At 44.8% G+C, this 57671-nt stretch carries 47 protein-coding genes and 1 riboswitch (2 of these 48 only partly in view); of the genes, 9 read left to right on the top strand and 38 right to left on the bottom strand.

Annotated elements, in window-relative coordinates; genetic code table 11:
* From MHH46_RS04945 to MHH46_RS04880, 14 genes are all read right to left on the bottom strand, one after another.
* Window positions 1-545, bottom strand: partial view of a glycosyltransferase family 4 protein gene (locus MHH46_RS04945; protein WP_036676596.1) — the start only. Its footprint begins 643 nt before the window's first position; 545 of the gene's 1188 nt are visible here — the first part of the coding sequence; its start codon is at window positions 543-545; its stop codon lies beyond the left edge, outside the window.
* Complete coding sequence (locus MHH46_RS04940; protein WP_038568901.1) at window positions 532-1389, bottom strand: glycosyltransferase family 2 protein; 858 nt, start codon at window positions 1387-1389, stop codon at window positions 532-534. The genes MHH46_RS04945 and MHH46_RS04940 overlap by 14 nt, the downstream gene beginning before the upstream one ends.
* A 26-nt stretch (window positions 1390-1415) precedes the next feature.
* On the bottom strand, window positions 1416-2801 hold the full coding sequence (locus MHH46_RS04935; protein ID WP_076129264.1) for an oligosaccharide flippase family protein: 1386 nt from the start codon (window positions 2799-2801) through the stop codon (window positions 1416-1418).
* Window positions 2767-4245 carry an O-antigen ligase family protein gene (locus tag MHH46_RS04930; RefSeq protein WP_076129265.1) on the bottom strand — a complete coding sequence of 493 codons (1479 nt, stop codon included), beginning with the start codon at window positions 4243-4245 and terminating at the stop codon, window positions 2767-2769. The genes MHH46_RS04935 and MHH46_RS04930 overlap by 35 nt, the downstream gene beginning before the upstream one ends.
* On the bottom strand, window positions 4242-5015 hold the full coding sequence (locus MHH46_RS04925) for a WecB/TagA/CpsF family glycosyltransferase (RefSeq protein WP_036676606.1): 774 nt from the start codon (window positions 5013-5015) through the stop codon (window positions 4242-4244). Before MHH46_RS04925 ends, MHH46_RS04930 begins: the two co-directional genes overlap by 4 nt.
* Complete coding sequence (locus MHH46_RS04920; RefSeq protein WP_076194187.1) at window positions 5012-6358, bottom strand: O-antigen ligase; 1347 nt, start codon at window positions 6356-6358, stop codon at window positions 5012-5014. Before MHH46_RS04920 ends, MHH46_RS04925 begins: the two co-directional genes overlap by 4 nt.
* Window positions 6359-6367: 9 nt before the next feature.
* Entirely contained in the window at window positions 6368-7303 is a 936-nt protein-coding gene (locus MHH46_RS04915) for a glycosyltransferase (protein ID WP_036676610.1), read from the bottom strand.
* A gap of 25 nt (window positions 7304-7328) precedes the next feature.
* On the bottom strand, window positions 7329-8021 hold the full coding sequence (locus tag MHH46_RS04910; protein ID WP_076129267.1) for a sugar transferase: 693 nt from the start codon (window positions 8019-8021) through the stop codon (window positions 7329-7331).
* Window positions 8022-8051: 30 nt separating this feature from the next.
* Window positions 8052-8942 (bottom strand): UTP--glucose-1-phosphate uridylyltransferase GalU, encoded by an 891-nt coding sequence (galU, locus tag MHH46_RS04905; RefSeq protein ID WP_042185171.1) that lies wholly within the window; start codon window positions 8940-8942, stop codon window positions 8052-8054.
* Window positions 8943-9157: 215 nt separating this feature from the next.
* Window positions 9158-9799: a CpsD/CapB family tyrosine-protein kinase gene (locus MHH46_RS04900; protein ID WP_076129268.1), complete on the bottom strand. Its 642-nt coding sequence runs from the start codon at window positions 9797-9799 to the stop codon at window positions 9158-9160.
* Window positions 9783-10520 (bottom strand): YveK family protein, encoded by a 738-nt coding sequence (locus MHH46_RS04895; RefSeq protein ID WP_076129269.1) that lies wholly within the window; start codon window positions 10518-10520, stop codon window positions 9783-9785. The genes MHH46_RS04900 and MHH46_RS04895 overlap by 17 nt, the downstream gene beginning before the upstream one ends.
* Before the next feature lie 265 nt (window positions 10521-10785).
* Window positions 10786-11421, bottom strand: coding sequence for a response regulator transcription factor (locus MHH46_RS04890; protein ID WP_036676623.1), 636 nt, complete (start codon window positions 11419-11421; stop codon window positions 10786-10788).
* Window positions 11422-11444: 23 nt separating this feature from the next.
* Complete coding sequence (locus MHH46_RS04885) at window positions 11445-13091, bottom strand: sensor histidine kinase (protein ID WP_076137153.1); 1647 nt, start codon at window positions 13089-13091, stop codon at window positions 11445-11447.
* Between the two features lie 317 nt (window positions 13092-13408).
* Entirely contained in the window at window positions 13409-14263 is an 855-nt protein-coding gene (locus tag MHH46_RS04880) for an AraC family transcriptional regulator (RefSeq protein ID WP_038568894.1), read from the bottom strand.
* 84 nt (window positions 14264-14347) lie between these two features.
* Between MHH46_RS04880 and MHH46_RS04875 the strand changes: the two genes are divergently transcribed.
* Complete coding sequence (locus tag MHH46_RS04875) at window positions 14348-16279, top strand: glycoside hydrolase family 20 zincin-like fold domain-containing protein (protein ID WP_076194184.1); 1932 nt, start codon at window positions 14348-14350, stop codon at window positions 16277-16279.
* 53 nt (window positions 16280-16332) lie between these two features.
* On the opposite strand, the gene MHH46_RS04870 is transcribed toward MHH46_RS04875, so the two are convergent.
* Window positions 16333-16626: a hypothetical protein gene (locus tag MHH46_RS04870; protein ID WP_076137149.1), complete on the bottom strand. Its 294-nt coding sequence runs from the start codon at window positions 16624-16626 to the stop codon at window positions 16333-16335.
* A gap of 101 nt (window positions 16627-16727) precedes the next feature.
* On the opposite strand from MHH46_RS04870, the gene MHH46_RS04865 reads away from it, so the two are divergent.
* Together MHH46_RS04865 and MHH46_RS04860 are read left to right on the top strand one after the other, a co-directional pair.
* Complete coding sequence (locus MHH46_RS04865) at window positions 16728-17663, top strand: hypothetical protein (protein WP_076194181.1); 936 nt, start codon at window positions 16728-16730, stop codon at window positions 17661-17663.
* A gap of 94 nt (window positions 17664-17757) precedes the next feature.
* Window positions 17758-17997, top strand: a complete 240-nt coding sequence (locus MHH46_RS04860) for an NHLP leader peptide family RiPP precursor (RefSeq protein WP_170914256.1) — start codon at window positions 17758-17760, stop codon at window positions 17995-17997.
* A gap of 10 nt (window positions 17998-18007) precedes the next feature.
* Here MHH46_RS04860 and MHH46_RS04855 read toward each other — a convergent pair whose 3' ends face one another.
* A complete protein-coding gene (locus MHH46_RS04855; RefSeq protein ID WP_254848826.1) occupies window positions 18008-19810 on the bottom strand; it encodes a sensor histidine kinase in 1803 nt (600 codons plus the stop codon).
* Between the two features lie 227 nt (window positions 19811-20037).
* Window positions 20038-21936, bottom strand: a complete 1899-nt coding sequence (locus tag MHH46_RS04850) for a sensor histidine kinase (RefSeq protein WP_076194178.1) — start codon at window positions 21934-21936, stop codon at window positions 20038-20040.
* Between the two features lie 257 nt (window positions 21937-22193).
* Between MHH46_RS04850 and MHH46_RS04845 the strand changes: the two genes are divergently transcribed.
* Window positions 22194-22598, top strand: coding sequence for a hypothetical protein (locus MHH46_RS04845; protein WP_051490926.1), 405 nt, complete (start codon window positions 22194-22196; stop codon window positions 22596-22598).
* An 86-nt stretch (window positions 22599-22684) separates the two neighbouring features.
* Here MHH46_RS04845 and MHH46_RS04840 read toward each other — a convergent pair whose 3' ends face one another.
* On the bottom strand, window positions 22685-23911 hold the full coding sequence (locus tag MHH46_RS04840; RefSeq protein WP_076194175.1) for an MFS transporter: 1227 nt from the start codon (window positions 23909-23911) through the stop codon (window positions 22685-22687).
* Window positions 23912-24121: 210 nt separating this feature from the next.
* Here MHH46_RS04840 and MHH46_RS04835 point away from each other — a divergent pair, with 210 nt between their 5' ends.
* Window positions 24122-24781: a peptidylprolyl isomerase gene (locus MHH46_RS04835; RefSeq protein WP_076129288.1), complete on the top strand. Its 660-nt coding sequence runs from the start codon at window positions 24122-24124 to the stop codon at window positions 24779-24781.
* Window positions 24782-24916: 135 nt separating this feature from the next.
* Here the strand turns inward: MHH46_RS04835 and MHH46_RS04830 are convergent, their stop codons facing one another.
* From MHH46_RS04830 to MHH46_RS04820, 3 genes are all read right to left on the bottom strand, one after another.
* Window positions 24917-26023 carry a Glu/Leu/Phe/Val dehydrogenase gene (locus tag MHH46_RS04830; protein ID WP_076129277.1) on the bottom strand — a complete coding sequence of 369 codons (1107 nt, stop codon included), beginning with the start codon at window positions 26021-26023 and terminating at the stop codon, window positions 24917-24919.
* A 232-nt stretch (window positions 26024-26255) separates the two neighbouring features.
* Complete coding sequence (locus MHH46_RS04825; RefSeq protein WP_076129278.1) at window positions 26256-27188, bottom strand: manganese-dependent inorganic pyrophosphatase; 933 nt, start codon at window positions 27186-27188, stop codon at window positions 26256-26258.
* Window positions 27189-27287: 99 nt separating this feature from the next.
* Window positions 27288-28094, bottom strand: a complete 807-nt coding sequence (locus MHH46_RS04820; protein ID WP_076129279.1) for an AAC(3) family N-acetyltransferase — start codon at window positions 28092-28094, stop codon at window positions 27288-27290.
* Between the two features lie 179 nt (window positions 28095-28273).
* On the opposite strand from MHH46_RS04820, the gene MHH46_RS04815 reads away from it, so the two are divergent.
* A complete protein-coding gene (locus MHH46_RS04815) occupies window positions 28274-29251 on the top strand; it encodes a ring-cleaving dioxygenase (RefSeq protein ID WP_076194173.1) in 978 nt (325 codons plus the stop codon).
* A gap of 59 nt (window positions 29252-29310) precedes the next feature.
* Here the strand turns inward: MHH46_RS04815 and MHH46_RS04810 are convergent, their stop codons facing one another.
* On the bottom strand, window positions 29311-30012 hold the full coding sequence (locus MHH46_RS04810; protein ID WP_076194170.1) for a YjjG family noncanonical pyrimidine nucleotidase: 702 nt from the start codon (window positions 30010-30012) through the stop codon (window positions 29311-29313).
* Window positions 30013-30180: 168 nt separating this feature from the next.
* On the opposite strand from MHH46_RS04810, the gene MHH46_RS04805 reads away from it, so the two are divergent.
* Both MHH46_RS04805 and MHH46_RS04800 read left to right on the top strand, forming a co-directional pair.
* The gene (locus tag MHH46_RS04805; RefSeq protein ID WP_076129282.1) at window positions 30181-31116 is read left to right on the top strand and encodes an MraY family glycosyltransferase; all 936 of its coding nucleotides are present in this window, start codon (window positions 30181-30183) and stop codon (window positions 31114-31116) included.
* 142 nt (window positions 31117-31258) lie between these two features.
* Window positions 31259-31522, top strand: a complete 264-nt coding sequence (locus MHH46_RS04800) for a hypothetical protein (protein WP_405132574.1) — start codon at window positions 31259-31261, stop codon at window positions 31520-31522.
* Window positions 31523-32345: 823 nt separating this feature from the next.
* Here MHH46_RS04800 and MHH46_RS04795 read toward each other — a convergent pair.
* The 9 genes from MHH46_RS04795 to qoxA form a co-directional block, all read right to left on the bottom strand.
* Window positions 32346-32867 carry a mismatch-specific DNA-glycosylase gene (locus tag MHH46_RS04795; RefSeq protein ID WP_076129577.1) on the bottom strand — a complete coding sequence of 174 codons (522 nt, stop codon included), beginning with the start codon at window positions 32865-32867 and terminating at the stop codon, window positions 32346-32348.
* Window positions 32868-32906: 39 nt separating this feature from the next.
* Window positions 32907-33461 carry an RNA 2'-phosphotransferase gene (locus tag MHH46_RS04790; RefSeq protein ID WP_076194165.1) on the bottom strand — a complete coding sequence of 185 codons (555 nt, stop codon included), beginning with the start codon at window positions 33459-33461 and terminating at the stop codon, window positions 32907-32909.
* A 366-nt stretch (window positions 33462-33827) separates the two neighbouring features.
* On the bottom strand, window positions 33828-35870 hold the full coding sequence (locus MHH46_RS04785; RefSeq protein WP_143762782.1) for a hypothetical protein: 2043 nt from the start codon (window positions 35868-35870) through the stop codon (window positions 33828-33830).
* A complete protein-coding gene (locus MHH46_RS04780; protein ID WP_076194159.1) occupies window positions 35824-36726 on the bottom strand; it encodes an ABC transporter ATP-binding protein in 903 nt (300 codons plus the stop codon). Before MHH46_RS04780 ends, MHH46_RS04785 begins: the two co-directional genes overlap by 47 nt.
* The gene (locus MHH46_RS04775; RefSeq protein WP_036680827.1) at window positions 36719-37108 is read right to left on the bottom strand and encodes a GntR family transcriptional regulator; all 390 of its coding nucleotides are present in this window, start codon (window positions 37106-37108) and stop codon (window positions 36719-36721) included. Before MHH46_RS04775 ends, MHH46_RS04780 begins: the two co-directional genes overlap by 8 nt.
* Window positions 37109-38487: 1379 nt before the next feature.
* A complete protein-coding gene (gene qoxD / locus MHH46_RS04770) occupies window positions 38488-38778 on the bottom strand; it encodes a cytochrome aa3 quinol oxidase subunit IV (protein ID WP_036680878.1) in 291 nt (96 codons plus the stop codon).
* A 4-nt stretch (window positions 38779-38782) separates the two neighbouring features.
* Window positions 38783-39379 (bottom strand): cytochrome aa3 quinol oxidase subunit III, encoded by a 597-nt coding sequence (gene qoxC, locus MHH46_RS04765; RefSeq protein ID WP_042124373.1) that lies wholly within the window; start codon window positions 39377-39379, stop codon window positions 38783-38785.
* Window positions 39376-41319, bottom strand: coding sequence for a cytochrome aa3 quinol oxidase subunit I (qoxB, locus tag MHH46_RS04760; RefSeq protein WP_076194156.1), 1944 nt, complete (start codon window positions 41317-41319; stop codon window positions 39376-39378). The genes qoxC and qoxB overlap by 4 nt, the downstream gene beginning before the upstream one ends.
* A 38-nt stretch (window positions 41320-41357) precedes the next feature.
* Window positions 41358-42377: a cytochrome aa3 quinol oxidase subunit II gene (gene qoxA, locus MHH46_RS04755; protein ID WP_036680822.1), complete on the bottom strand. Its 1020-nt coding sequence runs from the start codon at window positions 42375-42377 to the stop codon at window positions 41358-41360.
* 487 nt (window positions 42378-42864) lie between these two features.
* Between qoxA and MHH46_RS04750 the strand changes: the two genes are divergently transcribed.
* Window positions 42865-44001, top strand: coding sequence for a polysaccharide deacetylase (locus MHH46_RS04750; RefSeq protein WP_076194154.1), 1137 nt, complete (start codon window positions 42865-42867; stop codon window positions 43999-44001).
* Window positions 44002-45327: 1326 nt separating this feature from the next.
* Here the strand turns inward: MHH46_RS04750 and MHH46_RS04745 are convergent.
* From MHH46_RS04745 to MHH46_RS04715, 7 genes are all read right to left on the bottom strand, one after another.
* Entirely contained in the window at window positions 45328-47034 is a 1707-nt protein-coding gene (locus tag MHH46_RS04745) for a methyl-accepting chemotaxis protein (RefSeq protein WP_076194450.1), read from the bottom strand.
* A gap of 202 nt (window positions 47035-47236) precedes the next feature.
* Window positions 47237-49801 (bottom strand): DUF4430 domain-containing protein, encoded by a 2565-nt coding sequence (locus MHH46_RS04740; RefSeq protein WP_076129585.1) that lies wholly within the window; start codon window positions 49799-49801, stop codon window positions 47237-47239.
* A gap of 169 nt (window positions 49802-49970) precedes the next feature.
* Window positions 49971-50174: riboswitch (cobalamin riboswitch) on the bottom strand.
* A 127-nt stretch (window positions 50175-50301) separates the two neighbouring features.
* Entirely contained in the window at window positions 50302-53298 is a 2997-nt protein-coding gene (locus MHH46_RS04735; protein WP_076194447.1) for a hypothetical protein, read from the bottom strand.
* Window positions 53295-54557 (bottom strand): hypothetical protein, encoded by a 1263-nt coding sequence (locus MHH46_RS04730; RefSeq protein ID WP_076129587.1) that lies wholly within the window; start codon window positions 54555-54557, stop codon window positions 53295-53297. Before MHH46_RS04730 ends, MHH46_RS04735 begins: the two co-directional genes overlap by 4 nt.
* Before the next feature lie 83 nt (window positions 54558-54640).
* On the bottom strand, window positions 54641-55282 hold the full coding sequence (locus tag MHH46_RS04725) for a beta-mannanase (RefSeq protein ID WP_076099551.1): 642 nt from the start codon (window positions 55280-55282) through the stop codon (window positions 54641-54643).
* A 24-nt stretch (window positions 55283-55306) separates the two neighbouring features.
* Complete coding sequence (locus MHH46_RS04720; protein WP_076194444.1) at window positions 55307-56581, bottom strand: VWA domain-containing protein; 1275 nt, start codon at window positions 56579-56581, stop codon at window positions 55307-55309.
* A 293-nt stretch (window positions 56582-56874) separates the two neighbouring features.
* On the bottom strand, window positions 56875-57671 hold the final stretch of the coding sequence (locus MHH46_RS04715) for a transcription initiation factor TFIID (protein ID WP_081387959.1). The gene runs 1606 nt beyond the window's last position; the window shows 797 of its 2403 coding nt (coding positions 1607-2403); its start codon lies beyond the right edge, outside the window; the stop codon is at window positions 56875-56877.

Below are 57671 nucleotides of genomic sequence, written 5' to 3'. Positions count from 1 at the left end.
ACAATAATTTTGTGTAGTGGCACTCCGTGCAGCTTATGGAGAATATCGCGGAACGTCTCACTAAGCACGATGAACTTATCCGCAAGCTTATAGGCTCTATGTTCAATGGATTTGGCGATGGTTGTTTTGACCCGGTGCTTAATGCCTTGGCCTTCGATTTTCATTTCTTCATTCCATGGGCCATGAAAAGTCATCACTACAGGAATCCCACGTTTCTTTGCTTCCAGGGCTGGACCAATACCATAAGGAGCAAAGTGAGTGTATAAAATATCTATACGGCCACTGCCCTCTCCCATCAGATCGGCCGCCTTACGCTGGAAAGCATCCTTACGTTTCCAGATTCCATCTTTTGGATCTCCGGCATTGTGAATAATCAATTCCTCAGGGGTAGCAGGCGTCTCTTGACTGCAAATCAGCGCATGCACCCGATTACGTGAGGAGAGTTGCTCGCAAACGGATTTGAAATACGTGTTAAGCCCACCCGGCTGTAGCGACGGCCAGCTAAGGCCTGTCGTCATAATGTTCAATCCGTCACTGTACGGCATAGCTTCTCTCTCCTTTATTCTCCTTCTCGGTCTGACTCGTCTTCGCATTGTGCTGAGTCAGCTTTCCCGATCTAATTAATTCGTAATGCTTGAAGCCGACCATGAATTCATACATGACCCAGAATACGGATACTCCGAAACCTGACATTCCCTTCTTGAACAACCCGTGTAAGAAATACTTTTGCAGGAAACGGGCTGGTGGTCTTAACAGCAGATGACTGACCCGAAATCGTTTGCCCTTGGCATACGCACTTTCAGCTTCCAAGTCAGTGTACTTATTGAAACGTGCCACATGATCGTTAATACTGCGGTAACCATAATGCCAGAGGGTTCCTGTCAAACGTATGGTTCGCTCTTCAGAGACCTCGGGCATCTCGTGCACCAAGCTATTTCGAATTCCATACGCTTTGCGGTTGTAAAGGCGCACTAGATATTCGCCACGATCCAGCCATCTGCCCATAAAATCGCCAATCCGGTAGATAGAATAGGCAACCGATTGATCCATAAGCCCCGGTTTCAGTTCAAGAATACTCGCGGCCAACTCGTCGCTGACCACTTCGTCAGTATCAATAAGGAAGACCCAATCATGAACCGCGCGTTCTACTCCGAACTCCCTCTGTTTCGCATATCCGGGCCAAGGGTTGACGTATACACGACAATTCAAGCTTTCAGAAAGCTGTACTGTCCCGTCTTTGCTGCCTCCGTCAATCACAACCACCTCGTCGGCGAATAACCTGCAGGATTGTATGGCCTTAGATATTCGAACTTCGTCATCCTGAGCGATGATGACAGCCGATATTGGATAATTGCCTTGGCCGCCTACCACGCTTTTTACTGAATCCATGAAGGTTTCCTCCTTTATCTTTCGCATTATCCATTCATATCCATAGGTTTCTTGCGAATGTAAGAATTCATCGTCGTCTTCATCCACTGAATGTCCTCCCGGGTAATGAGCAACCGCGGAAGTTTAACTTTTAAGGTGTACTTTATATTGAGAACAATGAAGAAAAATCGCAGGATTGCTGATGACAACATCGCTATCCCTGCTCCGAGTAAGCCAAATTTAGGGATGAGCAGGAACAACATTGGGATAACCAAAAGTAAGCCGAAACCTTGAAGCATCGAAACCACTTTTGGCTTGCCTAACGCCATAAAGGCCTGCGCCAGAATGATCGTCCCTCCGCTAATGGTCACTTCAAGGAGCAATAAGCGAAACACGGTTAATGCCGCATTGAAGTCTTTGCCGTACATCAACGGAATTACTAAAGGGGCTAAGAGCATCAGGAATACTCCGCCAAGCATGGTGAAGGTCGTACTTATTCGGAAGGCTTTGAATGTTAACTCAACTGCCTGTTCTTTGGACAGCTCAGAAGCCTTAGGAAACAACACGATCGTAATTGAGCTTGAGAAAAAATTAACCATTCGTGATAGACTCACAGCCACTACATACAGCCCCAAATCAGCAGGTCTTAACAAACCGGCAATTACGATCTGATCGATATAGGTAGAGAAATTGCCAAGCAAGTCATTGCCGTAGGAACCAAGCCCGTAAGTAAACAATCTTTTTAAATTCTGATAGGCCCCTCTCATCTTCACCTTATAGGTACGAAGCAAGGAAATCGTCATTCCGATAAACAGCGGAGCTCCCGGAAGAAGATAGGCAACTGCAGTTGTAAATGGATTCATCTGATCCAGCGCGATCAATATCCCGATCATCGTCAGTGTAAGCAACGGCACTAGATAGCGAATCCAATTAAACCTCTTGTATTCGCCTCTGAATTGAAAAGCTGCATTGTTAATTTGAGAGATCACTATAATCGGACACAGAATCATAGACCACTGAGCAAAGGTCACGACCTCCGGACTGAAGGATTTCAGCCAATAAGGCAAGACCACGATACCTATAATCATCGCTATGACTCCAAAAATGGTACCGAGCAGCAATGCCATACGATAAAGCACTCCGGCATCCTCCGGATTTTTCTTAGCGTTATAGATGAGAGCTGAAGGAATGCCAAAGCTCATGCTAAACGCCAGAAACTGTGACCAGTTAATCATTGCCGTCTGTTCCCCACGACCTGTCGGTCCAAGATAACGTGCGGTCAGTACACCAGTTAACATGTTAATCAATAGGATCATGACACTGACAAACATAGTTTTTACGGCTGCCGAGCTGTTGTCCTTGCTCTTGGCGAACAGTCTAAAAGATGACCAGATTGTTCTAGCGGGGAGAGATTTTGCATTCAACTGCTGCATACGGTGTTCCCTTCCTTCTACTTTGAGTAATCTCCCTTGCGCTGAGGCCAAGACCGATCAGCATCCAGATTAAGTATCCCTTGAGTCCGGGAAACCCATTATCTGAAACTAGACTGACAATCGCACCGGTCCAAGTAGCTAACGCAAGTCGGGCGTAGGGCTGCAATTGGTCCCTGCTGATTACTCTAGCGAATATCTGTTTGACAACTGCGCCTAAAGCTCCGAAGAAGAAAACAGCACCCAGAACACCAAAGGTAAGCAGTAAAGCGATAACTCCGTTATCCATAATTCCGTACTCTCCAAGCTCGCCGTCATTACCAAGCTTAGTCCCTTGGCCTACACTACCAATTCCCTGACCTACTGGATTGGCGGCAACCATCGGCAGCATGTTTTGCCATAAGCTTAGCCGTTCATTATAAGAGTGATCTTCTTGAACAGAAGAAAGTGTCTCTACCCGAGCAACCAGTCCTTCGGCACCAGGCAACTTCGGCACAACCCAGAACAACGCAGCAGCCACAAAAACTAATTGGATCAAGGTTTTCCACTTTCCCTTAGAAGGAGAGGTTCCAATATACATGAGCAGCATCACCAGGAGTATCAGCCATGCCGCACGTACCAAAGTAGTCAGCAGGCAGATTACAACTAGCAGAACGCCGATCCAGCGCAATGTTCCCCGCCATTTTTTCTCCAGTATCATCGGAACTAAAGCAAACGCTAAGAAGGTTGCAGCCGGTCCGGGCGAATTCAGCGTAGAGAACACTCGGATTTCCAATGGATATGGATTTCCGATGGACATCATATCCGCATGTTTCATCCAGAACACATCCCAAGGTGGCACCGTCAAATACTGAACAATCCCGTAAATGGCAACTAGGACTGCAATATTGGCAAAAGCGGTAAGCAGTCGATCGATATCCTTCGGCTTGAACTTCGTGACGGCAAAGTACGGCAATAACAGCAGTGGCACAATATAATTCGCTAAGTCATAAACTGAGCCCATGCCATTCTTAGCCAAACCGATTAAAGCACCATAACCCAGCGCAACTGCGAACATTAACATGATCCGCGTGGAGGCTTTTTGAATATTATGAATCTCCTTCAGCAGCGGAATGATCAAGGTTACACCGGTTAACAAGGGAGCTAAGCTCAGCAAGGATACAGAGTGATACACTCCTTCTGACCAGTCAGCAATGCGGCGCAGCTCTGGAGCTACGGCCCAGATTAGCAAGGTATAAGCAACCAGCATTTTCGGTCTAAGTATGGCTAACAAGAAAGCTGGGAATAGGATGGCTGAGAGAATGGCTCCCTGCAGACTGTTCGATGAACTCAGCATCGCACTGGAGAAGCCGATGATCAGCGGAAGAGAGACACCTACAGCAGCAGTCCCCCCTATTAATCCAACTGTCTTGATGAACCTAAGTGATGGGGGCGTAAATACACTCATTCCAAGCCTCCTTCCTTCACCTTATCCCGCTTACGCAGTTCCTTAAGTAATAAAAGTAGAAATTGTGCATCGTCCACAAGATATCTTTTCCAGAGCCGGCCTGGCTCCTGGCTAAGCCGCCAGAACCATTCGAACCCTGTTTTTTGCATGAAGCTAGGCGCTCGTTTCACTGAGCCTGACAGAAAATCAAAGGTCGCTCCCACTCCGATCGATATCGGAGCTTGATAAGAGGTATAGTGGCGGTAAATCCACTTTTCCTGCTTAGGTGCTCCTACACCAACAAACACGATATCTGGCTGGCACTCTGTCAGCATTTCTATAATGCGTTCATTCTCCTCCTCATTGTGCTCGAATCCATAGGATGGAGAATAACAGCCAACCACATTTATTCCGGGATGTGCTGTTTTCAAATTCATCGCTGCCCGTTCCGCCACGCCTTCAGCTGAGCCTAAGAAGAACAGCCGGTACTTCCTTTGCTCAAAGGCGTTGCCCAATCGATTAAATAGATCCGCGCCGGATACCTTCTGCTTAAGCGGCTTGCCTAGCATTTTGGATGCCCAGATCAGTGGCATTCCGTCAGCAACAACTGCGCCTGCCTTCGAATATACCGTTTGAAATTCTTTATCCTTACGAAGCTTGATCACATGATCTACATTGCAAGTGAGGATATAAGACTGATTCCTCTCCTGAATGGTTTTATCAATGTAATCAAGCAAATCCATGAAATCATAGTTATCAAAATTGACATCGAACATATTCACTTGACTCATCGTATCACTTCTTTTTGTGGGGAATCGGTTGGCTGTGAAGATCGATACAGGCAGTTCAGGTACCAACAGAACGGAATAATAAATTGGACCGTCGACAGCGTGTTATCGGAGAATGAGTAGATTAAAAACGCTGCAAGAAATAACAGATAATAAGGTTTGATCGGCGGAGCCAATGCTCTGTACACCAGAATAAATACAGCCAATAAAGAGAACATCAACAGAATAGCGCCAATATATCCCCCATCGAAGTAAAAGCGGATATACTCGTTGTGCGGAACTACAAAACCCTTATACAATGTTCCATCATTTGCTACCGTCACTGCTCCAAGCCCTCTACCAGACCAAGGAGAGTCCGCAGCCTTGTTTAAGAAATACTCCCATGCCTCTGACCTTCCTGATAAATCAACAGCCGTATCTGTCTGTCTCTCAAAGGAACGTTTCTCAAAATTATCGAGCTGCCAGAAAACGGCGACCATAATCAGGAAAAATGCACCCATCAACGGAATTAGCAGATAGGTTCTGCCCTTCAAATATTGGCGGAGAATATCATAGAAGTAATAGAGAACGGTAAGTCCAAGTGCCAATATAGGCCCTCTTGTTCCTGTTCCAATCAAGATAAAGAAATTTAGAACTAACATGATATAGAAAAAGCGTGCTTGCTGCGGATTCCGCTTCACCTCTATAAATGGAATCGCTACTCCCATAAAGGCCAGCATCGCTAAATGCGCAGGAATATTAGCCCCCTGAATCCGTACAGCGCCTGTATACTCGATGTTGAGAAAATTATGAACATGCGCAAGCTGCAGCAACAAACCAACCACTACACTAACAAGGGGAAGCATACAGATAATTTTGATTTGCAGCTCGGCTACATTCTTTTTCCAGTTGATTAATAAAAATACGAATGGAATGGATAGACCGATAAAAGCTTTAACTGCAATGGATGAGGTCATTTCCGGCAGCCAGATCGAAGACCCAAAGGTAATCACCAGCAGCGCTACCATTGCCCACAAGGGGTGACTCAGACGAAACCGCAAGCCATTGACCAGAATACAAGGAACAAGCAGCATCACGATAACCAATTTATAAAGGGACAGTATCTCCATTCCGAACATGCTGCCATCATATAAAAAGTTAATCGATATTGCCGTCGTGATTAGAACGAAATAACTGATCAGTTCAGGCCGTGAAATCGAGATTCCCAGCAAAATAATCAGAAGCACGGCAGCTATCGCAATCATCGGCTGGTAGATGACCGCCGTTCCAAAGAACAGGGCCGACATGAGATAGAGCATCCCGTATGGCAAAACATTTAATTTGGAGCCCCACTCAAAATTTGTCATGTTAATCCCTCACCCCGCTGCGGAATGCCTCTCCCGATTGAGAATCATATGAAGCGTTCCACGAATACTCTCCAGCCTGCATTTATTCAAAAGCCTTCTTCCTTTACTTCTTGAGAGGATAGAATCAGCCAGGATATACACGAGCTTAGCGGCTGTCTTTCCCACTAGAAGCAGCTTGCCTTTTAGTCCTTCGCTTTTCATAGCGTTAGAGATGCCTTGGCTATAATAGCGCCTCATAATCCAGTCTTCCGTCAAACGGGCCGCCGGCACGAAATGGTCAACCGCCATTTCCGGATGGTAGAGGATGGAATGCCCTTCTTTTTGAATCTGTCCGAATAACCAGGTCTCTTCACCAGAGAGCAGAGAATCACCCTTTCTTCCGAGATCTAGGGGAAAAAGACTGATGTCGAATACGAGCTTCCGCATCGCCATATTGGCCCCACAAGGATGAAGTTGCTTGGGATATTCCTTAATCCGGCTACCTAAATCAACAATCGTGTACGGAAGCTCAAAGGGTTTAATCAACCAGTCCGGACGTTTACTTTCAAATATCGGAGCGATTTTGCCTCCCATAGCCATGACCTCCGGTTTACTCTCGAAAGTACTGACAATCGTTGTTATCCAACGCTGGCAAGGTATGGCATCATCATCGAGAAAGGCAATCAGCGGCGATTTGGAAGCCAGAATTCCTGTATTTCTAGCCGCTGAAAGCCCCTGCATCGGCTCCATCATGTAGCGGATATCCACATCAGCTCCATGCTTTCCTATAAACTTTTTGACGCAAGCTTCAGTATCATCCTTGGAACAATTATCCACAACAATGATCTCCGCCTGCTCTAAGTGATCCAGCTTTAAAAGTGACTGAAGCGTCTTGATCAATAAAGGTGCTCTGTTGTAGGTACAGATGATAATGGAAAGCTTAGGAACGTCTCCGTATTCACGCATCGGCATTCACCTAATTTCCACATTATTAATAAGCATCTTTTGAACCGAGTAACATCAGTCCGGTTTTAGCAATGATTTTTAGATCCAGCATGGTGCTCCGAATATGGATGTAGGTTAAGTCCAGCTGTACCATTTCGTCGAAGCCGACACTGTTTCGGGCATTTACTTGCCAATATCCGGTACAACCTGGAGTAACCGTCAAACGCTGTTTGTCATAATCCGTATACTGAGCCACCTCTTCTGGCAGCGGAGGACGAGGACCGACCAGACTCATTTGACCTATCAGCACATTCCACAGCTGAGGTAGCTCATCGATGCTCGTCTTGCGCAGGAATCTCCCTATTTGTGTGATCCGCGGATCGTTCTTAATCTTGAACATGGCACCGCTCACTTCGTTATAGGCCATCAGGTTTTCTTTTAACTCCTCAGCGTTACTGACCATGGATCTGAACTTATACATCGGGAATTGCTTTTCATTCTTCCCAACCCGGTTTTGCCGAAAGAACACCTTTCCTTTCGGATCCTCCAGCTTGATCAGAATCGCCACGACAACAAATAATGGCATTAACACGAGAAGACCAAGAGCGGAAAAAAAGATATCGATCATCCGTTTCATTATCAAATAGGACTCTGCTTCTTTCCTTCTCTCATCGGTATGCAGCATGTAAAGTTTCGGCAGGACCGCCTCGTAGTCTTCCGGCAGTTTTTGCATGCTCATCCTCCTCATCTAAAATTTTGCGAACTCAACTTAACTACTCAAGCTGGTTTGTCCCATTTTATTCAGCCATTCCGCCATTGCATCCATCACCGGATAGCGCAAATCTTCGCTTTGCAGTGCAAATTCAAGTGTTGTCAAAATATATCCAAGCCGCTCGCCGACATCATATCTTGTTCCGTCAAAATTATAGGCATATACCCGTTCGCTCTGATTCAGCTTCTGAATGGCATCTGTCAACTGGATCTCTCCGCCAGCGCCTTCTTCCATCAAATCGAGATACTTAAAGATCTTCGGCGTAAACACATACCGGCCCATGATCGCAAGATTGGAAGGTGCCGTACCTAGTGGCGGCTTCTCTACAAAATTGTTAACCCGATACAATTTACCGTCCTGCAAATCCGGTTCAATAATACCGTAACGATTCGTGAATTCATCAGGAATCTCTTGAACTCCGATAACCGAGTTTTGTGTTTCTTCATATTGATCGATCAGCTGCTTAAGGCAAGGTACGGCTCCTGTGACGATATCATCGCCTAACATGACACCAAATGGCTCATCTCCGATAAACCGTCTTGCACACCATACGGCATGCCCCAGACCCTTCGGTTCTTTCTGGCGGATATAGTGAATTTCTACCTTAGCTGAACGTTGAACCTCTTTAAGCAGATCCAGCTTTCCATCTTCCAGAAGCCTAGACTCCAGCTCAAACGCATTGTCAAAATGATCCTCAATGGCTCTTTTACCTTTACCAGTAACAATGATGATATCTTCAATACCGGAAGCAATAGCCTCCTCAACAATGTATTGAATGGTTGGTTTATTGATAATCGGAAGCATTTCTTTAGGCATGGCTTTCGTTGCAGGAAGAAAGCGCGTACCTAGTCCTGCCGCGGGTATGATTACTTTTTTTACCTTTTTCATCGCACTTTACCTCCTAAAAGTTTTGTGAGCATTAGCTTCAATGATTTGACTTCGTACAAAACTCACTTCGAAAGCATAAACTTAAGTTTTGTGAGCATTAGCTTCAATGATTTGACTTCGTACAAAACTCACTTCGAAAGCATAAACTTAAGTTTTGTGAGCATTAGCTTCAATAATTTGACTTCAAGCAAAACTTCCTTCGAAAGCATAAACATTTACTTCGCCTGGTTCATGGCAATTCCGATTAGATTAGAGCCGGTCTGTTCAAGCAGCGTCTTCGCTTTGCGAATCGATTCCCGTTTGGACTTTCCGTATCTGGCCACCAGAATCACGCCGTCCGCTTGAGGTGCCAATATACGAGCATCACTGAAATCGACTGCCGAAGGAGAATCCAGCAGGATCAGATCGTAGTTTTCTTTTAGTTCCTCAAGCAAAGCGGTCATTTTGGGGTTCCCCAGCAAATCCGGCGGACTAACATGAGTTTTTCCTGCCGGGATGACTGAAAGATTGGCTAAGTTTCCGAGGACTGCGATGTTATCTGCTTCCTCTTGCCCACTTAAATAAGCCGCAAGCCCGTCACTCCCCTCTACTTCAAACACGGTATGAAGACCGGGATGTCTCAGATTGCAGTCAACCACCGCTACCTTCTTGCCGTCCTGGACGAAAGAAACCGCGAGATTCGACAAGATTGTCGTCTTGCCTGCCCCAGCTTCTGCTGATGTAAAGAGCAGCACTTTTCCTCCGCCGCCCTGCGCTAGTTCAAGCTGACGTATATATGTGCGCAGTGATCGGAACGATTCGGAGATATGCGAGGATGGATTAACGTCTGTAACCAGACTCTTATTTAGCCGCAACATAAGCACCCTCCTTCACTCTGGTGTCGCCTGCCGCCTTGCCCAAATCACGTTTGCGAATGGTTGCGATCGAAGCAATTACCGGTAGACCAAGGTCATATTCCGCTTCCTTTTCAGACCTTAATGTGCCGTTAAGTGTTTCCATCAGCAAAATAATTCCTAAGGCAGCCATAAGGGATACAACAAAGCTAATGATGAGATTCATCGCAAACCCGCCGTTCGAGGGCCCTGGAACATCAGTCGGATCGGCCGGTGTCAGCAAGGTAACATTGTCTACCCTCATCAGCGACGGCAATTCACGAATGAATGTCTGCGATACCGCATTTACGATCCCGGCAGCTTTGGTGTAGCTTTCATCCTGAACATTGAGGTTGATCACCTGACTCTTCTCTGAAGTTTTAATCTCAAGCTTCTGACTTAGTTCATCGGCCGTGAGACCAAACTCCGGGTGATTTTCTATTACGCTTTTCATGATGGTTGGTGATTTCATAATTTCCTTGTAACTCTCAATTAAATTCAGGCTAAAGCTCAAATCGTTAAGATTGTTGCTCTCGGGAGCTTTGGCAATGTTGTTGACAAGCAGCTGTCCGGAAGCGGAATAGACGGGTTCAACGAAGTTTTTGCTAACATAGTAAGTCGTAGCACAGGAGATCAAAACGAACACCATGATGAGCCAAAACCTTTTTTTAATCAGGTTAATGTAATCCAGAATCGTCTTTTCCACAGTAACCCTCCTTCCGCTAAAATTACATTCTGAAAGCATTCATGAAAGTTTCAGTTGTTGCTTTAATTCTATCAATCCACACCATTCGCCACATGGCTCATACCATCACTTTCCTCTTCACTTTGGAGTAAGACGTTATACCTCTTAAGAGGGGGATTAGGTATACTTTAGTGCCATATATAGGGCTAATTTAAGTTTTAACGCACAAAAAAACACGGACAACCTGTCCGTGTTCATGTACAATGCTTACGAATTATTTCAATTTTCACTCGTATGACATTTCATATTTGGTTAATCCGACAGCATTTGCATAAAGCGCTGCCTGTGTACGATCAGCCACCTGTAATTTTGCTAAAATCTGACTGACATGCTTTTTCACCGTAAATTCGCTAATGAAAAGACGTGAAGCAATTTCTCTGTTGCATGCGCCCTGCCCCAGCTCGATCAGGACTTCCTTTTCTTTGGGTGTCAATTCATCCGTTGGGCTGCTTCCACTCATGCGCATTTTATCTTCCATCAGACCAGGATCGTAATACTTTCTTCCCTTATGCACCAATTGGATAGCAAACAGTAACTCCTCAGGCAACGCCTCTTTCAGTACATATCCATCTACCAGTACTTCTTCAGCCTTCAGGAAATCCTCTCTGCTCGCAGATGACGTCAACAGAATGAACTTACTAACGATACCACGAGCACGTGCTGTCTTAATGACATCCAATCCCGATTCATCTGCTAGCTTAAGATCAATCAATACAAGATCAGGCTGCGTCTCCTCAATCACAAGAAGCGCTTCTTGGCCATTCGTTGCCTCACCTGCAAACTGCACATTCGGCTGCATTGAAATGACAGATGCCAGTCCTCTTCTAACTAAAGGATGATCATCTACAATGACGATTTTCACAGAAACGACCTCCCGCCTAAAGTTTATGCATTCTTTAATTCAGCTACACCGACAGGAATCGAAATCATAATTCTTGTTCCTGTGCTCTCATTACTGGACAACTGAAAGTCGCCGCCGAGCGACTGGGTCAAATATTGCATATTCTTCATGCCAAGTCCGCTTACACTATCTTCAGATTCAATCCATAACAAATCAGTATCAAAACCAACACCATTATCACAAATCAATAATCGAATCCAAGTCGGCTTTAGAGACAGTTCTACATCCACTCGACTGGCAGCACCATGCCTGATGGCATTACCAGTGGCTTCGGAGATAATCCGAAAAAGCGCTTTGTGGTAAGGATAAGGGAGACTGAAATCATCGCCCGTTATTTTTAAATCAATATCAACATCATTTAACCTGGATAAGCTCTTCAAATGTGATCTTACCATGCCCAACCAAGTAGGACCGCCACTCTTCTTGGAGCTAAGACTGTAGATCGTGATCCGCAGTTCTTTAGCAACCTTTGTAGCAGAATCATGAATAAGCTCAATTTGTTCTTCTAGCTCATGATCTGACATTCTCTTCCACGATTCCTTCAGCGAATGCGTCGCATACACAATACCAAAAAGGCTCTGCGATACACTGTCGTGCATTTCATCCGCAATCCGGTTCTGTTCGTTCGTGATGATCAACCGGTTCTCGATCACACCAAGCTCATGTCTTTCAAGAATATTCGCACTTAGCTCAGATAAGAATATCAATTGTTGAATATACCATCTGCGGCCTTCCAGCCCCTCTGTAGACTCCAGCTTGAGTCCAATCATCCCTACAAAACGGGTGCTCATCCGTACAGGCATCAGCAGGAAATCTCCTAATCCCGGCAGATTTCTAAAAATAGGCTCTCGCTGCAATCTCCATTCATGCTCATGTTTTCCCAGTTCTGAGAATAGGAACTGTTCCTCTTCCTGCTGCCAGCCGGTCTGCCTGCTCTGCGGAGCTGGTTCTCCACTTTTCTTGGCGAACCAAAACAAAGCCTTATCCAGCTTCGTTAGCTTAACAACATAATCGGTGATCACTTGACCGATATTCATGAAATCATGTTGGCTTGAGGTTTCCACGATATGGTACAGGGATTTGATATGCTCCATCGTCTCTTTCGTGCGAGCATTCGATTCTTCACGTTGCCGCTTCATCCGATTAACGATCTGCATTATTATAACCGTAAGTACCAGTGTTAGAAACAGATTTCCATTTATAAATACAATTTCCAGAAAATTTCTGTTCGCAGAATTGATAAAAAAATAACAGAGCACCGCAAAAATACTGATGTAGCTTAAGAGCAACGACCATCCAAAATAAATGGACAATGAGCCTGCAGCAATCAATACAGGATTTAGCACATAAAGCCTAAAAGAGCTTTCGTACCCACCCGTAAACAAGGTCAATGCGATAATTCCCACCATCTCTATACTAACAGCCAGGACGAGAGTCTTCGGCCTGCTGCGTAGCCTTCGATAACAAAATGAGAACGTTTGTGCAAACATAACAAGTATAGCAATAATAAGTGATTTATAAATTATGGAAGGTCCCGTCTGATCTAGAAGATACATGAGTGATGTGAGGGACAATGAAAAATACCTGTAATACGCAATCAGTTTGTCTTCTGCAGTTGGTTTGATTTTCATCCCACCACCCTATTCTCCAGTTTTTTGGAAAATGCAAGATTGTACTGTGCTCGATAAAAGCATCATACATGAGAAAAATCACAATAACAAGTTGACATTTCCCATGTTTGCGCTTCCATTTGAAAAATAGTTACAAAAAATTTATTATTTTTTTAGTAGGTTTTATCACTAAAATTTGGAATTTTATCCACTATAGTTAATAAGAACTAACGTATTTATGTAATATTAATCCATAATTTTCAACATATCTTATAAAACGACAACAATTATACAAATTATAACAATTGCTGTTGGGACTCTAGTAGGATGATGTCGATTTAAATGTTATTCCGGCAAAGCTGGGGTGCGATCCCCATATATTTTTTAAATAAACGAGAAAAATAGAACGGATCATTATAATGAAGCATACTAGAAATTTCCTTAATTTGTAATGAGGTGTTGAAAAGCAACTTTTTGGCTTCCGCCATTTTTAGACGGTGAATATATTCATGAAGCGGGTATCCACTGCTGCGCCGAACAAGACGACGAAGTGTAGACATCGAAACATGATGTTTTGCCGCTATTTGTTCTAGGTCCATTTCACCATAAATGCATAAGTTCAGGTCTTCCCGAATCTGACGCATATAATCAGCCTGAGAATTCCAACTTTTTTCTTCTATTATAAAAGAACACTCCAGCAGCATTCTTTCGAGCAATAATGCTGCCCGATCCGCATCTACAGGTTCTCCGCTCTCCATCCGTTCCAGCACTTCTTCAAATAAGGTAGTAAGACCTACTATAGATTGGGCTTGAAAAACATTTCCCCCGGCTATGAGGCCCGATTCCAGCCATTCGGATACACGCGTGCCATTAAAGTTAATATAATACTCATCCCAGCTGCCTCCCGGTGGTGGACCAAAGTTATAACTGTAACCTGGGCGGAAAAAGTATAAGCTGCCTTCACGCACCTGCTGCTCTTTTCCCCCAATCTCCATGTAGGAGCCACTACCTGACACTATGTAAACAATGGCCCAGTGCTCAAAAACTACACCTGAACGGAATAACGTTCTTCCTGGCAGATGTCCTGCCTGTCCCACCCTTATATTCTTGAGCTTCAGCTTGGAGGATTCAACCTTGGGATCAATAATTCTTATTGGATATGGACTGATCATATAATCCATGTGCTTGGACATTATAGGCATTCCTCCCCTTGTTTAGTAGTGATAAGGTTATTGTGAAGATGATCATATTCTACATGAATAAGAGGTGTCCACGCTATGCTTAATCATTCTACACTACTGCTTTTCCCTAATCCGCGTGAAATCACATTGTCACAAGGCTCCTTCCATTTCCCAACAAGCGGAAGCATCGTACTTCCTAATATGGAAGAACAATCTGCCATGCCAGCTGCACGAAAACTACAGGAAGTAATTGCACAAGCATTGAATCTGCAGCTGACTTTATCCATTGGCTTACGTCCAACCGTTGTATCTGTCTGTAACTTTAACTATGTGCCATTATTATCTGCACAGGCCTATGAGATTGTTGTCGAACAGAAGGGTATCGTTGTCTCCTATAGCTCTCCTGTAGGCGCTTTCTACGCAGCAGCAACCCTGAAACAAATCATAGAACAAAGTGGAAAATCTATACCTCAGCTGCATATTCGCGATGAACCTGATTTTGGAGCCAGAGGCCTGCTCATAGATATCAGCCGCAATAAAATCCCGAAGCAAGAAACCTTGTACCGGATCATTGACCTTATGGCTGATTTGAAGATGAATGAACTTCAGCTATATATAGAAGGTGCTCCGTTCGCTTATGAATCCTTCCCTCAAGTCTGGGAGCTTGAAACCCCAATTACCGGAGAGGAAATCCTGCTTCTGGATGCCTATTGCAAAGCACGTTATATAGAGCTTGTTCCCAATCAGAACAGCTTTGGGCATATGGAGGGCTGGCTCTCTCGTCCAGAATTCAACGCTTTAGCTGAAATTCCCGAAGGCTTTATGCTTCCGAAGAATTTGTATGCGCAGGACGTTTATCCAGAAGGCTTATTTATGCACCCTGGTACTTTTGATACCGAAGATCCTGCTGTACTACCTCTGCTAGACAAAATGTTTGACGATCTGCTGCCCTACTTTAGCTCCAATCAGTTTAATGTAGGCTGCGATGAGACCTATGAACTCGGCCTTGGTAAAAACAAAGCTCTGGCTGAAACACAAGGCAAAGGTCAACTCTATTTATCATTCCTGCAAAAAATTTATGAATTGGTTACAAAACGTGGCAAAACGATGCAATTCTGGGGCGATATCATTATCCAGCATCCCGAACTGATTCCTCAGCTTCCTAAGGATATTATTGCTATGGAATGGGGTTATAGCGCGGAGCATCCCTTCGAGTCCGATACGCTCAAATTCCGTGAAGCAGGTATTCCTTTTTATGTCTGCCCAGGCACCAGCTCATGGAACTCCATTACAGGACGCACGGACAATATGTTAGCCAATCTGCGCAGTGCAGCTATTCATGGCAAAAACAACGGCGCTATCGGTTATCTCATTACCGATTGGGGAGATTTTGGACACTGGCAGCATCTGCCGGTCAGCTATGCCGGCTTCGCCTACGGCGCAGCCCTATCCTGGAGTGTAGATCATAATCTGGAAGCAGATACTGCACAGTATTTAAATAGATTTATTTTTGCAGATCGTTCTGAGGGAATTGGCCAGCTGCTCCTGGATCTCGGCAATTACTATCAGCTTGAATCCAGTATCAACCGTTCGAATGATGCAGAAATGTCCCTGCTGCTGCGTACCCATCTGGACAATTTCCTAATCATAGAGAAGCTTACTGAGGAACACTTCAATCATCTCGAAGAATATCTGCTCTCCATTGAGGCGCGGCTATCGGGGCTAGATCTTCAATGCGAGGATGCTGCTCTTGTGCTGAAAGAATTGAGTAATGGCATCCATTTCGTGAAGCATGCTGTGCAGCTTGGCAGAATCAAGCTACAGTTGACATCAGCACCAGATTCGCTTGATCCTGCGCTGATTACGAAGCAAATCAATGATCTTGATATACTCCTTCACCAATATCGTCTCTTGTGGACGGAACGCAACCGGCTCGGCGGATTGGAGCAAAGTATCTCGAAACTTCAACGCCTGCGTAGTCAATATGAAGCATTAAAATCAGAGCTCTCCGCATCCGTAAGTTCCTAATCCCTCTTATTAAGATTCTCTATATAGCTGCTGTTGGGTAATCGAACGTTGAACTAACGTTTTCGGTTCGCCCAGCGCAGCTCTTCATATTGATTCTCAAGCATCTCCCGCTCACGTTGCTCGTGTTGTTCCCTGCCAATTCCCTCCTGCTGGCTTTCCTCATCCTCATAGATTCGCCATAGGTCAGAGAACAGATAGTCTTTGATTTCTACCACTTTTCCCTGCAGGATTCCGTTTATCCAAAAAAGTCCTGTGGAGGTACGCATAACCATGCGGCCATCCGGTGTTTCCGCCTTTTGACCCATTCGAATCGCCATAAGCATTTGGCCGAAAGTATACCATTCCATATTTGCTAATACCTCCTAAATTTTAGTTGTAATGGAATAAAGAGAAAGCTATAATCAGGGCAAAAGAACCATTTTCGTAAAAATTTTATAGGAGGGTTGTTATGGATTGGCTAAATGACTACGAAGATGAACTACGCTTGGTATTCCAAGAAAGCAGACGGATTATTTCCGAATTTCCAGAACCTCTAAATCAACAAGGTATGTCCTATCTTGAGCATTTTAACGTATTTAACGCTGAAAGCCACAAAAACTACATATGTTATCTTTTACCCTTTTGGCTGCAGAAGGGATGCGGAATCTCTACAGAGGTTACTCGCCAGATGTCGATGGGCAACGTCTTTTTTATGTTGTATTTCTTCATACAGGATGACCTGATGGACAGCCAAGAATCCTCCGCATACGAAAAATTGCCCTTGGCAAATTTGCTTTATGTCGAATTTTTAAATATCTACCGGATACTATTTCCGGAGCCATCCGCTTTCTGGATCTTATTTAATCGTTATATCATGGAGTGGGCAGATAGTGTTAGCAACGAAAATACCAGTGACTATTTTCTTAATGATCGGGTCAAAATTGCCTATAAAGCCAGTCCGCTCAAGCTATCCAGCACTGCTGCCCTTCTGATGTCTGGAAAGAGTGATTTAGTGCCGCAAGCTGAAGAGCTTATCCATTCGGTTTTGCTTACACTGCAAATGCTGGATGACTATGAGGACTGGAAAGAAGATTTATCCGCGGGCAACTATAATTGTCTTCTCTCCCTAACTCGCAAACATCTGCCAAACAGCAGTGCAGCTAAACTCACTACGCAAGAGGTCGAATTTTATCTATTCACTGCAAATGGTCTACATACCTATACGCAATTAGCACACGACACACATAACAAAGTTACAGCTTCCGACCTTGATACCCCTCATCTTATCGCGTTCCATTCCATGCTAGTAAGTAACTTACAGCAGATCTCTGATTCCATCGAAGCGGACAAGCAGCTCTTGCTAAACGGAGGATTATATCATTGGTTGTCAAAAAATGTCCATTAATTCTATTATTTTGTAATAAAAAGAATAGTATTAGTAGTTTTGCTATGTTATATTATTAAAGGTAAATATATACAATTTAGGAAGGGTGATTATTATGTCAGAAGCAATTCTTAGAAATCAAGTCATTCAAAAGGCATGGGAAGATCCAAGTTTCAAGAAAAGACTACTCTCAGACCCAAAAGCGGCTCTCCAAGAAGCACTAGGCGTAATTATTCCCGACAGCGTTACCTTGAAAGCCGTTGAAGAAGGCTCCAACGAATTCTATCTTGTAATTCCACCAAGTCCTACTTCCGATGTATTGAAGGCAACCGCAGCACCACGCGGTTCGTGGTAAGACAACAAGATTAACCCCCTAAGGAGTGAGAATCATCCGGAGCTTCTGCCAATGGCAGTATGGTGATGGATTCGGTTCCCACTCCTTTTTTGCTTGTAAATTTCACTTTACCTTGCATAGCTTCGATGATACGGAAAGTGACCATTAATCCAAGACCTGTCCCTTTATTCTTTTTAGTGAAATAAGGCTCTCCCAATCGGTGCAGGACATCCGCGTCCATCCCTTCCCCGTTGTCTTTGATATGAATGATTACGTTCTCCTCTTCCGCATACACCGACATATAGATAAACCCTTCGTCACGGAAAGATTCAATGCTATTTTTGATAATGTTGATGAAGGCTTGCTTAAACTTTGAGGAATTCCCCTTCACCCATAATTCGCCCGATACATCGAGAATCATTTTTCCTCCATTTAAATGACAAAGCGGCTGCATAATACTCTCAATATGCTTAAATTCATTATACAAATTCAGACTGGAAATCGTCTCAAATTCCGGTTTTGCGAAGGTTAAGAAATCCGTAATGATCCCGGAAGCACGATCCAGCTCACTAAGGGCCATCGACATAAATATTTCCTCTTCACCTACGGATTTCTCGCTAAGCAGCTGAAGGAAACCCCTAGTTACCTGGAGTGGATTCCGCACTTCATGAGCAACAGATGCAGCAAGCTCGCTAATAATTTCCATTTTTTCTGAACGCTGCAATTCGTTGTTAAAACGCTCTAATTCTTTAGAATAGTTAACAACCTGTTGATGGCTATAGGCTAGTCTTCGCTCCAGAATTACGATCAAGGAGATTATGAAGGCCACAATGCCCCACTTCCACAAGAATAAATCATAGTTCCCCTTATGAATGTAATACCACAGTAACTCTGACACTACAGTAAATGCAGCCGTTCCAAAGCCAATGGCAAAAATGATAGCGTCCCTATTCCCTTTAAGCGAAAATATAATCACACATACGATCAGCAAGATGAACTGAAGGATGAGGATGAACCCGATAATAGTGGTGGATACAAAATAATAAAACTCAATATAGCTATTATTCGATAGAAAATTGATCAAAAGACATAGCAAACAAAATGAGGAGTAAATGACTTGAAATTGACGAAAACGACGGACGATCGCATATTTTCCACTGCCAAATATTTTTTCAAATAAAAGAGTAAGCGCCGGTAAAAGTGAGAATAAAGCCAAATCAAGAAATACATTACTAATCGCGCCTAAATCGCTGTAAAAGGTATAAATAAAAGGAGAATAGGTTATCGAAAGAATTCCGGTTGAACCTATTACAACGGCTAGTGAAGCCACACTGGAAAAATAGTCCCTATTAATGTATAGAGAGCTTATAAATAGAACGATAGCCACAAGAAAAAAAGCACAGCCCAAAATCACATCGCTGAGTCCATTTTTAATATAATCATTGATTAACAGGTTGTGTTCACCGATCACTACTTCATTTTTAATTCCGATTCTATCCTGCAGCGTTTCAGTCCAAATGTATAATGTTTTCCCACTATCGCTTTGACTCAAAGGCAACAACAAAGAATAGTTATCCTTAATATAATTACGATCTTCCTCGAAGATCAAACGGTCGTTCACATACACCTTCACATGAAGAGCATATAAAGTATCAATGTAGATTGAAGGGGAGATATAACTAAAGTTAGGTATGGAAATACGAGTCCAAGAAGTGGATACGCCTGATGGCAGATGTGGGATTTCCTTCGTAGCATTCACATTTATCCAATACTGCTGGTCATTATTCTGTGGAACCTCTATGCCGCTGTTTTCGGTTCCATCACCCCATCTCATCTGCCAACTGGTAATTTCTTGGGATGGATATGGGGTCGCTGCTGATACAACAATTGAACTATATCCTATCAGAAGGAGAGTAAGGGCTATTGCTATATGTAGGACTTTAATCATCAAGCGCATATATGCACCTCAGAAATAAGTATCAGAAACAATATTCTGTCTGTACTACTTCGCTCAGCCCCTCGCTCTTTCCTTCTAAAAAACGGAATTATCATAAATTACTTCTAAATTCTTCTAAGTTCTGGTATTTTTACTATAATTTCAGTCCCTTCCCCTTTCTCACTGCGAAACTCAGTGCATCCCTCCATCGCCTCAATAATCCGAAAGGTTACCATCAGTCCAAGCCCCGTTCCTTTGGTCTTATTGGAGTAATAAGGTTCCCCTAACCGAGCCAGCTCATTCCGGTTCATCCCTTCCCCATTATCATGAACACTGATTATTATATGTTTTCCAGACTTCCAGGCTGTGACTTTAATCAGCCCATTGTCCTTTAAAGCTTCAATACTATTTTTGAGTATGTTGATAAACGCTTGCTTGAACTTGGCAGATGATCCAGTAACGTAAAGTCCTGGCTGCAGATTAAGTTCAATGACGCCCCCTTGCAGATTCGCTAACGGAGAAAGAATACCCGTCACATGCCTCAACTCTTCAGACACATCAAGCTGCTCTACGGTTTCAAGTCCTGGTTTAGCGAAGGTTAGGAAGTCTGTAATAATGAGCGTAGCTCGATCCAGTTCTGTCACTGCCATTTGCAGATATTCCCGCTCCTTTTGATCTGAACGCTCCCCAAGAATCTGCAGAAACCCCCGGGTAACCTGCAATGGATTCCGTACTTCATGGGCAACCGAAGCTGCCAGCTCACTAATAATCTCCATCTTCTCCGAGCGCTGCAAATCATTATTGAACTTCTCAAGCTGATGGGAATATTCAATAAGCTGTTCATGGTTTCGAGTAAACCTTCTTCCCAGAATGACGATTAAGGCAATTACGAAAATCACCATTCCCCATTTCCACCAATATAATTGATAGGATTGCCCCGATGCATAGAACATGACCAGTTCACTAAGAGACATGAAAGCAAATATTGAGAACCCTGAAGTAAAAATAACAGCATCTACATTGCCACGGTTCGCGTGTATAAACGCTAAGCTGATCAAAAGTATAATCTGTACAATCATAAGGATACCTAGCACACTCGTAGTCATCAATCTATAAAAGTCATCTACCTGATAGGACAAAAGAATATTAATAACCATTAGGGAAAAACAAAATACAGAATAGACAATTTGAAACTTACGGAATCGTGTAACGATTCTCTTTTTCCCTGGACCAAATATTTTCTCAAAATAAAATGTAAAGGATGGCAAAAGCGTATATAAAGCTACATCAAAGAAAACAAGTACGATCTCTCCATAATCGCCGAGGATTGTCGGCAGGAACGATGAATACGTTACCACTAAGACGCCAATGGATAAAATAATCAGCACCAATAGATATCCGCCTGAAAAATAGCCTTTTCTCATGAATAGCGAGCAGATCAGCAGTACAATCGCAATAAAAATAAGCGTCGTTCCAATGATCAGATCCATTAAGCCCTGCTTTACATAAACAGATAACAGCTCATCGTATTGGCCTACTCTTATTTCGCCGTGAATCCCTAAGTCTTTGCTGCCACCATGGGTCCATAAATATAGCTGTTGTCCTCCAACACTTTTGGACAGAGGAATGAAAACCTTACTGCCATTGAAATTAAAATCTTTTCCGGAATCATATATTAATTCGTTATTTAAATAAGCCTTAACATTATTTCCATATACTTTATCTATGAATAACGCAGATTTATCACTAATTTGTGGTAAAGTAAACCGCAGCCAGGCTGAGGTTGCTCCACTTGGAGTCTCTGGGCTTTTCCCATGAGGCATAACACGAGTCCATTCTTCATCAAGAGCTGCCACAGCTTCTTCAATATGATCTATTTCTATACGTTCAAATTTAATCTCCCAATTGGGCAGCGTAGAGTCTGATGATTCAGCACTCACTATCGCCGTACCAAAAGGAACCATAGCGGTCAGCAGTAGAATTAATAAAAAAGCAGCCGCAATATTGAGCTTTGGCAACTTCATCGTAGCACCTCAGTAATTCATTAGTTGTTTAAACGTTCATATATGCTTCTTAATTTCGACAAGCTTCGCACTATCCCTGCCTATTCTTGTAAATTTTCTCGAAAAAGAACGTTTTTCATCGGCTTTTGCTTTCACCCATTTTTTACTAATCCAATATAGACATACCCATTTATTGGATCAGCGATTCGATCATGGTCAAACGGGTAAAGATAAACATAGGAAGTTCAAATTTTATCATAAAAAAGGAGTGAACGGCTATGGATAGTTCACCAAATAAAACTGAAGCTGACTTTGAATATGAACGTTATATACAAGCTGATATGGATGAAGAGGATATTGTTGATGATGACGCAGATCCTGTCTTGGTTGGCGATAAATACTTGGCAGCAGATATTGGTTTAAACTCACCTAAGGATGTAATCGAAAGAGATGAGCTGGTGGAATCCGATGCATATCTAGCCGCTGAAACCGCAGGATTAACCCTAGATGATACGGATTATACTAAGGATGAGGAACTCTTGGAGATGGAAGAAGAAGATCAGCCGCTGGAGGATGTTCCAGATGCAGACGATGTATATCCAAATTCCATTATTGACCCTGCCTCCCCGCCAGTGGATGTTATGCCGGGAACAGACGTTTTGAACGGTTCGCAGGGAGAATAGCAGCTTAATATGAATAAAGCCGCCGGGCTGTGAGCCCGGCGGCTTTATGTTATTTCTAAATAACGACATGCTCATTGAGGTAGCAGTTAGCCCTGCATCGTTGTTGGCTGTTCTGCGGGACGAGCAGCGGCGATTTGTGCTTCCAGCTTGCGGGTCTTAACCAATATCGCTGCTACCAGCAGCATCACTCCATTGATTACAAACACCCAACGAATTGGAATAAACGCGCCCAATAAGCCGCCGATAATCGGTCCAGCCATCGTCGCAAGCTGAGATGCCGCCTGATTCAGGCCAAAGGCCCGTCCACGGAATCCCGGCTCAATTACTTGTACAATCATGGCATTGACTGACGGCAGCACACCTGCATAGAACAAGCCGTATGCAAAGCGAAGGATAGCGAACTCTACATAGCCCGAAACAAAAAACTGTAGAATATTACCGATCCCGCCCCCGATCAGACCAATAAATAAGATCATCCCAAAGCCTTTTCGGCTGCCGAGTCTGCCCCACTGCGGAGCCATCAGCACCGTAGCAATCCCCACAGCAGAGAATACGATTCCCGAGCTTAGCGAGGCACTATTTTTGGAGATCCCCATGTCCAGTAGATAAATTGGGATTAACGGTTCCAGAATCATAACGGAGAAGGTACTGATTCCCGCCAGCGAGAGCAAAGTAATAAAAGCTCGGTTACTTCTCGCTTCCCTGATATCATCACTTACATGTGACCTTGGAGCCGAACGGTCGAAGTTCTCCTCTTTTGCAAAAAAAGTAGCAATGAGCGCTGAGATAAGTACAATACCCGCTGAGAATAAAAAAGCAATCCGGTTGCTGGTATAATAGCTCACTACACCGCCAATTAATGGTCCAATAATACTACCTGTCGCTCCGGCTGTAGACATAATACTTAAAGCGTACCCCGTCTTATGCTCAGGTGTATTGGTGGCTACCATTGCAATAGCTGCTGGAACAAAACCGGCAAGCAGTCCTTGCAGCACACGCACAATCAAAAAAACATAAGGATCATGTACAAAATAATTAATAAGGTATAAAGCTGCCAGACTAAAACCCGAGCGAATAAGCATCGGTTTCCGACCATACTTGTCGGCTAGCGAACCCCAATAGGGAGAGATTAAAGCGCTGGCAAGAAAGGTTATTCCAAAACTAACCCCTGACCAAATCTCCAAATGATTTGAAACCCCAAGTTCGTCGCTCAAAAAAATGGAAAGGAAGGGAATCGAGATCGAATAAGCTGTACTACAAAAGAAAACCCCTACCCAAAGCACGATCAAATTCCGCTTCCACGAAAAGAGCATCCTATGCACATCCTTTCTCGATGTTCTCTTTGGAAACATCCTACCATTGTAAACTTCTTTTTAAGATGTGCCAATCCCAGAAGTCATAACTGACCTTTGCATGTAATAGGACAAAGGAGGTATTATGGGAAGTACCTACGAGATTATTCAATAAAAAGGAGAGATTATTTAGTGAAGTCTACACGAACAAAATCCGCTATTCTTCTGATCATGTTATGCCTGGTCATGGTTATTGCGGCAGGTTGCGGTAACAAGCCAAACAATAACAATGCAAGCAGTAATAATGGAAGCAGCGGATCAGCACCTGGGGAAGGTGCAGCCCCAACTGAAGGCGTCCCTTCAGCTACGGCAAGTCATCCCTTAGTAACCATTGAAATGGAAGACGGGGATATCATCCAAGCTGAGCTATACCCTGAGGTTGCCCCTAACACCGTAAACAATTTCATCTCACTTATTCAAAAAGGATTTTATGATAACACTATATTCCATAGAGTAATTCCTAACTTCATGATTCAAGGCGGCGACCCTGATGGTACAGGTATGGGAGGCCCGGGTTACAGTATCGCCGGAGAATTCTCTGGCAACGGGTTCACCAATAACCTTCTGCATACAGAAGGTGTTCTATCCATGGCAAGATCACAGGCTCCTGACTCTGCCGGTTCCCAGTTCTTTATTATGGATGCAGCTTACCCTAGTCTAGATGGAAGCTACGCCGCTTTTGGTAAAGTAACTGAAGGTATCGAAGCTGTAAAAAGAATTGTGAGCCTGCCTCGTGACGGTTCTGATCGTCCAGATGAGCCACCAGTCATGAAAAAGGTGACGGTCGACACCTTCGGCGTCACTTACCCAGAACCGCAAAAGGTTCAGTAATTAGGAATAAGCAGAAACCACGTTACCGTCCTCGAAAGAGAATAAACGTTTCTTGTAGAAATAAAAGAACATAAAAAACTCGGCAGTCCCTCCGAAGTTGTAATCGGATGGAAATTGCCGAGTTTTTTTTACAGCTTATCCCCGCAGCGATCTTCTGCTAAGTGCATGTTGACCATTACGCAGGAAGGTGCTGCGGCTATTTCTTAATAGCGCTATCCGGTCCTCTGCAAGCTGGTTCGCGGCGGCATAAGTAGGTATTCCGTTCAAACGGGAAATTTCCATTACGCGGGTAATATTGTCGTAAATCTTCGCCACCTGCTTAAAGGCACGTTCCTTATTATAGCCGTTCAGCTCGTCCGCAATATTAATGACGCCACCTGCATTAATCACGTAATCTGGAGCATATACAATCCCCATCTCATGAAGTGCATCACCATGCGAGGAATCCTTCAGCTGATTATTAGCAGCTCCTGCAATCACTTTCGCCTTGATTACCCGTAAGGATTCATCGTTAATTGTCGCTCCAAGAGCGCAAGGAGCATAAATATCACAATCTACACTGATGATATCGCCTGGATCTACAGCCTTGGCGCCATAGGCCTCTACTGCACGTTGAACGGCTGGTTTATGGATGTCCGTTACGATAAGCTGTGCTCCTTCTTCATGAAGATGTTTGCACAGTGTAAAGGCCACGTTCCCCACGCCTTGAACAGCTACTGTCTTCCCTTCAAGCGAATCACTGCCAAAGGCGGCTTTAGCGGCTGCCTTCATTCCTTGGTAAACACCGTAAGCCGTTGCTGGTGACGGATTGCCCGAAGAACCGTACGTAGGTGAGGTGCCAGTAACATAATCTGTCTCTTGATAAATAATGTTCATGTCCTCTTCCGTAGTCCCTACATCTTCAGCAGTTATGTACCGTCCATTTAAACCTTGTATGTATCTTCCGAAAGCACGGAACATGGCTTCATTTTTATCCTTCTTGGGATCTCCAATGATTACTGTTTTCCCACCACCCAAATTCAGGCCGGATACTGCATTTTTATAGGTCATCCCTTTTGCTAATCGAAGCGCATCAACAATAGCTTCCTCTTCCGTAGCATAGGTCCACATCCGTGTTCCACCCAGTGCTGGTCCTAGTGTCGTGTCATGAATCGCGATGATCGCCTTTAATCCCGATGCCTTATCCTGACAAAATAATAATTCCTCGTAGTCGTCCCGTTCCAATGCTGCAAACAATTCCATTTCCAATATCCCCTATCCCTTTGTCATATTCCTCATGCTGGTTCAAAGTTCATGCAATTGGAAGAGGATCAGTTGGATCCCCTCCCAAAATATTGTAGCAGAATACGCCGTAAAACAAAAAGAACTCATGTCACCATCTTAACTACTGATGGGGCATGAGCTCTTTTTATCCAATCTACTCTCATAGACAGGATTTCTATTGTACAAAATACAACGCAACTGTCAAAATGCTTTACAGTTTAGCAATCGTCTCTGTAAGTACCGGTACGATTTGTGATTTACGGGATACTACACCTTTAAGAAGGGCTTTATTGTCATCAAGCTTCACGTTGTACGCCTGTTCTACTGCACCTGCAACACGGCCCAGAGCCAGACCCACCGAATCGTTGTTGAGGATATCTGTAACTACGAACAGGAACAGATCCAATTCTTTTTCAGCAATAATGGAAGTCAGTGCAGTTTCTAGTTCAGCCTGCTTGGAGAGTACATCATTAACGTCGACCGCGTTCACTTGGGCGATTTCTACTTTGTATTCACCCATTTTGAATTCCTTAGCATCCAAGGAGATCAGTTGAGCGATACTCTTGTCGCTAAGGTCAGCACCAGCCTTCAGCATATCAAGGCCGTAGCTTTCTGCATTTACACCAGCGATTTCAGCCAATTCGCGTGCTGCAGCTACATCTTCAGCGGTGCAGGTTGGAGATTTAAACAGCAAGGAATCAGAAATGATTGCAGACAACATCAATCCGGCGATGTCTTTAGGGATAGCTACACCGTTTTCTTTATACATTTTGTTAAGAATAGTAGCAGTACAGCCTACTGGCTCAGCACGGTAGTATAACGGATGTGCAGTCTCAAAATTAGCGATCCGGTGATGGTCGATAACTTCAATTACACGCACTCGATCAATGTCATTCGCACTTTGTTGGCGTTCATTATGGTCAACAAGAATAACCTGATTAGCTTCTCCAGCTACGTTCTCTACCAGACGAGGAGCCTCTACTCCGAAATGATCAAGCGCAAATTGCGTTTCACCACTAACGTCTCCCAGACGAACTGGCTCAGCATCCCAGCCTAATTCTTTTTTGAGTGCTGCATAAGCAATTGCCGAACAAATAGTATCCGTGTCCGGATTTTTGTGTCCAAAGACCAATGTTTTTTCCATTTCCAATCTCCTTACTATGTTTTAGTGAGATTAATATACCATACATTGATAGCGGCTTCCAGATTGTGCGTGCTGAAAAAATGGTTTAGCCTCTCCCACCTACGGTTGTTCACGTCTGGTCTTTGGAAGCGGATCTGGTTTGGACTCACCATGCAGCGGTTCATTATCGGAGAAAAGATCAGGATTCTCTTTTAGCATCAGGCTTAAAATATCCGTCGTTTCTACTGTTCCACACACTCTAACTAGTGCATCCCCGAAGTTCCCCTTACGCATGGCACCGCCTTCCTCAAGCTCGCGTTCCACTTTCCAAAAATGCTCCGACCAAGAGAGACCACAATGTCTGCGAGAAGGCACCATGATTTCATCGCCACCCGGCGTCACCGTATATAATTCCTCATGACTATCCGTCATTCTGCCCGGAATATCCACCCACTCTTCAATACCGTGAATGAACGTATTCCGCCGCAGATCGACGCCTAGCAGTACTATTTCCGCCTTCCGATCAAGCAGCTTGCCCCACACTGAACCACGGGCGCATGGCGTATCCCAACGTTCATCCCCTGCAGTAAACGCCTCAGCATCAACACCCAAAGCCGCTACAGAGTGAGTCGGATGCCAAGAGCGGACAACACCTGGACGTTTTCTGAACAGCTCCGGTAATATCCCTACACAAGATGGGGAATCTTGAACAAAGAAGCGCGGATTATCCGCATTAATATAAGCCCATGTATGCGTTGGCAAAACAAGCAGCCCATCCTTCATATATTCACTGAGTGCATCCAGCACCGTGTTCGCGCCTCCTTCTACTTCGCCAACACTTTTTAACGAGGAATGAACTAGAATGGTCCCCCGTGGATCAATCCCTAACTCCTGTAATTGTTTCATCAAGCTTGTTGTTGTGTGCACTATACTCTCTCCTTATGTATGAATTAAATTTCATGAAACATTAATATCCACTTGCAAAAGTTTCTTATTACTATTAAAATTATAGTAACTTAATAATATTCACCAAAGATTCTATCGATATATTAAAAATAAATTAAAATAATCCACAAACCCAAAGCATTTACACGGAGGTAACTACCATGAGTTCAACGTTAAAAGGACTTCACCATGTCTCAGCTATTACAGGCAAAGCACAGGAGAACTTTAAGTTCTATACAGAGGTACTCGGACTGCGTCTCATTAAAAAAACAGTAAATCAGGATGATATTTCAGTGTACCATTTATTCTATGGAGATGAGAAGGGGAATCCCGGAACCGAATTAACCTTTTTCGAGCTTCCGATGGCAGGCCGCAACCGAGAGGGCAATAACAGCATCTCCGCGCTCTCCCTTCGAGTGCCAAGCGATGCCGCACTTACCTACTGGGAGCAACGCTTCACCGAGCTTAACGTGGAGCATGGGACGATACAGGAACTTGGTGGACGCCAGACTTTATCCTTCCGCGATCACGAGAGCCAACGTTTCATTCTCGTATCCGACGAAAATGATAACGGTGTTGCCGGCGGTACTCCTTGGGCTAAAAGCCCAGTACCTGCCCAATATGGCATTGTAGGCTTAGGACCGGCACATCTCACAGTAGAAAGTGCAGAACATACAGCGGTAGTGCTGGAGCAGTTGCTCGGCTTCCGCCGTATAGGAACCTACCCTTCAACAGTTGCCGGCCAGCCAGATGTGCTCGTATTCGAGACTGGTGAAGGCGGATCAGGTGCTGAGGTTCATCTGGAGGAACGCAATGATCTGGAGCAAGAGCATTTGGGACGTGGCGGGGTACATCACGTCGCATTCCGCGTAGATAATGAAGACGAATTGAAGCAATGGATCGAACACATCCGCCAGGCACAGCTTCCTAATTCCGGTTTCGTCGACCGCTTCTACTTCCGTTCCCTCTATTTCCGCGAGCCTAACGGCATCCTTTTTGAGTTGGCTACAGACGGACCAGGCTTTGCTACAGATGAGCCTATGGAAAGTTTAGGTGAATCCCTTGCGCTGCCGCCATTTCTGGAATCGAAACGCCAGCAAATCGAGGCGTATCTGAAGCCGCTGGATACTCGGCAATAAACCTCTTCAGGTTACTAAATAAAAGGTGTGAGCCGCTTATGCGCTCACACCTTATTTTTTTATTGAAGGTTAGTAGCTTTCCCTACAATATCTAGTAGCTCCGACAGGTTTCGGATTTCGTATTTTGGCTGAACGCCGGACTCATTAATCTTACCTAGCGGGTTAAACCAGCAGGTATCAATCCCATAATTAATTCCGCCTTGAATATCAGAGGTTAAGGAGTCACCCACAATCAATACTTTTTCCTTATCTTCAATCCCCAATTTGGCAAAAGCATAATCAAAAATCCCCGTCTCTGGCTTCTGACATCCTGCCTCCTCTGAGATAATGATCTGCTCAAATGTATCACTCAGCAGCGAGCCTTGGATTCTGGAAGTTTGCACATCCTTGATTCCATTCGTGATAATCGCCAGGCGGCAATCTGCAAGCTCTCCGCATAGCTCGATTGCTCCCTGCATCAGAAAGGTTCCTTCGCCTAAGAAACGTAGATAGGCCTCACTGAATGTTTCAGGATCAAGCTCAAGCGCATGTGCAGCAAACAACCGATTGAACCGCTCTACCCGCAGCGCCGCAGATGAAATCCTTCCTTGTTCTAGATCCCTCCACAATGCGTGGTTAATCTCTTGATAACTGGCAGCATAATCTGCTGCACCTGTGGGCATCCCAAAGTGTAGAAAGGCATTAGACAACGCGTGACTTTCTGCCATTCCATAATCAAACAACGTATCGTCGGCATCAAATAAAATAACATCGTATTTCATAAATATCCCCCAAAGGCTTTTCTCAACAAGGTACTACAGCGTTGCTGGCAAGTCAACTTCACACCCCTCACGACAAAATTTTACTTTTTTAAGGTAGATTTAATCGATCTGTGGTATTTTAAAAAGAAAACGGTGGTGAGCGTCATTTTATACGTTTTATCATTTCTAATGTCATTTCTTATCGTCTACTTTCTAATTCCGCCGCTCGGCAAGCTTGCTTTTCGGCTTGATTTTGTGGACAAGCCTCGGCAGGACGTTGAGCGTAAAATTCATAGAGAGCCCATTCCGCTAACGGCCAGCTACGCCATATTCATCGGATTTTTTATCACTTATCTGGTGTTCGCGCGTGATTTCTCCATGGAGACTGTCGCATTATTTGTAGGTGGCGTACTGTTGCTGACCATAGGCACGGTGGATGATTGGTACAAAACGAAAGGCAAAGATTTCCCAGCTCTGCCCAAGTTAATTGTACAAGTTAGCGCAGCGATCCTGGTTTATGTTTCTGGCAATGCCTTTACCGGATTCTACAATCCATTCTCAGGCGATTATATCGTTTTGCCTGTCATTCTATCGTTTCTGCTGACGATTATCTGGATCTTCGGTGTAACCACAGTTATTAATTTCTCGGATGGCATGGACGGTCTGGCTGGTGCCTTGACGGCCATTTCGGCGATTACGTTATTTGTTGTCGCACTGGCAAAGGGGCAATCCTCATCTGCCATTATGGCTATTTCACTGATTGGCGTTACGCTTGCTTATCTGCGCTACAATAAGCCGCCCGCCAAAATCTTTATGGGCGACGCCGGGGCAACCTTTCTCGGCTTCATCCTAGCGGTAATTGCACTCGACGGAGCGTTCAAGCAAGCCACCGTCCTGTCGCTGTTCATTCCGATTCTGGCGCTGGGCGTACCGATCTTCGACAACATTTTTGTCGTAGTCAAACGTTTCATCCAAGGCAAGTCCATTTATCAAGCCGATGCCACCCAGGCTCATTACCGCCTGCTTCGGGCAGGCCTGAACCAGAAGCAGGTCGTTGCCGTGCTTTGCCTGATTAGTGTTTGCCTATCCTTATCCTCTATCATTCTGCTGCTGATTGAGACCTAATGTATTAGGGACTAAGGGCATGTCTCATATACTGAGACTGCCCTTTGAAGTTATAAAAGGAGCAAGATTCCGATATGGAATCTGGCTCCTTTTGTGTTTGAGGGTAGCGAGAGATAGCTAAGATGCGAGAGTTTGCCAGAGCTTGCGGGATCTGCGGGATCTGCGGGATCTGCGGGATCTGCGGGATCTGCGGGATCTGCGGGATCTGCGGGATCTGCGGGATCTGCGGGATCTGCGGGATCTGCGGGATCTGCGGGATCTGCGGGATCTACGGATTTACGTAGATCCATGGCCAATTCTCCAGCTTTTACTCTTACGGACTCAGGCGCCGTTATTCGTGGATTTTCGGCCATTCAGTGGTGTTTTCGGACTCCAGAGACGCTATCTACTCAAAATGGACTCATAATCAGTCAATTTCCACCCAATAGCTGCATCGGAGTCCGATAGCGCACAAATTAGAGTGATTTGTTACTTTTAGCGACTCCTGTGTCCTTTAGCTACATTTGCAGCGTTACTGCTCAGTCTTTCTAACCTACACTCTGCTGCTAGGGGGAAGAGTTACGATCTACGGGGTCTGCGGGATCTACAGAGATCTACAGAGATCCACAGAGATCTACAGCGAACTCTCCAGCCTTTATCCTTACGGACTCAGGCGCCGTTATTCGTGGATTTTCGGCCATTTAGTCGTGTTTTCGGACTCCAGAGACGCTATCTACTCGAAATTGACTCATAATCAGTCAATTTCCACCCAATAGCTGCATTGGTGTCCGATAGCGCACAAATTAGAGTGACTTGTTACTTTTAGCGACTCCTGTGTCCTTTAGCTCCATTTGCAGCGTTACTGCTCAGTCTTTCTATCCTACATTCTGCCGCTGGTTAAAACAGTTGCAATCTACGGGATCTGCGGGATCTGCGGGATCTGCAGGATCTGCGGGATCTGCGGGATCTGCGGGATCTACAGATATCCACAGAGATCCACAGCGATCCACAGTGATTCATAGCGAACTCTCCAGCCTTTATCCTTACGGACTCAGGCGCCGTTATTTGTGGATTTTCGGCCATTCATTGGTGTTTTCGGACTCCAAAGACACTATCACACCAAATCGGACGCATTTTCAGTCTATTTCCACCCAATAGCTGCATCGGAGTCCGATAGCGCACAAATAAGAGTGAATTGTTACTTTTAGCGACTCCTGTGTCCTTTAGCACCCTAACTCCAAATACATCAATCACCCATCGTTCTCTTGCGTAAACTCGGCTAATCTGCGATAAATCCCAACGATCTCTTCCATCGGCATTCTAACTAATCCGCTAGAAGAGGGTGCAACAAATTCACGAACGCCATCTACCTTTGGAGGCACGTCCCCTTGAAATCCCCAGTTAGCTTTTGTTCTGCGGCTAAACTCTGTATACACACCCTTACCTACAAAACAGGCGACTTGAGGCCGATATTTCTCCAGCTTGGAGCGAAGCATTTCCCGACCCTCCTGGTATTCTTCACGAGTAATATCGTCGATTCCCCGTGTGGGACGGGCAACAATATTTGTAAACCCATAGCCCAGCTTAAGCAAGTCCCCATCCTCAGACGCATCATACAACCGGGGAGTAAGTCCAGACTGATGTAATATTCTCCAGAAATTATTCCGCGGATTCGCGTAATGATGTCCTACCTCGCCAGAACGGATACTAGGATTGAACCCAATAAATACAATCTGTAATCCGTGATCTAAGTGATCTGGAATTTCATCCATGTTATTATGCCTCCTAACCAAACGTCGATCTAGTTCAACTTACGGGGTATACACCTTAAGACAGGACGGCGGTATATGACCTGCCAACCATACCTTATTACCCGCATTATAAAAGGTTACACCCATTTGACCCGCTCTAATCGTATCAACGGTTAACAATATCAATTTCCCTCTGCGACTTCCGGCTAAACTGGCAAAATGAGTCCCCTCAGACAAATGAACATACTGCCGTCCCATCGATTGGAGCCCCTCCTCCAAAATCACAGAAAGCACACCAGAATGAGTTCCGTGAAAAAGTATAGCAGGCGGAGTCCCCGGCTCATAAGTGATTTTTGTGTGGCTATGCCCGTACCGGGCTTTGATCCGGTCATCAACGATTTCCAATCGTTGCTTGTCGCAACCTGCAACCACTTGCCGAATATCTCCCACAGTCACCTCTGACCATCTAGGAGTGCTTACAATAACAAACAGTAAATCATCCAACCTACAGGAACCATCCTCTGGATCCAAAATAAGACCATATTGCTCCGGGGTATGCCGAAGCAGCTTAGTCATAAATTTACTTAACGACACTTCCGCTGTATTGCTTAACATTATATTTACACCTCAATTTTTCCTATTTATATTATTCTACAGTAAAGGATCTCTTCGAAGCAGATTCCAGAGGCATTACAGCAATCACACATCCATGTATTACCTCTTACTATACAAAAAAGACCATGGACTCTATCGTCCATGGTCGGGCTTCACCTAAATACAAAACTCCTTACCAGTTAATACAGCGATGTTATTTTACCGGAAATGAATATACTGGTTCAGAGGCTGACCTGAAAGTTCCATTTCATCCTTATCGTATCTCCAAAAGCATAATCCAACTATCCAGTTTATGTAAACCAGTAGTCTTTTAACTGTAATCTTTTACTTACCTTATTCTAAACTAATTCTTAACTTATTCTTAACTTATTTCAGCAATGCCTTCAATTCAGGCGTCATATCCGATTCTTTTAACATTACGAAATCGCTATAACCCTCTTTGTACATCAACTTCACAATGTAGTTGCCATTCTCAACACCATAATGGAAATGATGGTCCAAAATATCTGTTAATAATGTCTTATCCTTCGTAACAGCCGTACGATTCTTTTCGCGTGCAAGCGCTACTCTTTGTTCAGGACTAGTAGGGTTCTTAGGTGTTTGCTCGTCCATATAATCATCTTTTATAATCTCTGCCGATTGGATATCTTCAGCTGTTATTTGTATTTTATCGGCATAACCTTTTTCATTCATCCACTTTTCAAGCTCATGGAAAGAAGATTTCCATGGATAATTATAACCATAACTTGAAGAAACTTGATTGCTGTCCTCTTTTGCCTTTACCTCTGTTTGGATATTAGCCACATCAGGTATTCCATCCTTATCTATCTGTACTTCGTAGGACATATTCGAAATTTCGCGTTTGATAATCTCCTTTAGCTCTGAAATTTCCCCGGGATCAGAAATGGCTACTTTTTTATTCCTGTTAGTAACCCACATAAAATCCAGGTCTTTGTCTAAGAGAGCTAAATTATACTTTTCATACTTGTAAGCTTCGGTATCCTTAACCGCCTTGAGCTCTGATTCAAACCCCTTATTAGGGATCCAGTATTCCCTCACTAGCTTGTGACCATTCTCCAATTGATAAGCCAGAGTAAAATATTCATAAACGTATTGTTGTGAGGTAAGTTCTGGACGTACCGCAACTACCGCTTGATGGAGTTTACGGACAGCTTCTATATAATCTTTATCATCGGAAAAAGGGTTCTGCCCCATGTAGGCTGTAGTGTACAAATCATCCGTTGGGGCATACAACCGGTAGTTAGCTCCCATATATACACCGCTAATCTTATCACCGGAAGGCACTCTAGCTTCATACCCCGTAACACTTGATACCGGGATATACAGAAGTAACCCTATCATTACCGCATAAACTGCAAACTCAGCTACCATTTTACGCGTCATAATCTGCCATGTTTTCCGAACAATCATTTCTGCGGCAACATAACCAATAATGGCTCCGATGGCATATCCACCAATCACCCAGCCCATTTGCTGTTGCTTCATTTGCGCAAAATAATTACCGGCAATAAGCATGGCACATAACATAACCCCTGCTTTAAACAGTGGGTTGAAATATCCAAAGGCAATAGCCTGACCCGCTTTTTCCGTATTACGTTTACGGTATAACAGGTACGACAACCCGATAAATAGAAGTGCCAATACCCCATAAATCCATAATTCTGTATTGGTGAAGGGTTTGCCGGTAAAATAATACACGATATGAACAAAAGGAGACCATATCTGCGAAATAGAATCACGCAAGTTAGAGTTTGCATTTGCATATCCATAAAGATACATAGCTAAATGGCTGTGGATTAATGAGATCAGTACAGCAGGAAGAATAAGCAAAATATAAATGATAATTCCCTGAAGAATAGATTGGCCCGTACATATTCCCACAAAAACACTAAAGCAAAAGAGGAACAAAGTCAGAATACTAACTGTAATACACCATTGCCAAATATCTGCGCCTTGAAAAATATAAAAATTACCACTCCACGGCTTAACAACGGCAACCACCCCAGCAGTTAACCAAACAGGCAGCAATAGTAAGGTAAGTCCACTCGTCAGATGAGCTGTAAATATATGCTCTCTGCGTAAAGGCAGGCTATGCCAAAGATCTGCGGGTGATTTCGCCTGAAGGTATCGGAATAAGAATAGTCCTGCGGCAACTGGGATCGTAATGATAAACAAGGCTTGCACACTACCAGCTATGCGAAATAAATGATCAACTTCCTGCGGTTTTGCATCCGGATTGCTGCTCATGAAGAGCTGTAATGGAAGTGCAAATAATAAGCCGAGTGCATATATAATCCCTATCCAGCCATGCTGGCGGAAGTTCTGGCGAAAAATACTGCTATTAAAGTAGTAATGGCTGCGCATCATATCCGACATCCCCCATTTCATAAATAAAGATCTCTTCTAACGTTAATGGAAGCAAATCGAATACGTATGGCTCGTACACCTGAAAAGCCGCTTTGATCCGTTCACGATCCCCTTTTACAATATATAGGTTCACACTTCCCCGGCGCTCTTGATGCAGAACTTGTAGCTTGGCAGCTAACGGAATCTCATGCCGTTCATCCCGAAACGCCACTTGAATCTTATGTGTATCCGCCTTAAGATCATCCAGATCCTTCTCAATCAACATCTTCCCACCATGCATAATCCCGACATGATCGCACAGATCTTCAATCTCACGAAGGTTATGGGAAGATATGATTACCGTCAGCTCGCGTTCAGCAACCTCCTGAAATAGCAGGTTTTTGATCTGACGCCGCATCACCGGATCTAATCCGTCAATCGGTTCATCCATAATCAGCACATCCGGCATACAGCTTAAACATAACCAGAATGACGCTTGCCGCTGCATCCCTTTGGAGAAACGACTGAGCTTGCGCTTTTTATCGAGCTGAAATACGGTTCCCAAATCTTCAAAACGCTTCTGATTCCAGCTCGGATAAATCGAGCGATAGAATGCCGCCATTTGCAGCATGGTGGATTGTGGGAAAAAGTAAGGAGCATCCGGCATAAAAATAACCCGTTGCTTAGTCGTCGTGTGTTCGAAAACCGCTTCACCATCCACCCGCACGGTCCCCTTATCTGGAGAGTAGATGCCCGCCAATGTTTTGAGCAGCGTTGTTTTGCCCGCGCCATTAGAGCCGAGCAGCCCATAAATTGTTCCTTTATGTACCGTTAAAGAGATATCGTCGACTGCCTTCTCGCCTTGAAATAACTTGCTGACTCCCCGAATCTCAATCATCACTCTTCCCTCCTTCTCTTTGCTTCTCCACTTGTTGGTACAAAGAACTAATCTCAGCTGCGGTGAACCCAAGGTATACCGCCTCCGCCATCAGCCTCAGCAACTCGTTCCGGACTTCCGCTTTTTTGATCGCATTTTGTTCTTTTTTCATCGGGGCTACAAAACTTCCTTTCCCCTGTAATGAATAGATATACCCCTCACGTTCCAATTCACGGTAAGCCTTCTGAATCGTATTGGGATTCACGGTTAGCTGCTGGGATAACGTCCTTACAGAAGGTAGCTGTTCATCCGTCTGCAAAATACCATGCAGAATCATCTCCTTGACCTTATCGGTCAGCTGCTCATAAATCGGCTTCCGACTACGAACGTCCAGTTCGAACATAACCTTCCTCCTTCCACTATCTTGCATTAAATCCATTATGATGTGTACTAACTGTACTACTATTATTAATACAGTTTTATTTATATGTCAACAAAAACATCCCCAAGATTTTCCTTCGGGATTTATCTATTCCTTGCTATTAATCAAAATTACGTCCGATCGCGCCGAGCCAATCTCGTCCACAGTAGTTTTAGGACCCTGATGACGCTGATTCCTGCTTTTAAGCTCACCTGAGTCCGATTGCGCCGATCCAACCTCACCCCCGTGGCTTTCGGACTCAGATGACGCTATTCGTACATTATCCGCCTTTTGAGCGAAGTTTCGGACTCCAGTGCAGCTATTGCCCAAAAAGACGCTCATTTCGGGCGCTTTTTACACCAATAGCGACTTTGGAGTCCGTTACAACTCCAAAAGCCGCTGATTTCCGCTTATAAGGTCATCTGAGTCCGATCGCGCCGAGCCTCCTCATCCCCCGTAGCTTTCGGACTCAGATGCCACTATTCGCACATTTTTCGCCTATTGAGCGGACTCCACTGCAGCTATAGTCTAGAGAGACGCTCTTTTGGGGCGTTTTTCATGCCAATAGCGACTTTGGGGTCCGTTACCATTCCAAATGTCGCTGATTCCAGCTTTTAAGCTCACCTGAGTCCGATCGCGCCGAGCCCCCTTATCCCCGCTAGCTTTCGGACCCAGATGCCACTATTCGCACATTTTTCGCCTATTGAGCGAAGTTCCGGACTCCACTGCAGCTATAGTCTAGAGAGACGCTCTTTTGGGCGTTTTTCATGCCAATAGCGGCTTTGGGGTCCGTTACAACTCCAAATGACGCTGTTTCCCGCTTTTAAGATCATCTGAGTCCGATCGCGCCAAGCCGACCTTGTCTCACGGGGCTTTCGGACTCAAACGCTGCTGTTTCCTGCTTTTAAGCTCATCTGAGTCCGATCGTGCCGAGCCATCCTCATCCCCCGTAGCTTTCGGACTCAGATACCGCTATTCGTACATTATCCGCCTTTTGGGCGAAGTTTCGGACTCCAGTGCAGCTATTGCCTAGAAAGGCGCTCATTTTGGGCGTTTTTCACACCAATAGCGGCTTTGGGTTCCGTTACCACTCCAAACGCCGCTGTTTCCCGCTTTTAAGGTCATCTGAGTCCGACAGCGCCGTGCCATCCTCATCCCCCGTAGCTTTCGGACCCAGATGACGCTATTCGCACATTTTTCGCCTATTGAGCGAAGTTCCGGACTCCAGTGCGGCTATTGCCTAAAAAGACGCACATTTCCGGGCATCCGCTACAATAAACCTCCTAAATAAACGCAAAAAAAGAGACGCCCCTAAGCCATTTTGGCTTTAGAGACGTCCCTTTGAGTATTAGTGACTGTAATTAAGCATACCAGCCCCATACGAAGATGAAGAGCGTACCGAATATCGTAACTAGACCAACGAATAAGGCATAGGCGATATTGATGTAAAGTTCTTTCTTGGTATCTGCTGATTCACCAATATGCATGAACAGGAAGAGCTGCAAGGAAGCCTGAATGAGGGCTGTAACAAGCAGGATAGCCATGTTCGCAGTGTTGGATAGATCAAGGTAGATTACAGCAAGTGCAGCCACAGAAAGGACAAGAGAGGCTAAGAAACCCATCACATGGCGAATTGGAAACAATTGCTTCATCATGCTACATCAGTCCTTTCAGATAGACGAAGCTGAAAATAAAGATCCAGACAACGTCCAAGAAATGCCAGTACAGCGAGAAGATAAAGGATTTATTGGCCGTAGCCGGATTAATACCTTGACGCTTCAACTGGATTAGAATAGCCGCACCCCACAGGAACCCGAACGATACGTGAGCTCCATGTGTTCCCAGCAGTACAAAGAGACTGGATAGGAAACCACTGGTTTGAAGTGTAGCCCCTTCGTGAACATAAGTGACAAACTCCGTGATTTCAATACCAAGGAAGCCGAGACCCATTAGAAGGGTTAGTCCGAAAAAGACCATCATGGCTTTTTGGTAACCATGCCGCATGGCATGAACTGCAAGACCAATCGTGAACGAACTTGTCAGCAGCAGCAATGTTTCGATCATTACTGGACCAATTTCGAAAAGATCCGGCCCGCTAGGGCCGCTGGCAAAACGGTCTACCATTACAAAATAAACAGTGAACAACGTAGCGAACAGTGCAATCTCCGCTCCTAGAAAAACCCAGAAGCCAAAGATTTTATTACTATTCTCTTCTGTTGAGTATTCAAGCGGCTTAGACGCATCTATTTTCATACTGTCTCACCCCGCAATTTCTTTTCAGTAGCAATAACTTCTTCTGCTGGGATGTAGAATCCGTGATCCCGATCAAAGGACATAGCAGCTAGAACAATGAGGATACCTACTCCAGAGAGGATCGCTGGAATCCAAAGACTGAAGACCAGAGAGAACCCTGCAATGAAGAAGATAACACCCAGAATAAATGGTTTTCCTGTGTTGCTAGGCATATGAATCTTAGTAATCTTATCTTCAAAAAGCGGTACTTTATCTTGTTTAGCAGACCAGTAAGCATCGCGTGTTTTTACATTTGGAACCACTGCGAAGTTGTAAGCTGGAATCGGGCTTTTCGTTGCCCACTCCAAAGTACGTGCATCCCACGGATCTCCATCAGTATCTCTTGGTTCGTAACGAGTACTCCAGTAAATGTTATAAACCAGGATTACAAATCCAATAGCAAGACCGATCGCACCTACGAATGAGACCATACTCAGCGGGCCAAATCCGGTATCCGCAGAATAGGTGTATTGTCGACGGGTCATGCCCTTAAGTCCGAGAATAAACAGCGGGAAGAACGATACGTTAAAGGAAATGATAATCCACCAGAAGGCATGCTTGCCAAGACGTTCATTCAGACGGAAACCGAATACTTTAGGGAACCAGTAATGGAACCCTGCGATAACGGCGAAGACCGCACCCGGAATAAGAACGTAGTGGAAATGGGCAACCAGGAACATCGTATTATGGTACTGGTAATCGGCACTGGCCATAGCCAGCATGACACCTGTTACCCCACCAATCGTAAAGATCGGAATAAAGGCCAGGGTGTATAGCATAGGTGTCGTAAAGGTTATTCGCCCTTTTCGTAAGGTGAATAGCCAGTTAAATATTTTCACACCTGTTGGTACGGCAATGGCCATGGTTGTAATCGAGAAGAAGCTGTTAACCATAGCACCTTGACCCATTGTATAGAAATGGTGAGCCCATACTAGGAAGGACAAGAGGGAAATGATCAACATACTGAATACCATGGATGTATATCCATACAGGTTCTTTTTAGAGAAGGTGGCGATAATTTCACTATAAATACCGAATGCCGGTAAGACAACGATATATACTTCAGGGTGACCCCATACCCAGAACAGGTTGGCCCATAACATATCCATACCGCCATTGGCCATCGTAAAGAATTGAGAGCCGAACAACCGGTCGAACATCATCAACGCGAGTGCAACCGTAAGCACAGGGAATGCGAATACGATAATTACGTTGGTGATCAATACGGACCAAGTAAACATCGGCATTTTCATCAACTTCATGCCTGGTGCACGCATTTTCAGAATCGTTACAATAAAGTTAACGCCTGTGAGGAGCGTACCAATACCTGAAATTTGTAGTGCGAGCGAGTAATAGTTATTACCCACCGTTGGACTGAACTCTAAACTTGCTAGCGGGAAATATGCGGACCAACCAGCATCTGGCGATCCCCCGATAACAAACGAAATGTTAAGCAGCATAGCTCCAAAGAAGAAGAGCCAGAAGCTGACAGCATTCAGACGCGGGAAGGCAACGTCTCTAGCACCGATTTGCAGCGGAACGATAACATTCATCAGACCGATAATAAACGGCATGGCCATAAAAAGGATCATAATCAAGCCGTGTGTTGTAAATACCTCGTTGTAATGCTGTGCGTCAAGAAATTTCATGTCCGGGGCTGCTGTTTGCAGCTTCATCATAATAGCGTCAACGCCGCCGCGGAAAAGCATAAGCAATGCAGCGAGGATATACATAATCCCAATACGTTTGTGGTCAACAGTAGTCAACCATTCGCGCCATAAATATCCCCATTTTTTAAAATAGGTCAGGCCGACGATAATCCCGATTGTAGCCAGAACAATACTTGCCATAGCTCCGTATATCAGGGGTTCGCCGTGGACCTTAAATTTATCCCAATCCATTAGGAATCGCTCCTTTCAAGTTGTTCAATTAACATTGACTAGTGTCCGTCATGTGTTGTGCTCTCTTCTAATGGAGAACTAGGTGTCGGCTCATCCAGTTCTGGATTAGGCTCGGTGTTGAATTCCGTCTCGCTGGATGGTGCTGGAGTCGGGTGAATTTCTTTATTATCCTGATGCTCCATACTTCCGTTATCCGTATCCATTTCAGTGCCACCATTACTCATATGGTCACCATGGCTTCCCGGAGGCGGGCTAAAGGATAAGTGAGTATTCGTATACGTTTTACGTCCGACATGTTCCATTTCCAAAAGACCTTTAAATTCATCTTCCGTCAGTGGACCCGCCGTTTCTTTAACGTCTTTCACCCATTCCTGATAGTCCTTATCTGTCATCGCAAGTGTTTCAAACTCCATGTGGGCAAAACCCTTACCATTAAAGTTCGCATTTCTTCCGACATAAGAACCTACAGTATCAGCTGAAAGATGCAAGGTTGTGATCATGTCGCTCATCGCGTATTTTTGTCCTCCCAATTGTGGGATCCAAAGACTTGAGATCGTACCGAAAGAATACAGTCTGAACTCTACAGCGCGGTGAACTGGAATGTTAACGTAGTTTACTGTTTCGATACCTTCTTCTGGGTAGCTGAAATGCCATTTCCAGTTAGAGGAGGAAGCATAAATTACAAGCGGTTTCTGATCTTTATAATCCGCTGCAACATTTTCTACATCTACTGTTGTTTTGACGGTGACTACGGAGAGGAATGCCACGATAATAATCGGAATGGTAATCCAGATAGCCTCCAGCCATTTGTTTCCTTCCTCGTGAGGAGGAATATAATCTTCGTTGCTTTTTTTAGCACGGTATTTCAAAAGCACAAAGACATATAAGATGTAGACAACTGCCAGAACGCCGAGCATCATAACAATGGAGAGAATGATCGTGTCAGATAAAGTTCTTGCAGCCGGCCCCTTCGGATTCAGAACAGCGATTGAACTGCATCCTGGCAAGAGTAAAATTAGGCTGAGAAATAAAGCGTATAACGGTCCCTTTTTGTTCATGCTTAAGCTCCTTCCTTCAATACTTCTTTTATTAACCCTCAACATTAACCTTAATATATAGTAAGAATTTATGGGGAAGAAAGCAAAAGACTTATTTTTCCATTTAGCCTAAAAAAGACCTTAATAATGGCGAACAAGTTAAATATGTGTGATCAATTTGTTACAAGTTTCTAATAGTATGATAAAGATCACTGTAACGGCGCTGTTTATGGGTTGAAAAATTCCGTTCAAACTTTGTTCAATAGTTTACTAAAGTTGCTAATTTAGACACATCTATTCTGCGCAAAACAGGGTGATTTTAACCATTTTTTGTTGATGCGCCAGTATTTAGCCGGAGTCGCGTGCTTTTTATGATTGTGGTTGAAATCACAGTTAACTTCTAAAAGGTAACAAATTATTCTGCTGGGGGTTACAATCTCTCAAATTTCATTCTATCAATGTATGTTAAGGTAATAGACAAATATACATAGATAGGAGATTTTTGACGATGTCTTTAAAGAAAGTATGGCTATTATTAATCGTATTATTCATTGGTTCCGGATCAATACGAGCGATAGATTCAGTGAATGCAGCAGGTGCAGGCTCCCTTAGGTTAGGTGTGAACGATAAGTTAACAACTATTGAAGCAGTTTCGGTAAAAGATACCTATTACGTTCCTCTACGTGATCTATCACAGGAACTTAAGTTAACGCTAACTGGAGTGAGCGATGGGATAAAAGTTACAGGTCAGAACAGATCAATCAAACTGCTGAATGATCATGCAACAGCTACTCTAGGCGATGGAAAGACCATATCCATGAGTACATTTTTGAAAAACGGAAAAACAATGGTTCCACTGAAATTGACCTCTTATCTTGGTTTTGGAATTTCTTTTAAAGCAGATCAATATTTATTGCGTGTAAAAGATGGCTCGGCTACATTAGATGATGCAACATTTGTAAGTAAGTTTAAAAAGGAATTGAAGCCAAGCGCAACTCCTGGAACTTCTACGCCAACTGTTGGGAAGCAAGGTAAGACCGTATACCTCACCTTTGATGATGGGCCAACGGCTACAACTTCTACATTGCTTGATATTTTGGCAAAATATGATGCGAAGGCAACTTTTTTCATGATCGGACCGAATATGAACCAGCATACTGCGCAAGTGAAACGGATTGCGAATGAAGGGCATGCTCTCGCATTGCATGGAATGACGCACCGGAAAGAGAAGTTTTATGCTTCACCTGCGGCTGCGCTGGGAGAGATGGATAACGATAACGCCATTTTGAAAAAGATTACAGGTCAAAGCACTACACTGATTCGTCCTCCTTATGGAAGCAAGCCTTATTTCACAAAGGCCTTTAGAGATAAAGTGCTGGCTCAAGGTTATCATCTATGGGATTGGAACGTGGACTCAGAGGATTGGAAATACAAGGATGCTAGTACGACGATCTATAATTCGGTAATGAATCAGGTTCATAAGCTGCAGAAATCGCAGACCAATCCAGTGATTCTGATGCATGATCAAAAAGCTACACTTAAAGTACTTCCGCGTATCTTAGAGTCATTGAAAAAAGAAGGCTATACATTCCACGTCATTAGCTCAGATCTGAAACCTCTGAATTTCTGGAAGGATACACGCTGAGTTTTTTTGAAAAAATCAAGAGGGAATCCCAACAGCTGTGAACTAGCTGTTGGGATTCCCTCTTTTTTCAGGTCTTGAACTAAACACTAATTTTTGTTTAATCCGATCACATTCATGCTCCCGAGTTTTTCTATCGGACCCAGATGACCTTAATTGCTGGATTTGCCTCTATTTCGGGTGCTATCGGACCACATAGCCGCTATTGATGCAAAAAACACCCGTTATCAGTATTTTCCACACCAATAGCTGCACTGGTGTCCGAAACTTCGCTCCAATGGCGATAAATGGGCAAATAGCGGCTACTGAGTCCTAAACTTCGCTCCAATGGCGACAAATATGCGAATAGCGGCTACTGTGTAGTCCGAAACTCCACTCCCAAGCCACAAAATGAGCGAAGGGCGCCTGCTGTGTCCGCCAAACCAGTTGGGATGAGTATGAACTCACGCTATCGGACCCAGATGACCTTAATTGCTGGATTTAGCTATATTTCGGATGCTATCGGACCTCATAGCCGCTATTGGTGCAAAAAACACCAGTTATCAGCGTTTTCCACACCAATAGCTGCACTGGTGTCCGAAACTTTGCTCCTATGGCGATAAATGGGCAAATAGCGGCTACTGAGTCCGATAGCATATGGGGATGAGTATGAGCCCACGCTATCGGACTCAGATGACCTTAATTGCTGGATTTAACTATATTTCGGATGCTATCGGACCTCATAGCCGCTATTGGTGCAAAAAACACCAGTTATCAGCGTTTTCCACACCAATAGCTGCACTGGTGTCCGAAACTTCGCTACAAAGGCGATAAATGGGCGAATAGCGGCTACTGAGTCCGATAGCATATGGGGATGGATATGAGCCCACGCATCGGACCCAGATGACCTTAAACTGGGGAATATCAAGTAGACAGTGTGTTTGAAAAACTAGAGATCAGCCGGGAACACTAGGGGTACGAGGTTCAGGGTACGAGCATACCGATCATCTCCAAGGTTTTTATTGTTTCCACGCCTCCGTCTTACCACTAGTGTCGCTGGAGATCACATAGCATATGTTTGCCCGCAACCTGCTGGGACCAGCCTACGTCTATACGCTCCTGAGCTACTGCTACTGAGATCAACTTACATCTCTCCCCCCTTGACCTGCTGAGACCAACTTACATCTCTCCCCCCTGACCTACTGAGACCAGCTTACATCCCTCCCCCTTGACCAACTGAGATCAGTTGGCTCGCACTTGCTCCCAATCTGCTATAACCACAAACAGCAGAGCAGCGATCTCCGTTACTGGAGAACCGCTGCTCTGCTGGTTTTAACAATATTATGAAGTCTATAGTTTGAAGCTGGACAATGTCTTTTGCAGATCTTCTGCGAGCACCGCTAAATACTGAGCTGAAGCCGACATTTCCTCCATTGCGGATAGTTGCTCCTGACTCGCTGCACTTGTGTCCTGAACACCTTCTGCACCTTTACTAGATATAACGTTGACCTGTTCCATAGCTGCTGCGACACCTTGTGATTCCATGGCCACATGAGCAACCGCTTCTCTAATCTCCGCTGTCTGTAAGGTAGCTTCTTTAATGGAAGTCTGAATCTCATGAAAAGCTTGAGATACCAGATGACTTTGAACTACGCCATTGGTGACTAGCTCAGTACCCATAGCCATGGATTCTACTGCGCTTTCGGTTTGCTTTTGAATATGTGTAATAATATCTGTAACCCGTAAAGAACTATTTCTAGTTGCTTCCGCCAGATTACGAATTTCTCCAGCAACTACAGCAAATCCCCGTCCATGCTCACCGGCCCGTGCTGCTTCTATAGAAGCGTTGAGCGCAAGCAGATTCGTCTGTGTAGCAATACCGTTAATCGTTGTAATAATTGTATTAATCTCTTGTGACAATGTCCCCAGATTAGAAACAATCTCCTGACTCTGAGTTACACTGAGGTCAATTTCCTTCATCTGCACAATGATTTGGTCTACAGCCTCTACTCCACGATCCGATGAACCGGAAACTACTCCCATAAGATCCGACATTTCATAGCTGCTGCCCTCTACGGCTGCAATATCATTGGTCATTGCTTTTATAGAACGTGTTGTACTGTTAATGCTCTCTGTCTGCTCATCAAATCCCGCAGCAATCTCTCCAGAAGATACAGCGATCATTTGTGAAGCCAATGAGGTCTGCTCAGCACTAGCGCTCATCTCTTCCGATGAAGCTGACAGCAGTTCTGCACTCTCTGCAATCCCTTGCATCATCTTCCGCAAGCCCTGCAGCATATTGTTAAATGAACTGTTAATTTGGCCGATCTCATCCTTGGCGGTATACGTTGCTACCACGGTCAAATCTCCATCTTCTGCCCGCTTCATTAGTCCTTGCAGTTCTTTAAGCGGTTTTGTTATCAGGCGAATGATTGCAATACTAATCAAGATACAAATCACCCAAGCGAAAGTAATCATTTTGGTATTGTTTACACGCATGCTTTTAGCGGTTGCCATGGAACCTGAATTGTGTTCATCAGCATCTTTAAGCAAAGAATCACTAATTCCTTTAAGCAGGTTGATCATTTTTTCACGGGATTCGTTAAATTCGCCTGAAAATACTTTATAGGCCTCTTGATTATGATTACTATCAGCAATCTTTATAATGTTATCCCGCTGTGCACGATAATCTGGCAAAAAGGACTCATACTCTTTGATTTTACTTACAATAGCAGGATCATTATACTGAATCGCTTTCACCTTGTTCATAAGTTCATTATTATCTTGAACCTTCACTTGGATACTCTCAGAAAGTTCTTTGTTTTTGCTGGCATCAACGCTAATCAAACGCTCCAAAAGATAGGATTCAATAGCCCTATTATTCGTACGCATCTGCCCTACGTAAGAAACAGGCAATAAATTTTCATTATATGTCTCATTTGTCTTTTCGGCCATTTTGTTCATTGTGATGATGCCTATGCCCCCTACAGCATTCACCATAATTACTGCGAATACCAAAAGCAGCCCTATTTTGTATTTCACTTTCAAATTTTTCATCTACACTCCGCCTTCACATTATCTTATGATCTATCTATTTTTATCGGTCGGAAGGGCTAAGAGTTTGATGATTTTTAAAATATTGTGTCGAATAAAAGTATATATTGTCATAAAACGACTTTCCTCAAATAAAAAAAGGCGGGCACCCGATCCGCTATTACTCCGAATCCATGTGTGCCCGCCTAATCAAACTTCCTCTTCCTTATTCTCCAGAGGTATAGTACCAGTACAAAGTATCACCGTTCTGCAAAATATAACTGTCTGCACTGATGCTTGGATCCGCATCCCGGTTCGTTTTATACTTCCATCCGCTGCTTGGGCCTCCATCAAATTCAGCCAACCCGTCAATAGATTTCACGTAGATGCTTCCAGCGTTGCCGGATGATACTACCTTAGTCCCTAATTGACTGACTAGTAAGCTATAAGCCGTTTCGCCCTCTTTTAGAGCTACTGTTGTACTGGCTAGGATGGTTCCTCTCCGGCTATCTCCAATCACTGAGAGGGTAGCGGTAGCTTTTGCTGGAGCAATAACAGACGATCCGACAGTCAGAGACTGAGTATAACGCGCTACGCTCGGTACGCTATCTTTAGCATAACCGGTAACAGTTATTGTATAGCTATTTGCTGGGAGACCCCCATCAACAATAGCCACACCTTGTTCATTCGTGATTACCTTCTTATCACCAATCGAAACCTGCACACCTGCAGCTGGTGAGGTAACCGGATCAGAAGTGAAGCTTTCCTGATCCCACACCCACTTTTTCTGTGAAACCTTTACAGTAAAAGCTTCATTAGCTTTTGGCTGTGATGGGGTAAGCACCACAGCATCTACAACCTGTGTATTTTCTCCTGCATAATAGACAAGCACACGATCGGATTCCTGTAGTTCGAACGCATCCATACCCACACTTGGATATATCCACTCCCCGCCGCGTGATACCACGAAGCTCCACCATCCGTCGTAAGTACCTTGCGAAACTCCATGGATACCTGATACAAAGTTGCCATAAGACGATTTGGTGATATCCACTTTAAAATCATCGGTAGACCCTAGTTGTTGCAACGCTTCAAGGGCATTGGAGGCTTTCAAAGTCCCCTCACTAATCAACCCTTCCGGGCCTTCAACGGTTAGCGAAGCTGTTACATTCTTAGAAATCACTTTTAGAGCTTTTGTATATTTAGCAATCGTTGGGGCTTTGCCTTCACGGTAGCCAGTTACAGTCAGTGTATAGTCACCTGCGGGCATATTTCCTGAGAATACGGCCTCACCTTTAGTATTCGTCGTTACCGTCTGAGCTCCAATTTGGACCTGAACACCCGCAGCTTTTGCAGTTACAGGAGAGGAAGTGTTCGTAGCAGCGTCCCATTTCCACGTCTTACTAGTTACAGTGACGGTAAAGGAATCGCCCTCTTTAAGATTTGCTTTGGAAAGCGTAACGGAATCCACAAGCTTAGTGTCATCTCCGGCATAATAAATCAGTACCTGATCTGAATCTTTAAGTACAAAATCACTCATGCCTACATCGGGATTAATCCATTTTCCGTCACGTGATACAACATACATCCATCCGTCATAACCACCAAAGCTTCCAGCAGCAATACTTCCGATGCCAGTCACATAACTGCCCGAAGGATTTGTGATCGGCAAGTTCGTTTGAAGCGCCAGCTTCTCTAACGCTCCAAGTGCGTTGCCAGCATAGGCGTACCCTTGTGCCAACGTGGCCTGTGGTCCCTCAATCGTTACTGGAGCGTAGATGAGTGAGCTCTGAATGGAGGATTTGGAAAAATCGTATAGCTTACTGTTGCTTCCTTTATATAGCAAATTATAGGCAACCAGCGCCTGAAGCCCTTGCTCTGTCGCCAGAATATTACTGCTTCCACCACGGCTATGGGTGAAGCTACCATCAGCTAGACGATAGCTAAGCAGGTTCTCCATTAGATCCACTTTGTTTTTGGTGTATTCTAATCCACTAGGATCAACTCCGAAGGAGGTGAGTCCAAGGATTGCTTGTGCGCTACTTTCAGCACTGTCACCGTAACCCCCATGGCTATCTTGAGCTGTAGATAACCAAGCTACGGCTTGTAGCCCTGCTAAGTAGGCTTCGGGATTATTTTTATGTGCCGCCAGAGCCGTCAAGGTTATCGCTGTCATATCAGGCTCACTTGCACCTGAGGTTAGTGCAAAGCCCCCATCCGGATTCTGTTTGGAGAGAATCTCCGTAAGGAGCTTATCCGCCGTCCATTTCGCGTCACTTGGGATATTATATTTACCAGAATCCAGCGCAAGTAAAGCATATACCGGATTATTAAGCGTCTGTTCACTGAGCTTGCTATTATTATAGATTTTCTCAATCAGATTATAGCCAGGAGTCGTTCCGTTACCAGCAAAGCTAGTAGGATCTGCACCAATCGCTCTCACTGCGAGCACGATTCGAGCATAATCGGTTACATTGGTGAAATCGCCAGCTGCATCCTTTACTTTTTTCTCAAGCTCTGAAAGGTAACTAGCCGGCAGCTTGTACCCTGCTTGCGCTAATCCAATGGCTTGCCAATCCGATTGCACGCCACCTTTCAAGAGATATTCCGCAGCCGCATAAGTCGCATCCGCAACATTAATCCGCTCCGCGGCAGTTGCCTCCAGACCGGCGCCAGCGCCCGCTTCTGCAAATATTTGTCCCGCCGGAGCAAGAGATGTTCCTAGAATTGAAATGACCATGAATAAGGCCAGCCCAAGTGCTACAAACTTGGAAGACATGATTTTCTTCATTGTTTAACCTCTTTCTGTATAAGAATGGGTACTGCCGGGAATAAGACGCATAACATAAAGACCGCCCCTTTGGAGGGCGGTCAGGGAAGATTACAAATTGAGGCTGCGGCGCTTGCTTCCTGCCAACAGTCCATCTGTATATGTTCCACATTCTTACCCCACGAAGAATAGAAACGCTCACGAAAAAGGCAGGTCTCCTGGCTAATGCTTCATCGCTGTTCTTCACCTTCCCACCCTACCTTCGGGGCAGTGGCTTATAGAAGAAACGCTCCGCACATACAGTGGCGGGACCGCGCCGGACTCTTGCACCGGACTTCCCTTTTAAGCAGACGACTAGATTGATAGAGTCTGCACCTTTTCCAGTATGTAGTATCTTATTTTGACATCCATAATCATATCTATTAATACATAGCATGTCTATAGAAAAGCTTAGTATGGGCAGCAAAAAAATGAACAGCAATACGCCACCTTCCGGTAGTTATTGCTGTTCAGAAAGCTTGTTATTCGACTGTTCCATCCGGACTTGCAGTCGGGGAGGGTTCAGCACTTGAATCAGAAGCTGGTGGAATATTAGGATCGGGATCTACGATCAATGTAAATCTTCCGGCTTTGATCATACTTTTCTCTAGAATTGTCGCTCCAGACTCCAATGTAACCTCAACCTGATAGGAAGGTTGTTCACCTTCAGTCACAGCTGTTGCGGAAGGTAACCCAGTGCTGTTCTCAGTATCAGAGGAAGGCGTAGTGGACGGAGAAGCATCAGCTACAGCGTTAGTAGAGTCTGCACCTTCTGCTGTTCCTCCAGTAGTGCCAGCGGCATCTGACTCGTCAGCAGCGTTTCCCTCATCCGTCCCATCCGTTGACGGCACTGGACAAGTCCCATTTGTAGCAGCGACCTTAAAGCTTTTATCTATCTTTGTAGACGAAGACATTAAACTAACCTCAGTCGGTTTAAACTGCACACAGTCATCTGCACTTGCGAAGGTGAACACCAATATGCTGCTCCCCTTATCTCCTTCGACGCTCTGATCCTTCAAGTATACTGAAGCCGGAGGCAGCATATTGCCTGCACTCTGAACAGGGGTCGGCTCAGGGCTTGTCCCCGGCAGAGCCGTCTTCGTATCATCCGGACGCAGCATACTGAATACGATAATTGCAATAATCACCAGAATACCCGTAATGGAGCCGGAGATTAAGAGTCGAAATCGGCTGCGGCTGATCCAGCGCGCCAGCGGGGAAGCCAGTTGGGAGCGGGCTTCATTGTACACATTTTGCAGAGCAGGCCGAGCTGCCGCGACATAGTTCTTTCGGAATTCCCGATTCTTGAACGCTTCACGATCACTGCTCAGGAAATACTTCAGAATCGCCTTACGGTAACCCGGTTGCAGCTTTTTATTCGAAACCGTAAATAAAGGATTGCCTTGCGACCAAGCAAAAAACCGATAGATGATTTCTTTGTCGGAACCGGCTTTACGCTTTAACAGCTCCAGAAGCGCATCGTAATCCAGCGGACCCCCTTCACGCTGAGTTGTATAGTAAAAGGCTAGCGGAAGCCGTTCAAAGGGTTCCAGGACACGCGCCTCTTTTAGCAAACGACGACCCAGTAGCTGCACATCGTCTAGTTCCTGCGGAGACAATCCTGTAAAAATCTCCTCATTCGGCTTCTCTTCACCAAACCAGCGGTAAGCGGCACGCAGCGCATTCTCTTTCTGCTTGCTAATCCTATCCAGTGGCGGCTGCCAATCGACAACATTACCATACCGTAAAAAAACTACCTCCAGAAGCTCCTCCTGCGTCATATCAGAAAGCGATAAGCGGTTCAGTAAGAATCTATCTGCTGAAGCAGCAAGATCCTGCATTAGGGAGAGTGCCTTAGGAGCAACTCCTGTTCCTTTGCGGCGATCTTTTTCTGCCTTATCTACAATTTCATGAATTTCCGCCACAGAAGCCACCGGATCATGCTCCAGCTGGAGCTTTTCTAGCAAATAATCCTTCACAGCATTTTGAGCAAAAGACTGCTCTAACGCCACTGGCAGGAACCGCCCCCAATGGAGCACAAAGCTCAGAATATCCGCAGATCTGGACGCCGCAGCTAGTCTTGATTCCATATAAGGCTCAAGTAGCTGCTTACGGAAATAAGTTTCAGACATCACGCGCTGGAAGTAAGCTGCACTTAACTCATCATTACTCTCAATGATCCCGTAAGCAGCACTCAAAATATCCTTGCGGCCCGCTTCCACACTATGAAGCATCCCATTGATGAAATAATCCACGATTCTGACCCTGTAATTGTGATCCTTAAGTACAAAATACTCTTTAAAGCATTCCATAATCGCCGGATCTGGCACATTTCTTTGCCGAATCAGATCAAATTCCCGGTCAAACCGTTCTAAGAAAATATCATTCAAGCGGATTCTAGAATGAATTGCACCGTCTGGTTTAAGGTAAGAAAGCAAACCACTTAGCACCGCACTCTTGTTTTCCGTATATAAATGCTCGTTCCCTTGCTCAATCTCATAAAATATAGCCAGCTCATTATAGAAAGAAAGGGATAGCTTGTGCTCAGGACTCTCTCCACGCAGAATCTGATCGGCGAAGCTTACGAAGTCGTTAATATCTCCTGGATTCAGCAGTAATAGCTTCCACACCAAATCAGCATAAGGCTGGCGGGTCTCGCCAAAATCGACATTCCCCATCCGTCCGGAAGCCAAATCAAAGGTATAATCCTTCTCAATACTGCGATCACCGGGACGAAGTGAACCTTTTTCCACAAAGCTAAGATGTATATATTTACGGCTTTGCGGTTCATTCGCATACGTAATCACGCCTAATCTACGGCGGAATTCATACGGCAGCACGCTATACAGAATTTCTGTAAGCTCCACCGCCCGCGCGGACAACTCGGTGATAGGTACGTTTAGAGCCACGTAGATTTTTTTCTTACCTGCTACAGAGAGCATTACGGCTTGCAATAACGCCTTGAATATCCCTTCATCAATCCCTAACAGACGTAAGCCTGCGATTGGATCCGGGCTGCGGTCTGTGCGAACAACTGGAATAGAGGGCAGCTCCGGCAAGGTTCCACCAAGCTCTCCCGTATAACGCTCTGCAAAATCAGCATGCAGCCAGTCTCCATAGCTCTGCACAATTTCTTCGGAACGTGAAGCAGGAACTACATAGTTATGTGCAAAAAAAGCGCTTCGTTGGCCTGTGAAATCGGCCGCTTGATAACGACTAAGCCCAATAACTGTATCCCCGTTCTCAGCATGAAATAGGTGCAGCGCACCAGGATATGCAGCCTCATCCTTCTCTCCACGTGCGGTTAACTCCGCAGGAGCATCGTAGAGGCAGAAGGGATGAAGGATTTTTTTCACAAAATTATTGTCTAGACTATCTGATTTCGCTACCGTATCGAAGCCTTCTGTGGAACGAAACACTCCGCGACGTTCGCGGGTGTACATCTGTTGGGCGATTGTTGACCCTGAGAAAACATTCACGGGCCGTCGCTCCCCTCAATATACTTCAGCTTATGCAGCAGCCAAATAAAAGGCTCGTCTACACGAATCGGGCTTACTACACCCTCAATCTTTTGATTCACAGGATTGCTGCCCAACGCAGATACTGCAAAATAACCCGTATTCGCGAAATAAACATCCATCGTATCTTTAAAGGGTCTGTCCACCTTACCAATAAATCTGCGAATTTCCCCGTCGATATTATGGAACTCGTCCATGTTTAATGTTTTGCGGTGAACATAGTTATTGAACACATTGCTGTTGGACTTGATGTAATCGCCATCCTCATCCTTCAGCGAATGCAGCATATCACTTTTGGCAAGCACAACCGCTGTTGGAATGTCTGTCTTACTCTTTTCCTGATAGGCAATAAAATCACCGAACATCGTCAGCACCACATCGCGCGGCTCGTCATATTGTGAGACCCATTCTCCCGGGCGGTCACCGATGTTAATATGAATCTTTTCACGGATAGAACGGATTTGCAGCGGATCGACCATAAACAAAATACCCGCAGAGTTCTTGATATGCTGACCATGAAGTCCAAGATAATCCTGATCCACCATACCCTCACCTGCTACATCAAAGAATACAAGTGTCAGTGGCGGTTTATTTTCATCCTTAAAGACAAATTGAAAGATAAAAGGCTCCTGCATTTTTTCCTTCTGTGTAGAAGCCAGCAGATCCCCACGCTCAAAAAGCGGTTCTTCATACAATGTACGGAACTTACGGCTAATCTCTGCATTAAGCGGCATACAAGCGGCATCAAAATGACCTGCTGTAGTATGCTGCAATGTGTGGATCAGCGAGGTCATATACACCGATTTCCCGACTTGGGATGCCCCGATAATCGAGATGATGTTACTTGGCACCTTCCCGGCAGTCACCGGCAGCTCATTATGGCAGGACGGGCAAAGCCGTCTGCGCGTAAGCACACCGTAACGATCCGTAAGCCCAGTTAACACATGATCCGTGTAATGATGATATTCTTCCGGAATATCCGCCGGGTTGATAATCGCTTCTATGTCATCTACCGTATCAAGCCCAAAGCGCTCACGGTATTTGTTCAAGGCGTCATCCTCACCCAATGCGTAATTTTCATCGTCCTCCCGGCTGTGCATAGCCCGAAAGACGACATCCTCCGGAGAGAACTTGGTGAAGCAATACGGACACACTATATCGTAAAAAAGCGGCCGCGGCTCCGGCTGATTCTTTTTCATAAAACGGCTAAAAAAAGACATCTACTCATCCTCCCAAAAGTTGTATCTACGTACTTGCTATGAACGCCACTGCTCATCACCCGCTTGTACGTGTAGACCGAGTCTCACTCCGGTACCAATTCGTAATAAAGCCCATATTTCTTGCCATCGGTGAAAAAGATGCGTACAAAATCATCCTTACCGATTTCAATCGGCGGAAGTACATTGCGTCCAGGAGCGAAATCCTGGACGAAGGGAAAGAGAATACCATCCTCTTTCCCTGCAGGATGCCCTCCACGTTTCTTGACATAACAGAGGACATCCCGTGCCACGGGCACTTCTGCCGTAATCGCCATATGTACGGTCTTTTGTTTTCCGAATAAGGCCTTTTTTTGTTGAATGGAATAATAGATCCGGGCTTTGCCTGCACTGACCATCACCCGGTTCACACCATCATTTTGCCTCACCAGGGCAGTCTCACCGTTCTCAGCAAGACGAGCAAATATCGTATAGGATATCAATCCGATCTCATCCAATCGATCACGATAACCATTGTTAGATTTGTATTCCTCACGAGTGTAGAGCTTCATCCCGATCGGCGGATCATCTCCGGTTCCCATGTCAGCCGCTTCTGCGGAGGTTTTGTGGATGTACACCGCCTGCACGCCGTCCGGCCAGCGCCATCTCAGCGTACAGAATCGGTCATCCACTTGGGATGTCACATCCGTTATTCCCGGAGCGGAAGCATTAACCTCGGCGTACCTCATTACTGTAAACCCCTTTCCGCTACACTAGAATCCTTTGCTGTTCCGGCTTCTGCGCCGACCCGGAAAGTTATCCGATGCTGGTGCAGGCGCTGCGTTATTGTTTCTTCTATTTCGATAAATACGTCCTTCTCCTACCGGAATGACGCCTGTAAATAATGCAATAATAGCAGCTAATATAAGAACAGCCAGAAGACGAATAAGACTATCTGTAAAGGAGTCACCGCTAAGTCCAAATTCCAGAATCAGTCCTGCGAACAAGCCTGATATTACGCCGCCAATCCCAAAGCTTTTAGCCAAATGACGGTTATCAAACATAATTCCCAGACCTAATCCAAACGCAGCTCCCATCAACATCAGTGACAAAATACGAACCGCAGCATAATAAGGACTGTCTGCCGTTGAATCACTGCGCTCAGTTAGCAGCGTCCGATCTCCCAGACGGTCATAGATCTGCTGGAATACATCGCCCAGAAGGGCTGAATCCTTGACATCATAATAGTGTCCGCCTGTCACTCTCGCAATATCCTGCAACAGCTGAGTGCCTGCTGGATCATTCAAGCCCAGACCAATGGTATTCACGGCAATACCGCGCTCTACATAAGCCTGCAACTCTCTTGTGGTATCGAAATTACTCACTCCGTCAGACAACAAGATGACCATGGCTCCTTGGTCTTTTTTGCCGTCACTGTCAATCTCCTTGAGTGCCTCCGAGACCGCACCGCTAATATTCGTGCCGCCTTCGGTTGGCTGCAGATTATCGATTGCAGTCAGCACCTTCTCACGATTCTCCGAATTTGAAAGTGGCGTTAAAGGTTGGACAACTACCGCTTCGTTGTTAAAGGTCACCACGGCTACCTTATTGTCAGTGTCCATTTTTGTAATTAACGCTTTTGCTGCGGAATACCGGCTATTATCGGGATCACTCTGTGTCATACTGCCTGAGTCATCGATAGCCATTACTACATTCTTAACTGGTCTGGCTCCGCCAAAATTCAGCTCATAAACAAACTCCGTTAAGGCTCCAACACCAAGTGCAAGAACAATCATCAGAGGCAGCAGCTTCCACGATAACCCCAGATAGCGCTGCTTCCATGAAGCTCCGTTCAGTCGTGGCGAGATCATCTCTGCAAGCAGGCAGCCTACACCGACTCCCAGCGCCACAATGGCAAAATAAATACCCACAAGCAGGATGGAAGGCAGATCGTTATACCAGCTTAGCAGCCATTCGCCAAAAAGAAAGGCGACCCCGCCGCCGATCAGACTGAAGAAGAGCAGCAGCAGATTGATTTTTCTCTGCATCGTTATACTTCCTTTCCGGGTAAAATCTGAATTGTACTCTTATCCTTTAAACATTCCGGGGGTTATGCTGCCTGATAAACGGGCTACCCGGATGTGTTATCATCCCCTAGATTGCACTTTGTGCAATAGAATGGAATAGGAGAAACATCTATTTCTATTCTATTGCATAGTGTGCAGTGGAAATAAGGAGAAATGTCCCTATCCCGGAACTCTAATTAAGCGTTATATCCGATGACTCTATTGCACCAAGGCAATAAAGGGACTCAAAGTGAGGGGACCTATCTATTACGCCATCAGCGCATCTCAGGAAGCTGATCTTCACTCAGCCCATGGAGCTGATAGCCATTCTGAGCATAAGTCTCATAATAGACCTTACCGTTGCGATAATAGAGCAGGTCCTCTAAATGAAAGCCGCCCATCAGGTTTAGCTTCTCCACTCCGCTCCTCCGCTGCTCATGCACGAATCCTAACCGGTAAATCCGGGTTGTCTCATCTACTCCAAAGGCGTAGCGTAGAAACTCTGATGAACTGTCTCCGAAGAAATATTTCTCCTCATGACGATGCTCTTGCGTATATTCGAATAACCGAACATTAATGGCCGCGCCCTCTTCTAAATTATGATACAAGCGCTTGAACAGCTCTTCCCTCGATAGAACCTGACGATTCTCATAGGCTGCCGCAACATTTGCACGCCGCAGAAGCTCTTCCTCAAAAGATAAATTGAAAGGTTCTGCTGTCAGCAGCTCCCGGCGGCAAATATCAATCAAACGCTCAATCACAGCTTCTTTCCCTTGTTCTAAGAGCTTGGAGATACTGCCCATATACTTCTCACTGAAGAATATTCCAGGTCCACGCCGGGTTTCGATATCCTTCATCACTTCTTCTGTGACTACGCGGTAGTATTCCATTACGTTCTGGCCCGTTGTTTCGTTTGTTCGCCCAATGCTGTCCATAACAGTAATACGCAATTCTTCCTCCAAAGTCTCCATAGCTTTCACACGGGCCATACTTTCCATATGAAGCTGCTCAAGTGCAGATTCCAAACGACTGCATAGGGCAAGCTCACTTTCTAGGCCCAATAGTTCATATT

This window comes from Paenibacillus sp. FSL H8-0175, from assembly GCF_045040615.1.
Lineage (GTDB): Bacteria > Bacillota > Bacilli > Paenibacillales > Paenibacillaceae > Paenibacillus_AQ > Paenibacillus_AQ odorifer.
This window is presented reverse-complemented; position numbering and strand designations above follow the sequence as displayed.

Coding starts and splice junctions, on each gene's coding strand:
- MHH46_RS04940 (WP_038568901.1), bottom strand. CDS start 1,389: ATGGATTCAGTAAAAAGCGTGGTAGGCGGCCAAGGCAATTATCCAATA.
- MHH46_RS04935 (WP_076129264.1), bottom strand. CDS start 2,801: ATGCAGCAGTTGAATGCAAAATCTCTCCCCGCTAGAACAATCTGGTCA.
- MHH46_RS04930 (WP_076129265.1), bottom strand. CDS start 4,245: ATGAGTGTATTTACGCCCCCATCACTTAGGTTCATCAAGACAGTTGGA.
- MHH46_RS04925 (WP_036676606.1), bottom strand. CDS start 5,015: ATGAGTCAAGTGAATATGTTCGATGTCAATTTTGATAACTATGATTTC.
- MHH46_RS04920 (WP_076194187.1), bottom strand. CDS start 6,358: ATGACAAATTTTGAGTGGGGCTCCAAATTAAATGTTTTGCCATACGGG.
- MHH46_RS04915 (WP_036676610.1), bottom strand. CDS start 7,303: ATGCGTGAATACGGAGACGTTCCTAAGCTTTCCATTATCATCTGTACC.
- MHH46_RS04910 (WP_076129267.1), bottom strand. CDS start 8,021: ATGAGCATGCAAAAACTGCCGGAAGACTACGAGGCGGTCCTGCCGAAA.
- galU (WP_042185171.1), bottom strand. CDS start 8,942: ATGAAAAAGGTAAAAAAAGTAATCATACCCGCGGCAGGACTAGGTACG.
- MHH46_RS04900 (WP_076129268.1), bottom strand. CDS start 9,799: ATGTTGCGGCTAAATAAGAGTCTGGTTACAGACGTTAATCCATCCTCG.
- MHH46_RS04885 (WP_076137153.1), bottom strand. CDS start 13,091: ATGAAAATCAAACCAACTGCAGAAGACAAACTGATTGCGTATTACAGG.
- MHH46_RS04880 (WP_038568894.1), bottom strand. CDS start 14,263: ATGTCCAAGCACATGGATTATATGATCAGTCCATATCCAATAAGAATT.
- MHH46_RS04875 (WP_076194184.1), top strand. CDS start 14,348: ATGCTTAATCATTCTACACTACTGCTTTTCCCTAATCCGCGTGAAATC.
- MHH46_RS04870 (WP_076137149.1), bottom strand. CDS start 16,626: ATGGAATGGTATACTTTCGGCCAAATGCTTATGGCGATTCGAATGGGT.
- MHH46_RS04865 (WP_076194181.1), top strand. CDS start 16,728: ATGGATTGGCTAAATGACTACGAAGATGAACTACGCTTGGTATTCCAA.
- MHH46_RS04860 (WP_170914256.1), top strand. CDS start 17,758: ATGTCAGAAGCAATTCTTAGAAATCAAGTCATTCAAAAGGCATGGGAA.
- MHH46_RS04855 (WP_254848826.1), bottom strand. CDS start 19,810: ATGAGATGGGGTGATGGAACCGAAAACAGCGGCATAGAGGTTCCACAG.
- MHH46_RS04850 (WP_076194178.1), bottom strand. CDS start 21,936: ATGAAGTTGCCAAAGCTCAATATTGCGGCTGCTTTTTTATTAATTCTA.
- MHH46_RS04845 (WP_051490926.1), top strand. CDS start 22,194: ATGGATAGTTCACCAAATAAAACTGAAGCTGACTTTGAATATGAACGT.
- MHH46_RS04840 (WP_076194175.1), bottom strand. CDS start 23,911: ATGCTCTTTTCGTGGAAGCGGAATTTGATCGTGCTTTGGGTAGGGGTT.
- MHH46_RS04835 (WP_076129288.1), top strand. CDS start 24,122: ATGTTATGCCTGGTCATGGTTATTGCGGCAGGTTGCGGTAACAAGCCA.
- MHH46_RS04830 (WP_076129277.1), bottom strand. CDS start 26,023: ATGGAATTGTTTGCAGCATTGGAACGGGACGACTACGAGGAATTATTA.
- MHH46_RS04825 (WP_076129278.1), bottom strand. CDS start 27,188: ATGGAAAAAACATTGGTCTTTGGACACAAAAATCCGGACACGGATACT.
- MHH46_RS04815 (WP_076194173.1), top strand. CDS start 28,274: ATGAGTTCAACGTTAAAAGGACTTCACCATGTCTCAGCTATTACAGGC.
- MHH46_RS04810 (WP_076194170.1), bottom strand. CDS start 30,012: ATGAAATACGATGTTATTTTATTTGATGCCGACGATACGTTGTTTGAT.
- MHH46_RS04805 (WP_076129282.1), top strand. CDS start 30,181: ATGTCATTTCTTATCGTCTACTTTCTAATTCCGCCGCTCGGCAAGCTT.
- MHH46_RS04795 (WP_076129577.1), bottom strand. CDS start 32,867: ATGGATGAAATTCCAGATCACTTAGATCACGGATTACAGATTGTATTT.
- MHH46_RS04790 (WP_076194165.1), bottom strand. CDS start 33,461: ATGTTAAGCAATACAGCGGAAGTGTCGTTAAGTAAATTTATGACTAAG.
- MHH46_RS04785 (WP_143762782.1), bottom strand. CDS start 35,870: ATGAAATGGGGGATGTCGGATATGATGCGCAGCCATTACTACTTTAAT.
- MHH46_RS04780 (WP_076194159.1), bottom strand. CDS start 36,726: ATGATTGAGATTCGGGGAGTCAGCAAGTTATTTCAAGGCGAGAAGGCA.
- MHH46_RS04775 (WP_036680827.1), bottom strand. CDS start 37,108: ATGTTCGAACTGGACGTTCGTAGTCGGAAGCCGATTTATGAGCAGCTG.
- qoxD (WP_036680878.1), bottom strand. CDS start 38,778: ATGAAGCAATTGTTTCCAATTCGCCATGTGATGGGTTTCTTAGCCTCT.
- qoxC (WP_042124373.1), bottom strand. CDS start 39,379: ATGAAAATAGATGCGTCTAAGCCGCTTGAATACTCAACAGAAGAGAAT.
- qoxB (WP_076194156.1), bottom strand. CDS start 41,319: ATGGATTGGGATAAATTTAAGGTCCACGGCGAACCCCTGATATACGGA.
- qoxA (WP_036680822.1), bottom strand. CDS start 42,377: ATGAACAAAAAGGGACCGTTATACGCTTTATTTCTCAGCCTAATTTTA.
- MHH46_RS04750 (WP_076194154.1), top strand. CDS start 42,865: ATGTCTTTAAAGAAAGTATGGCTATTATTAATCGTATTATTCATTGGT.
- MHH46_RS04745 (WP_076194450.1), bottom strand. CDS start 47,034: ATGAAAAATTTGAAAGTGAAATACAAAATAGGGCTGCTTTTGGTATTC.
- MHH46_RS04740 (WP_076129585.1), bottom strand. CDS start 49,801: ATGAAGAAAATCATGTCTTCCAAGTTTGTAGCACTTGGGCTGGCCTTA.
- MHH46_RS04730 (WP_076129587.1), bottom strand. CDS start 54,557: ATGTCTTTTTTTAGCCGTTTTATGAAAAAGAATCAGCCGGAGCCGCGG.
- MHH46_RS04725 (WP_076099551.1), bottom strand. CDS start 55,282: ATGAGGTACGCCGAGGTTAATGCTTCCGCTCCGGGAATAACGGATGTG.
- MHH46_RS04720 (WP_076194444.1), bottom strand. CDS start 56,581: ATGCAGAGAAAAATCAATCTGCTGCTGCTCTTCTTCAGTCTGATCGGC.